Source organism: Streptomyces sp. NPDC048258 (assembly GCF_043201995.1).
Classification (GTDB): domain Bacteria; phylum Actinomycetota; class Actinomycetes; order Streptomycetales; family Streptomycetaceae; genus Streptomyces.
In genome coordinates, this window is record NZ_JBICZH010000003.1 from 219350 (window position 1) to 273449 (window position 54100).

The window sequence follows — 54100 nt, forward strand, 5'->3', positions numbered from 1 at the left end:
TCGTTGCTGGATTCCATGCCATCAGAGTGACACCGCGGCCCGCCCCGGCGGACCTGGGCCTTGCGGTTCCGGCACGGTGTCCGCGTTTCGTAAGGTCTTCCGGCCACTTTCTTCGCCCTCCGGTTCCTACGGTGTGGAGGGTGACTCCTTCTGCATGTCGTCCGCCTGTCGCGGACCTCGTACTGCCCTGCCTCGACGAGGCGGAGGCCCTGCCCTGGGTACTGGCGCGGGTGCCGGCCGGGTGGCGGGCGATCGTCGTCGACAACGGCTCCACCGACGGCTCGGCGGACATCGCCCGCTCCCTCGGCGCCACCGTCGTGCACGAGAGCCGCCGCGGCTTCGGCGCCGCCTGCCATGCCGGGCTGCTCGCCGCGCGGGCCGAGTTCGTCTGCTTCTGCGACTGCGACGCCTCCATGGACCCCGGCCTGCTCGCCCCGATGGCCGCCCGGGTCGCGGCCGGCGAGGCGGACCTGCTGCTCGGCCGGCGCCGCCCGCAGGACCGGGGCGCATGGCCCGCGCACGCACGCGCCGGAAACATCGCCCTGGCCCGGATGCTGCGCCGCCGTACCGGCCTGCGGCTGCACGACCTCGGGCCGATGCGGGTGGCCCGCCGTGAGGCGCTGCTCGGCCTGGACCTGACGGACCGGCGCAGCGGCTACCCGCTCCAGATGGTCGTACGGGCCGCCGATGCGGGCTGGCGGGTGGCCGAGACCGACGTCCCCTACCTGCCCCGCTCCGGGAAGTCCAAGGTCACCGGGACCTGGTCGGGCACCTGGCACGCCGTGCGGGACATGCGCCGCGTTCTCACCGAGCCGCCGGACACCCGGACCGCACCGGCCGAGGGAGCCTCCGCATGAGCACCCTCCTCGTCATCGCCAAGGCCCCGGTCGCCGGCCGCGTCAAGACCCGGTTGACCCCGCGGTTCACGCCCGAGCAGGCTGCCGACCTGGCCCGCGCCGCGCTCCGGGACACGCTCGCGGCGATCCTCGCCACCCCTGCCCGGCGCCGTGTCCTGGTCCTCGACGGGCAGGTGGGGCCCTGGCTCCCGGACGGAATCGAGGTCGTCCCGCAGTGCGCGGGCGGGCTCGACGCACGGCTGGCCGCGGCCTTCGCCTTGGCCGACGGACCGGCCCTGCTCATCGGCATGGACACGCCCCAGGTCACCCCCGGCCTCCTGACGCCGGGGCTCGACTTCACCGGGACCGACGCCTGGTTCGGCCCCGCTGACGACGGCGGGTTCTGGGCCCTGGGCCTGGCGGAACCCGACCCGGCCCTGCTGCTCGGCGTACCCATGTCCGTACCGGAGACGGGGAAGGCGCAGCGGCGCCGGCTGACCGACGCGGGACTGGCCGTGCGCGATCTGCCCGAGCTGTGCGACGTGGACACCCCCGCCGACGCGGAACGCGTGGCGGAAGCGGCTCCGCGCACCCGCTTCGCCACCCTGCACTCCGGACTTTGCGCGGCGACCCGATGACCGCCCAGCTCACGGAGCCGACCACGCGCACCTGGCAGGCCGACCCGTACACCGACGCCCTGCGCACCGGGCAGGGCCCGCTGTACCTGCGCCGTCGCGACGGCTGGCTGCTGCCGCTGGAGGTCGAGCGCTGGTGCGCCGAACCCGACGCGGCCGATCACACCGTTCTGAGCCGCTGCACCGGCCCGGTCCTCGACATCGGGTGCGGGCCTGGCCGCCTGGTCGCCGCCCTCGCCGGCCTCGGGTACGCGGCGCTCGGCGTGGACATCACCCCCGAGGCAGTGACCCGTACGGTGCGAGCGGGCGGCAGCGCCCTGTGCCGGTCGGTGTTCGACCCGCTGCCCGGCGAAGGCGGCTGGCGCACGGTCCTGCTCATCGACGGCAACATCGGCATCGGCGGCAACCCCACCGCCATGTTGCGCCGCACCGCCGAGCTCACCGCTCCCGGCGGCTCCCTGCTGGTAGAGGTGGCCGCCTCAGACGTCGACGAACGGGTCGAGGTACACGTCGAGGACGGGAACGGCGGCCGCGGAGAGTCCTTCCGGTGGGCCCGACTGGGCACCCGCGCCCTGTGCACCACCGCGGGGGACGCGGGCTGGACCCCCTCGGGCACCTGGCAGGCGGCGGGCCGGCACTTCGTACGCCTCACCCGCTGACCGCGTACGCGCGGAGAACCGCCGGGGTGGGATCCGCAGCAGTGCGGATCCCACGTCGAACCTCTCCGCGGCGGCGCCCCGATCAGGCTCGGCGGCTCACCCGGCTCACCCGGCGCATCACGGCACGCGCACCGACGTACGCCAAGGTGAGCGATGCGATGGCCGCCATGGCGAGCAGCCAGTTGCGCAGGTAGTCGAGCGGCAGCACGGTGGGGTTGGCCACGCCCGCAGGACGCAGCAGAGGGGGAAGGGCGATCGCGGTAAGGGAGCCCCCGACGATCAAGGCTCCACGCACCACCCCGCGCAGGCGCAGGCCCGTGACAGCAAGGAGGGTGGCGATCGCCATCACGAGGGGCACGATGAACCCGTCGTGCATCACGACCGCTCCCCCGAGCCACCCGGCGATCCGCCACGGCTCCGGCTGCTGGAGCAGCAGCCATCCGCCCCAGGTCGCGCACATCAGCCCGAATCCACCCACCACGTGGCGAAAGCCCATCACACGACCTCCAGTCGGCCGACCCACTTGGTCTGCAGGACACCGGGCCGGTTCGGGGCGATGATCCGCGCCGGGTAGCCATGGTCCGGTGCCAGCGCCTCGCCGTTCAACCGCAGTGCCAACAGCGTGAGCGGGTCCTGAGCGTAGAGACGTCCCATCTCCATCACCCGGTAGGCTCCCGCCGCTTCCAGGGAAACCACCCGGGCCCGCGCACCCGGGCCGCCCCCCGCCCGCTCCAGGAGGTCCCGTACCCGTACCCCGGTCCAGTGAGCGGATTTGCTCCAGCCCTCGACGCAGGCGATGGGCAGGATGACGTCGTGCTGCGGCATCGCGCGCAACTCCTCCAGCGTGAGGGTGTATGGACGCGGCCCGTCCACGGTCAGCCGCCAGTCGGCCAAGGAGGCCTCGGTGACTCGCGCGGCGGCTGCCGTACGGTTCACGGGCAGCCCTTGGACCCCGTGGGCGGGGCTGCGCGGGCCGAACAGCTCCAGCGCACCGAGCGCGGTGACGGACTGTCCGACCGTGGTGAGCGTGACAGCTCCGACCGCGGCTGTGACGCCGAGGAGCAGCTGTCGGCGGTCGGGCCCGTCGGCCTCGGGCAGCGCCAGGGTTCCGGGGGAGCGGCGCGTGAAGTGGTCCCGGATCTTCGGCCACTGGACGGCGAGGTGCAGGAGCAGCGAGCCGAGGAGGAGCCAGGCGACCGCGTAGTGCACGGGAACGAAGTTGAAGGGCCACGGGTACCACTGGAAGGTGTTCAACAGCCCGGTGAACAGCTCGAACAGTGCGGCTGCGACGAGCACGGCCACGGAGGTCCGCTCCAGTGCGTGGCTTACGGAGCGCACCGGAGGCCAGGCGAACAGCCGCGGGTAGACCGCCCACAGCTTCGCGAGCAGCAACGGGATCGCGGCGATCCCGGACGCCACGTGCAGCCCCTGGGCGAGCCGGTAACCCCAGTACGGGCGGCTCGGCAGCGAGTCGGCCAGCCAACCCGGCGGGTGCTGGAGGTAGTGGCTCAGTACACCGGTCGCGAAGCAGACGGCCATGGCCAGGCCAAGCCGGCGGCCGATCGCGGTCGCGGTACGGGCATCGTGCAGGCGCGCCTTGAAGGTGACGGGCGGCCCCGCAGACAGGGTGAATCGCATGGCCCCATCACACCCCCGACGAGGCCCGCCCAGGCTGCCGGAACACCTTACGAATCACGGACGTCCGCGGGGCAGGACCCACGGGATGGCCGATTCCTGGAACGCTTCCGCAGGTGAAGCCCCTCGCCGCCCTCAGCCCTCGCGCCGCGCTCGCGACCACCGCACTCGCCCTCGCCGCGCTCACGACGGTCCTCGCCCTCACCCTCGTGTTCGGTGGCTACTTCAGCGACCCCGTCGGGCTGTTCTGGTGCTACGCGGCCTGCTGGGTGCTCTTCACCGTCGCTCTGCTCGCCCTGCGGCGGGTCCCGGCCCGCCACGTCGCGTGGCTGATCGCCGCGGGGGCCGTCGCCGTCACGGTGACGGGGCTGCTGGGACCGCCGCGGACCAGCACCGACTCCTACCGCTACGCCTGGGACGGCCGGGTCCAGGCCGCCGGCGTCTCCCCGTACGACCACACCCCACAGGACCAGGCGCTCGGCCGGCTGCGCGACCCCTGGCTCTTCCCCACCGGCGCCGCCTGCGAGGGCCCCGACCTCGCGCGGATCCCCCACACCGGCAGCGCGCCCCACTGCACCCGCATCAACAGGCCCGCCGTCCACACCATCTACCCGCCCGTCGCCGAGGCGTACTTCATGGCCGTCGACGGCCTCTCCCCCGCCGGCGCCCGGCACAAGCCGCTCCAGACCGGCGCCGCCCTGATCTCCCTCGGAGTCACGGGCGCACTCCTCCTGATCCTGCGACGGCGCGGCAACGACCTCCACAAGGCCGCGTACTGGGCCTGGTGCCCTGCCGTCCCCCTCGAGGCCGTCAACAACGCCCACGTCGACATCCTGGGCGTGCTCCTCGCGGTGACCGGACTCGGCCTCGTCGCCTCCCGGGCCCTGACCCGGCGGGCGGCGGGCGGCGTGCTGATCGGCGCCGCCATCGCCACGAAGCTGATGCCGGCCGTCGTTCTCCCCGGCGCGCTGTCCGGGGTCCGCCGCGTCCGCGACGCGGCCGCCGTGCTACTGCCCGCCGCGGCCTTCGTCGTACTCGCCTACCTCCCGTACGTCCTCCTCTCGCACGGCTCGGTCTTCGGCTACCTCGGCGGCTACGTGGAGGAAGAGGGCTACGACGACGCCTCGGCCGGATCCCGCTACTCGCTCCTGCGCCTTGTCCTGCCCGACACCTGGGCGTTCCCCGTACTGCTCGCCGTCGTCGCGGGCGTGTCCCTGTACGTGATGTGGCGCGGGGACCCTCGACGTCCCTGGAGCGGCGCCCTCCTGGTCACCGGCTGGTCCTTCGCCCTCCTCACGCCCGGCTACTCCTGGTACACGCTCATCCTGATCGCCCTCGTGGCCTTGGACGGACGCTGGGAATGGCTCGGCATCTCATTCGCGGGCGCGGCCGTGTACGTCCTCGGACCGACGTACGACTACGGGGCGACCCTGAGCAGCCTCGCCTACGGCGCGGCGACCGCCCTCGTCCTCGTGATGACCGTGATTCGGCGGCGTACCGCCAGGGACCAGGCGGCCGTTCCGGCCGTGGCAGCCACCGCACCGGTCGACGAAAGGCGATAAGGCGTCTCGCCTCGCCGCCCTGCGAGTCCGACGTCCATCGCATTGGAGGGCGGCGGCCGTCTCATAAGCACGGACCAAGATCCGGACCACCCACGGACCGGCGAGCCGTCACTCGGCGTCACAGCCCGAGAGGCCGTCGACACCATCGACCACACCCTCACCGGAGCCGAGAAGTCCAGCCACGACACGGGCCGCACGGAGTGGCTGCGACCACCACGCGACCACATCACCAGATCCGCGAGGTTGTGCGCCGACTCCGCTCCTCCGCAGTCCCCGGCTTCAGCGCCACGGCCGACCAGCCACAGACCGGACGTGCGACCACACTGCGTCGCAGCGCGGGTGCCGGACATGGCAGATCAGACCCCGGTCCGTGTCGGGCGGCGGGAGAACCAAACCGCCCGGACAAGGCAGGCGACGGCCGCCGCACTGAACAGGAGACCGGCCGCGGTGGCAGGCCATCACCACACTCGCCGGCGCGTCCAGCATGCGCGGGACAGCATTGAGCGGGGCAAGGGCGTAGAGGCACAGGAGAGCCCACGCGGCTGGAGCGACCGCCGCCCTTGACGGCAGCTTGGGCGGCGACCAGCCGGCGAGTATGGCCACGGGGAAGGGGAGCAGCAGCAGGGTCGCCGTCGCGAGGGCAATGGCGTGGTACGCCGGGTTTCCGTTCATCGGTACCTCTCTGGTGCGAACGCCCACGGTAGACCCCGTGCGCGGGGCCTGTTCATGCCGGAGCCCGGCAACATTGGACGTGCCGGACTGCCGTCACAGAACCGTCAACAAGCCGTAAGGAATGTATAAAGTAGCCCGTGGTGTGCCGGGAAGCCTGGTCGGCGAACAAGGGATAGCTCTCTTCACAGATCGGGTCCTGCCGCCATGGTTCTTGTCGCCGTCTTCGGGGTCGCACTGCTGATCGCCGTGCTGCTGTCCGGGCTCGCCGCCCGTACCGTCCTGTCGACCTCCCTCCTCTTCCTGCTGGGCGGGGCTCTCGTCAGCGCGGATTCCTGGGTCTGATCCACATCACGGCGGACAGCGAGATCGTCTCCGTCACCGCTGATCTGGCCCTGTTTGCCGTGCTGTTCACCGACGGCATGCACGTCTCCTTCCCGAAGCTGCGGCAGAACTGGAAGAACCCGGCCCGCGCGCTGGGGCTGGGCATGCCGCTCGCCATGGCCGGCATGGCGCTGATCACCCACTACCTCGTGGGGCTGGACTGGACGACGTCGTTCCTGGTCGGGGCGGTGCTCGCGCCCACGGACCCGGTGTTCGCCTCGGCGATCGTGGGCCGCCGTGAGGTTCCGGCAAAGCTGCGGCAGTTGCTGAACGTGGAGAGCGGCATCAACGACGGCCTCGCCCTGCCCGTCGTGTTGATCCTCATCGCCGCCGCCGGGCCCGCCTCCGGCCAGGCAAACGCCTCTGTTGCCACGGTCGCCCTGGAACTCGGGCTGGGACTGCTCTTCGGTGTCGCCCTGCCGCTGACGGTCGCCGCTCTGGTGCGACTGCGCCTGCTCGGGGCCGAGCCGAAGCTCCAGTCGCTGCTGCCGCTGGCCACCGGGATCATCCTCTACGGGCTGTGCCACCTCACCCACGCCAACCCCTACCTGGCCGCGTTCTCCGCCGGCGCCGTCCTGGCCTCCGTGTCGCCCGAGGCGAAGACGGTCTTCGAGCTTCTCGGAGAGGCGCTGGCGGAGCTGGCGAAGTTCGCCGCCCTGCTCGTCTTCGGGGCCCTGCTGACGCCGCAGCTGTTCGGAGACCTGGCGGTGGGCGGGTACGTGGCGGTCGTGCTGGCGATCGTGCTGATCCGCCCGGCCTCCCTGCTGGTCTCACTGCTGGGGGCGAGGATCGAACGGCGGGAGAAGCTGGTCGCCGCCTGGTTCGGCCCCAAGGGATTCGCGTCCGTCGTCTACGGACTCCTCGTACTCCAGGCCGGAATCCCCGAGGGCGAGAAGGCGTACACGCTGATCGCCGTCTGCATCGCCTTCTCGATCATCGCCCACTCCAGCACCGACGTACCGATCGCCCGCCTCTTCCACGTCGACGACCTCGCCGGCATCCCGGCCGATGACGACCAGCAGAATCATCCGTCCCTTCCCGCCCCGAGCAGTGCACCCCAGCAGGAGAAGCGCCATGCCCGCCCGTGAACTCGCCGAGCCCTACCCGCACGTGACCACCGACGACGCCGCGGTCGACGCGGTGCGGTTGCTGGCCGAGCAGAACCTGCCCGCGCTCTTGGTCCTCGATACGGACGGCACCCCGTACGCGGTCGTGCCCGGCTCACAGCTGGTGCGGCAGCTCGTACCCGAGTACGTAATGGAGGACCCACTGCTCGCCCGGGTCATCGACGAGCGGCACGCGGAAGCGATGGCAGAGCCCCTGGCGGGCAAGACGGTGGCCGAGTGGCTGCCCCGGCGCGAGTTCCAGCAGCCCTACGTCGGCCCGGACGCGGGGACGATGGAGATCGCGGCCGCCATGGCCCGCACCCACGTCCCCCTCGTCGCGGTCATCGAACGCGACGGCACCCAGGGCCGCCTTCTCGGAGTGGTCTCGGCCGCCTCCCTGATGCGCCACCTGCTGCAGGCGGGCGGGCAGGCGTGAGCGGCTGGCAGAGCTGGGCAGCCATCGCCGTATTCGCGGGCGTCTACGTCCTGATCATCACCGAGTGGATCCACCGCGTCGCCGCCGCCCTTGGCGGCGCCGCCTTGATGCTGGCCATCGGCGCCACCGACGACGTCTCGGCCTTCCACTCGGATGAGACCGGCATCGACTGGAACGTCATCTTCCTGCTGCTCGGCATGATGATGATCGTCGGCGTGCTGAAGCGGACCGGTCTCTTCGAGTACCTGGCGATCTGGTCGGTGAAGAAGGCCAGGGCCAGACCGTTCCGGGTGATGGCCATGCTGGTGGTCATCACCGCGGTGGCCTCCGCGCTGCTGGACAACGTCACCACCGTACTGCTGGTCGCCCCCGTGACGCTCCTGGTCTGCGACCGCATGAAGTTGTCACCCATTCCGTTCCTGCTCGCCGAAGTGTTCGCCTCCAACATCGGCGGCACCGCCACGCTCGTCGGCGACCCGCCCAACATCATCATCGCCAGCCGGGCCGGCCTCACCTTCAACGACTTCCTGGTGCACCTCGCCCCGCTGGCCGCGGTACTGACAGGCGTCTTGGTGCTGCTGTGCCGGCTCATGTTCGCCAAGCACTTCGTCTACGACGAGAAGCGCGCCGCCGACATCATGGAGCTGCGCGAACGCGAGGCGATCAAAGAGCCCCGCCTGCTGATCCAGGGCCTGGGCGTCCTGGCGCTGGTCGTCGCCGGATTCGTCCTGCATCCCGTTCTGCACTGCGAACCCAGCGTCGTCGCCCTCCTCGGCGCCGGCCTGCTCATCGCGATCTCCAAGGTCGAGACCGGCGAGGTGCTGGGCGAGGTGGAATGGCCCACGCTCGCCTTCTTCGCCGGCCTGTTCGTCATGGTCGGCGCCCTCATCGAGACCGGCGTCATCGGCGAGCTCGCCGGCCACCTCGCCGACATCATCGGCGGAGTCCAAGTGGGCGGCACGATGCTGCTGCTGGGCGGCTCCGCCGTGCTCTCCGGGATCGTCGACAACATCCCCTACGTCGCCACCATGGCCCCCGTGACCAGCGAGCTCGTCACCGACATGGGCGGCGACCCGACCACGTCATGTGGTGGGCCCTCGCCCTCGGCGCGGACCTCGGCGGCAACGCAACCGCCATCGGCGCTTCCGCCAACGTCGTCGTCCTCGGCATCGCCGAACGCAACCGCCATCCCATCACCTTCTGGCAGTTCACCAAGTACGGCCTCATCGTCACCGCCGCCACCGTCGCCATCTCCGCCCTCTACCTGTGGCTGCGCTACTTCGCCCTGGCGTAGGAACCGACCAGCCCCTCCCCATCACCCCGTGAGGTGCGCGCTCAGGCCTCCGTGTCGGGCCAGCCCAGCAGGCGGGCGCCGATGACTGCCGTCTGGAGCGTGTAACGGTTCACCGGGTCGGCCGGGTCGGCGCCGGTCAGGCTGTGGATCCGCTCCAGCCGGTAGGTCAGCGCCCGCACGCTCAGCGACAGCCGACGCGCGGCCTCGGTCGCCACGCAGCCGCTGTCGAAGTACGCGGTGAGGGTGTCGATGAAGGACTGGGCGCCTCCACGCCCCTTGCGGAGCGGGCCCAGCACGCTTTCCACCAGGTCGGCCATCGCCTGGCGGTCCCGTGTCAGGACCGGATAGACCAGCAGATCCGCGGCATGCAGCACCGGCGCGTCCAGGCCCATCCGCTCCGCCAGATCAAGCGCGTTGAGCGCCTCCTCGTACGAGTGCACCACGCCGCCGGCGCCGGGATGCGAGCGGCCTATGGCCACCTTCCCGCCATCGGTGGCCGCGTACGCCTGCTTCGCGAAGAACGCCAGGACGTCCGGCTGGTCGCCGGGAGCCACGCAGATCAGCCGCCCGTCCTTCGTGGTCAGAAGGATCTGCCGACCCGCGAACCGGGTCAGCAGCGCCGACTCGATGCCACGGGCCACCGGATACCCGTCCCCGTACGGCTCCGGGCCACTGGCCACGGCCACCGCGTGAGCCTGGGACAAGCGCAGCCCGAAGCGTTCCGCCCGCTCCGCCAGCCGGCCCAAATCGCTGCGCCCGTACAGCAGGTCGTCGATGAACTCCCGGCGCGCTGCCTCCTCCTGGCGGACCGCATGGTGCTGCGAGCGCTCGTACCCCTCGGCAAAGGCGTCCACCGCTTGCTGGACCGCCGCCAACAGCGAAGCCGCCGCCCCGGCCGGCACCGTCGGCAGCACCTCCTGCGCCACTGCCAAGTGGTGCCGGACGAGCCCGCGCAGCGCGAACCCTGCCTCGGCAGCACGCTGCCCCAGCTCCCGGCGGGAGTCCAGCTCGGCACGGTCGAGCCGGCGCCCCGTCGCGCAGGCGCTCACCAGAACGTCGGCATACCCCGCCACATGCTCGTCCAGCGCTGCCCACTGAGCCACGACATTCCCCCGACCATGACGCCGCCACGACGCCCCCCTTGATGCGTGAACCAGGGTGCCACAGGCAGCGAAGGACGCTTCCACCGGCACAAAGAGAGCGTAAAGTCTGCCGGTCAACGGCAATGTGGTTGCCCTGCGGCGGCGGAGAGGATGACGGCACGGGGAGAGACCGCCCGGACACCGCGCCAAGAAAGACCGTGACGGCGTCCGGGTGGTACCGGCTCACTCACCCGGAAGGAATCCCCCGTAGAGAAAAGAGAAACATGAACGCCGCCGCGATCTCCGTCCCTGCCTGGTGGCTCATCGCCACCGCTGCCACAGCACTCTTCCTGATACCCCTCATCTCTTGGATGCCGACGAAACGCCTGAGAACACGGATGCTCTTCGCACCGGGATTCATGGCGGCATTCGCAGCCGCCCGCTACTACGCCGAGAACATGCAGCCCGAACAGGCCCTGTCCATGTATGCGATGGTCATCTTGGCCTTCCCGTTGGGTTTGCTGGGACGTCGCCAGGAACTGGCCCGCATCGCAGCCAGTGAGGAACGCGGCGGACCGGCCGGGGAGAAGCAGTGGTCCGCCCCCATGACGGCCCAGTTCCTCGTCGTCCTCCTGTCCACCATCGGCCTTTGGCTCTGGCTCGTATGGTGACCCGCCCTGGTCGACGCACTGCACCTTGACCCGCCATCCCCAACGCGGACGCGTCAACGCCGGGCCATGCCTCGGCGCGTGATCAGCGTGGAGGACTGTTTTGGGACTACAGCTGCCCGCCCCCAGGAGAATGGACGGCTGCGCCAGCAACAAGCTGTCGGCTAACGACCGAAGAGCGGCCTCTGTGAGGGGCAGCCCTCGGCCGTGCCCTATGTGGTGAGGCGGGAGAAGCCGTCTGTAGCTGCGACGGCGCCAGAGGACGCCGGCCACGCAAGGTGATCAGCCGGTGCCGGCCGGGACCCTTGGAATCCGGCCGGTACCGGCTGCTGCCGCACGGCGAGCCGTTCCGGGGCGGGGCTGGGCGGGGTGAGGCGGGGCCGGTGCATTCTGTCGGCTTATTCGGCATCCCCGAGGCTCGGGTCAGCTGAGCGCGGAGCCCCGGGACCGTCAGGCTGATTACGGGGCCCGTGCATGGGCTGCGCTGTAGTGGAAAGCCGCCAGGTATGGCACCGATCTCACCAAAGTCAGGCCACGGAGACGACCAGGACCGCTATGACACGGGCCGGGACAATACAGACCGGGACAACAGCGAAGGACCGGATGAGCAGGTGGAGGAACGGGCCCCGGACCAGCTCAGCGAGCTGCCCAAAGGGTCCTGGTGGGCGGTGCTTCGCGGCACTCTCAGGGAGTTCAAGGACGACGAGCTCGCCGACCGGGCTGCGGCGCTGACCTACTACGGGGTACTGGCCCTCTTCCCGGCCCTGCTCGTCCTCGTGTCCCTCCTCGGTATCGCCGGCGACTCGGCGACCAAGCAGGTCCTGGACAACCTCCAGAAGCTGACCCCGGGCTCGGCACGTGATGTGATCAGCAGTGCGGTGCAGCAGTTGCAGGGCAATGCCGGTGTCGGCTCGCTCCTGGCGGTCGTGGGCCTGGCTGTCGCGGTGTGGTCCGCCTCCGGGTACGTGGCCGCCTTCATCCGTGCCTCCAACGCCGTCTATGACATGCCCGAGGGCCGACCGGTGTGGAAGGTGCTGCCGCTGCGCCTGGGCCTGACCGTGGCGCTGACGATCCTGGCGTGTGCCAGCGCGCTGATCGTGATCTTCACCGGCGGGCTGGCCCGGCAGGTCGGCACCGCCCTGGGGATCGGTGACAGCGCGCTGACGGTGTGGTCGATCGCCAAGTGGCCGGTCCTGGTCCTCCTCGTCACGATCATGATCGCGCTGTTGTACTGGGCTGCCCCGAACGCCAAGGGCCGCGGTTTCAAGTGGGTGACCCCGGGCAGTTTCCTGGCGCTGCTGATCTGGATGATCGCCTCGGCCGGCTTCGCGTTCTACGTCGCGAACTTCGCCTCCTACAACAAGACGTACGGCACACTCGCCGGGGTGATCGTCTTCCTGGTGTGGCTGTGGATCACCAACATCGCCATCCTTCTGGGGCTGGAGTTCGACGCGGAGATGGCCCGCCAGCGCGCGATCGCCGGTGGCTATCCCAAGGACGAGGAGCCCTACGTCCAGCCACGCGACACCCGTAAGTGGAGTGACGAGGAGCGCCGCCGCATGGAGTGAGCACCGTCTGAACCGCCTGTGCCGGGGAAGCAGCTCAGCATGAGGATTGTGGAGGGCCTGCGCGCGGGCGAGAACCGGCTGACCAAGCACATGGCGTTCTGGGATTCCGTTTGGGCGCGTGGCCTGCTGCCGCCGGTGGAGGATGCTGCCGAGCACACGAAACTGTGGTGGGCGGCGGCCGTCCTCATGGCGGCCGGGGGCGGATGGAGGGGCCGCAGGGCCGCGGGCGCGGGCATCGCGGGCATGGCGATGGCGCAGGTGCTCTCCAACTGGGTCGCGAAGCAGCTCGTCGAGCGCCGACGGCCCCCGAAGGAATGGTTCCCGCACGAAGACGTCGAGGACCGGCCGGACAGTTCCTCCTTTCCCTCCGGGCACACCGCCGCCGCCGTCGCCTTCACCACAGCCGTCGCTCCGACGTGGCCGTGGGCGGGCGCCGCCTGCGCCGTACCGACCGCTCTGGTGGCGATCGAGCGCGTCCACAGCGGCGCCCATTACCCCTCCGACGTCGCGGCAGGAGCAGTGATCGGGGTGGCGGCGGCCGCTGTAGTGCGGGCCGCGCCGCGCCTGCTGCTGCGCCACCTGGAGTGAAGCGCGGGCGGCATGGATGTTCGGCCGGGTAACCGGGTAGGCGCGCCACGGAGAGCAGCCTGGACCTCACAAAGGGAGGAGCAGGCCATGGGGCTCGCTCGCAACCAGCGGCCAGGTCATCGCCCGCCAGCGAGCACTAGGCGAGCCACCATGCCGGCCTGAACGGAATCGACTGCGTCAGACGCGAAGCCGACGCCCCCATCCAGGACACAACCGGAACCACGAGCGACAGCTGACGGCGCGCCGCAGCCCCCCGCAAGGTGATGGCCGCCATCGTGCAGCCATCGAGGAGTACCGGATCCGAGCAGCACGAGGAAGGCAAGGTGAAGACTCGTGAGCAGCGCTGACCGGCACGCCCACGACTCCGATGACTCGGTGGGTGCGCTGGTGACCCGCGCATCCCAGCAGCTCTCGGAGCTGGTGAGAGAAGAGATGCAGCTTGCCCGGGCGGAGATGACCGAGAAGGGCAAGCGGTTCGGGGTCGGCGGCGGCCTCTTCGGCGGGGCCGGCCTGGTCGGTTTCCTGGCCGCCCAGGCCCTGACAGGGGCCGTGATCGCCGCCGTGGCACTGCTGCTCCCGGTGTGGGCTGCGGCCTTGATCGTCGCCGTCGTGCTGGCAGTGGTCGCCGCCGTCATGGCGATGGCCGGGAAGAAGCAGATCGCGAAGGCCGGCCCGCCTACGCCGGAGCAGACCATCGACAGCGTCAAGGCCGACGTGGCCGAGATCAAGGAGAAGACCCAGCGATGACCCAGTCCCCCGGTGAGGAGTCCGCGCCCACCCCCCAAGAGCTGCGCGAGCAGGTCGAGCACACCCGCGAGGAGCTCGGCCAGACCGTTGAGGCGCTGGCGGCCAAGGCCGACGTGAAGGCCCGCGCGCAGGAGCAGGCCGCCGCCGTGAAGGAGCAAGCCGCCGAGAAGGCCGCACACGTTACCGGCCAGATCCGCGACAAGGCGGAGCAGGCCAAGCAGCTACTGAAGGACAAGACGCCCGGCCCTGTCCTCGACCAAGCCGCCCACGCCGCGGCGCAGGTCCGCGACGCCGCCTCCCACGCCGGACAGCTCGCAGCCGACAAGACCCCCGATTCCGTACGGGAGAAGACCGGCCGGCTGGCGGCCACCGCGCGGGCGAAGCGCACCCCGCTGCTCGCCGCAGCCGCCGCGCTCGTCGTCTTCCTGCTCGTACGGCGCAGCAGGAGGCGTCGATGAAGGCATCCAAGATCGCCTACAAGCCGGTCGGTCTGGCTCTGGGCGCAGTCAGTGGAATGCTCGCCGGCGTGGCCTTCAAGCAGGCGTGGAAGATACTCGGGCACGAGGAGGACGCCCCCGACGCCACCGACGAAGACCGTACGTGGCAGGAGATTCTCCTCGCCGCAGCCCTCGAAGGCGCGATCTTCGCCGTCGTCAAGGCCGCCGTCGACCGGGCAGGCGCCACCGCCACCAGACGCCTGACGGGCACCTGGTCCGGCTGACCCAACCGAAACCGCGCCGGTCCCGCCGAAGCAGACCGGCGCCGCCGGCCGCCCCGCATAGCCGCCCGATATGGGAAAACGGCGGCTGCGCATCCAGTACCGCTTGCCCTCACCACCGCCGACCTCCTCGCCGGTGCAGTCACCCCTCGCCAGCCCGCAGAGCAGCCACTGACGTGGGTACTCAGGCACGGAAGTGTCAAGGTCCTCCGGGGTGGGCGCTCCGGAGGTGATGAGGATCCCGAAATTCAACGAGCGCCATCACGGGGGACTGGAAACGGAGCATCAGTCACCTCGCCTGTTGGATGCAACGCGTCAAGGAATTCATGACGCTCGGGCAGGACATTGCCGAGGTCCATCCCGAGGACAAGGTCGCGGAGGCACAGCGGCTACGGCAGCTGGGCCACGTGGTGGCCATGGTTGGCAACGGCGTCAACGACGCGGCCGCACTGGCCAGGCCGACCTCGGCCTGGCCATGGTGCACCGGAAACCGACGCCGCGAGCGCCGCCTCCGATCTCACTCTGGTCCGGGGCGACCTACGGGCCGCCGGCGAGGGGATCCGGCTGGCCCGCCGCACCCTTCGCACGATCAAGGCCAACCTGTTCTGGGCCTTCGCTTACAACGTCGCCGCCCTGCCGCTGGCCGCGCTCGGCGTGCTCAACCCCATGATCGCGGGGGCCGCGATGGCGCCCTCCTCCGTCTTCGTGGTCTCCAACAGCCTGCGGCGCGGCGCTTCCAGCCCCTGCGCCGCTGACCGGGGCAGTCAACGCGGCTCGGCAGCGCTCTCGACACGCCTCCCAGGTTTTGGGCCTTCCAGTTCTGTGATCTGCTGGAGAGGGCAGCTCGCGTCCTTGGGAGGCGTTCCATGCCGCACCTGCGCCTGGCTCCGCCGGCACCTACTCGGCCCGGAGTCCTCTTGCCCGCGCGTGATCTGGCAGTCGCGTGGTTCCTGATGGTGCTGCTGGCCGCCCTGGCGTGGGTGCTCACCATCGGCCAGTCCCGCCACATGGGGATGCAACCCGGCACCATGGGCTTGGCGCTGCCCCTCTTCCTGCTGCTGTGGGTGGTCATGATGGCGGCGATGATGCTGCCCTCGGTGGCACCGGTAGCCATCACGTGGGTACGCGGGATCAGCCGCCGCTCGACCGGCCCTGCCCGCGCCCTGCGGATCGCCGAATTCGTCAGTGGGTATCTCCTGGCCTGGACCGCCTTCGGGCTGCTCGCGTACGGCGCCCTGGCCGCGACTGGCCACCTCGTGGACCGCAACCCCGGGACAGGCCGCTGGATCGGCGCCGCCGCCTTCCTCCTCGCGGCAGCTCAGCAGTTCGGGCCCCTGAAGCGGGTCTGCCTGCGGCACTGCCGCAACCCGATGTTCCAGCTGCTCCAGTACTCGCGTTACCGGCCCTGGGCGAAGGACCTGCGGGTCGGGGCGCACCACGGGCTCTACTGCGTCGGCTGCTGCTGGGGACTGATGATCGTCCTGATCCCGCTCGGCCTCATGAACGTGGCCGCGATGGCAGGACTGGCGGCCGTGATCTTCCTGGAGAAACTCTGGCGGCAGGGCCCCTGGCTGACCTGGGCCGTCGGCTTCGCGTTCCTCGTCCTGGCCGTACTCGCCCCGTTCCAGGACTGGCTGCTGCCCGGCCTGGAGACATCCGCTCCACCCATGGACCAGATGACCGGCTGGGCAGGATGAACGGTCGCCGTGGGCCGTGCGGGAAGAGCCCTGTGCGGCGGTCATCCTCCCGCGTTCCAACGAAACCGGTTGTTGCTCGCCTGACTCAACCCCGTCCGGTGGGCGCACCCTCGGGCTGTTCGCTGGAGAAGGCGTAGTCGGACACCTCGCCATACGCACCATCGAACGACAGTCCGAAGGCATTCGAACTACCTGTGGTGCGGCCCAGCGTGAACTCCGGAGAGAACCCGAACATCGCGTTCTTCATCGTCGTGGGCCCTCCATCGGGCCCCCTGAGAGGCTCGAATTCGAGCTCGGTCTTCCCGCCGACGCTGAGTCGGGGCTGCTCTCCGTCGGACAGGGAGACGCTCGCCCGCTCCACGCCCAGATTCTCGCCGTAGAACTGCGAGAGCTCGCCGAACGCACCACCTTCGCTCCCGGACACGATGCGTGCCACCGCGTCCGTCTGTTCGTCAGTGGCTCCCTCGTCGATGACCAGGCCGACCTTCCAGTTGCCGGAGGTCAGGTTGGAGGGGAAGTGGTTGTAGAGGACGAAGTCCACCCCGGACAGGTTCACATCGTCCAAGCGCCCTTCTTCCACATGGAAGGCGGCGCACCCGAGGCATTCCTCACGCCCCTGCGGGTCGTGCGGCTTCGCATCGACGGCGCAGCCGCACACCACCGCACATGAGCAACCAGCCAAGTAGTTGCCGGAAATACTCCACGTCATGACTGCTCCCGATCGCTTGATAGTTGCCGTCGTCCGATAGCGCGGACGACGCCGGCATCGAGAGCGGCGGGTGGGGAGCGCGCGGCCGGCGGAGCAAACACACTGGAGATCAGAGACGCGCGTCTGCCCCCGGCAACGGCCGTACGAGACGCCCCGCTGTCCTTCCGTGCGACGCAAGTCTCCATGATCGACCGGCTCCACGGGCAGATGTCCAGCCCCCGGGAGTTCCTCTCCTTCAAGGCTAGGCGTGCACTCCGAGAGAGTACAGACACCGCACGCCTTGACCGGTGTCGCCCCGATGGCCGCGCTCGCGGGCAGCCCGGCTTTTGCCCACGTGGCAGCGGGAGGAGAATTGATGACGACCCGTGCCACCGAGCGCCTGTGTTGACGTCCTGCGGGGCATCGCCGACGGTGATTCCCGCCCGTGCGGGCCACGAGGAGGCGACGAGATGTCTGAGACGACAGCGGCTGTTCCGAGATGGCACGCGGCCGGTGACTGGTTCGATACGTGCAGGTGCAATGTCCCCTGCCCCTGCTCGTTCGCCCAGCTGCCCACCTACGGTGAATGCGACGGGGTCCTGGCCTGGCACATACGCGAGGGTAACTACGGTGATGTACCGCTGGACGGCCTCAATGTACTGATGCTCGGCTCCTTCGTCGGCAATGTGTGGGCCGAGCACACCGACTCCTACGCGGCAGTATTCCTCGACGAGCGAGCCGACGACGCACAGCGTGAAGCCCTGCAGATGATCTTCGGCGGCCAGGCCGGCAGCTGGCCGGCCGAAATGGTGAGCATGATGGACGCCGAGATGCGGGGCATGGACTTCGCCCCTATCGAGATCGAGGTCGACGAGGACCTCGGCGGCTGGCGAGCCACGATCCCCGGCCGCGTCGAGGCGACCGCCGTGGCGCTCACCGGGCCGACAACTCCGGAGGGTGCGCGGGTCCAGTCGACCAACCTGCCGGGTTCGGAGACCGGGCCGGGCCAGGTCGCGACCTGGGGCCGCTCCACGGCGGACCGCGCCGACGCCTTCGGCTTCCACTGGAGCCGGGAGGGCCAGTCCAGCAAGCACATCACCTTCGACTGGACAGGCCCTGACTAAGGTCAGCCGTTCCGCAGAAGCCACAGTGGTGGTCACCGCAGGTGCCCCGAGTCGCTCCTCAGACGGTGATGCCGACCGTGGACGACCCGCGATGCTGAGGCCATGGAGATCGAGATCCTCGTCGTACCCGACTGTCCGCACAGCGAGCCCGCGGCCGAGCTGCTGCGGCAGGCGCTTGACGACGTCGGCCTGCACGGCGCCACGGTCACCACGCGTGTGGTCACTGGCCAGGGCGAGGCCGAAGAGCGCGGCTTCACCGGGTCCCCGACCTTCCTGATCGACGGACGCGACCCGTTCGCCGAGGCCGGTCGCCCGGCGGGGCTGGCGTGCCGGGTGTACCAGACACCGGCTGGCCTTTCGGGTCTCCCCGGCCTCGGCCAGCTACGCCAGGCGCTGACTGGCCGCCTCCACGACCAGGACCTGGCCGACGCGCAGCGGCGCCACTGGCAGAACACCTACTTCGCCCACCCGGGCATGTACGGCGAGCAGCCCTCCACCCCCGCAGTCCACGCCGCAGCCGTCCTCGGCGCGGCCGGAGCCAACGATGTGCTGGAGCTGGGGTCCGGGCATGGCCGCGACGCCCTGTACTTCGCCCGTGAGGGCTTCACCGTCCAGGCCACCGACTTCAGCAGCGCCGGACTCCAGCAGCTACAGGAAGCCGCCCGCATCCAGGGCGTCGCAGATCGAGTCAGCACCGCCGTGCACGGCACCCCGCACGGCGACGACATCTACGAACACGGCGGCTTCGCCGTGCACTTCTTCTCGCGCGACCTGGTCGAAGCGCTGTCCGACGGCTGGACCCTGAACGAAGTCCATGGCTTCGAGGAAGGCGAACTGCCGCGCCGATTGTGGCGCGTCACCCAGACCCGACCCCTTTGACCCAGTTCCCGGGCAGTTCGGACGTGCGTACAACCGCATTCCCAAGCTGAGGGCGCGGGTTCGATTTCCGTCATCCGCCTTCGATAGAGGCCCAGTTCTGCAACCTATCGGTGAGATCAGGTGCAGCAGTCCCATCTGGACGGCAGTCGCACCCACCTGCCTCACTCCTCGGCGCAGCAGCCGGGTCGGGAGCGCAACAGTCCTTGCCCCGCCATGCATCCCGGCCTTCCTTGATCGTGACAGCGGCGATGACCAGCGCGGCGGCCGGGTCGGCCCAGGACCAGCCGAGGGTGGCATTGAGTACCAGACCAACCAGGACGACTCCGGAGAGATAGGTACACAGCAGGGTTTGTTTGGAGTCGGCGACCGCGCTGGCTGAGCCGAGTTCGCGACCGGCCCGGCGTTAGGCGGCGGACAGGAACGGCATGATGCCCCTGCCTGCCCATCGTTCGGGTTCCCGTGCAAACTTCACCCAGGACGAAGTCCGCGAACTCCCCGGCAGTCGTCACGTCCACGTGCGCTGGCCGATTTTCGCGGCCTCCTCGTGCCGCCACTGGCTATCGCTGCCCCGGATCAGTCGATCCGTCCGCCATGGCAGCCACACTCTGGCACCCACCGCGGCGAGGGCGACGGCTCCTGCGACGTACGGGGCGTATCGAACGTGGTGGCGCCACTGTGACGACGGCCTCGCCATCAGGTTCGGCCCGGAGCCGGCGCTTCCGTCCTCCGCCCAAGCGGACCAAGATCCGGAGCAATTGCGGACCAAGCTGCGACACTCCGGCGATCGACATACGTTTTGCCTTTTCAGCGGGGGTGCTGACCGTGTACCACCAGCAGACGAACAACCTGCTGGGTCCCCCGCGGACGGCCACTCTACGGAAGCCACCCTTGGCGCACAGACAAGGGAAGAGAGCTGGTCGCAGGAGGCGCATGGGTCGTGGTGGTCGCAGGTGGTCGCACGAGACTGGAGGTGTCGGCCCTTCCTCCACCTCCTGGAGGCGGTCCCCATGCGTACCACCACCGACCGCGGCCGCATCTCCGCCGGTGCGGCTGCCGCGACACCCTGCGTCACCAGCTCGGAGCGCACTGCCCACAGCTGCTCACCGACAGTGACCACGGGACGTGGACGTTCGCGGTCGACGTCCCGGCACCGCGCCACCGTCGGACGACCGTCCGCCGTGGCGGATTCGGCAGCCACGACGCGGCCGAGGAGGCGCTGCGGAGGTTCCTGGAGGGCGAGGCCGGCGGGTTCAACGCCGACCCAAACCAGAGCGTCGACGCCTACCTGAGTACGTGGCTGGCCGCCAAGGCGCTCGTGCTCAAGCCGACCACCATCGCGCGATACCGGGACTACGTCCACAACGATCTCGCGCCCGCCTTCGGCACCCTCAAGCTGGACGAGCTCGGGCACCGGCGCATCGCCGCGTTCGTCATCAGCGAGCTCGCCGCCGGCCGCGGCCGGACCACCCTCTACCGGTGCCTGGCCACCCTCTCCAGCGCCCTCGGTGACGCGGTCCGCCAGCATCGCCTCGCCCACAACCCCGCCAGTCCCCCGGCTCTTCACCGTCCGCCGTCGCCCGAGCGGCGGATCTGGACCACGGACGAGGCCGTCCGCTTCCTCCAGCACTGCCATCAGGCAGACCCGGAGATGGCCGACCTGTTCGAGTTCCTCATCGGCACCGGCATGCGTAAAGGAGAGGCCCTGGGGCTTCACTGGGACGACGTCCACCTGGCCGAGCGTGTCCTCTATGTACGTTGCACGCTCTCCGCGGTCGACAACAACCACCTCGTCATCACCAGCCCGAAGACCCGTACCAGCAGGAACTGGGTCGCCATCTCACCTCGCGTCGCCACCGCACTCCAACACCGGTCCCAATCAAGGGCCTACTCCCGCGCCGATCCAGGCGATCCGTTCGCCGGACTCGTGTTCTGCAGACCCGACGGTGGGCCACTCAGGCCCCACGCCGTTCTCGACCGGCTCCGGCAGCTGTCCCAAGAAGCCGGTGTGCCGAGGGTGACCGTTCACGACCTGCGGCACCTGGCCGCCACCATCACCATCACCGCTGGCGTCCCGCTCACCGTGGTCTCCAAGACGCTGCGGCACTCCACCCTGTCGACCACCGCGAACATCTACAGCCACCTCACCCAGCAGGCCGCCCGCGAAGCCGTCGACACCATCGACCACACCCTCACCCGGGCCCAGAAACGCGAAACCGACGGACCTGGTCGGAACGGCTGCGACCACCACGCGACCACATCCAGCACCTCCGCGAAGCCCTCCATCGGCTCCGCTCCCCCGCCCCGCCCGCGTTCAGCACCATGGCGGACCAGCCCCGAACCGGGCATGCGACCACACTGCGACCACCAGGACTCCGGGCATGGAAAAGGCCGTCCTCTCAAATACGAGAGAACGGCCTCCGACCTGCATAAAGCAAAGTCGGGACGACAGGATTTGAACCTGCGACCCCTTGACCCCCAGATCGATGGGCCGGAGAAAAAATCCTGACATACAGCACAATCTCAGGGCGCACAGCGTGCACATCCGTACATGCTGTGCGCTCATCGACGTGGGCGTTGGTCCCCAACTGGTCCCCAAGGGGCACCACATGACCCTCTGGCCCGCCAGACCTCGATTGAGGGCGAGACCCGGCTGGACGACGTGGGAATCGATGCTCGCATCATGCCCTCTTGACTCACGGAGCTGATGTCGCGTCACTCCGTCCCCACACTGCGAGGCACGCGGCCACACCGGAGACCACCGCGAGCAGCCCGAAGAGCTGGGGGTAGCCGCCGAGAGGGCCCGCCAGGGCGGCGCCGGCCCAGGGGGCGAGGGCGGCGGCGATGTGGGCTGGGGCGCCGAGGAGTCCGGAGAGGCGGCCGTAGTGGGTGGTGCCCCACCGGTCGGTGACGGCGGTGGCCTGCAGGAGGGTGAGGTTGCCGCGGACGACTCCTGCCAGTACCGCGAGGATGACCAGCATAGGCAGCGGACCTGGGATGAGGGCGAGCGCTGCGGTGGTGGCGCCGCCGAGGGCGATGAGGGTGACCGTGCGGGCGGTGACCGTGGTGCGGGCGGCCAGGCCCGCGTAGAGGGTGCGGCCGAGGGTCTGGCCCGCGCCGCCGAGTCCCAGGGCCCAGGCAGCTGTTGTGGTGCCGGCGCCGCGCTCGGTGAGGAGCGGGATCAGGCCGATGACGACGGCGTACATGGCGAAGCTGGAGAAGGTGAAGGCCGCCGCCAGGACTACGAAGGGGCGGGTCTTGGCGACCGGGGTCCGGTCGGTGGTGGGCGGGGCCGGAGGCGCCGAGGGCCAGGGGGCTCGCAGGGCCAATGCGTGGGCCGGAATGGTGATCGCGGCCAGGATGATGGCCAGGACGGCATAGGTCTGCCGCCAACTGAGGTGCTCCGCAAGCGTGGCGGTGAGCGGTGCGAAGACCGTGGAGGCCAGGCCGCCGGCGAGGGTAACGATGGTCAGCGCCCGGACCCGGTCGGGTCCCCACCAGCGGGTGATGGCAGCGAAGGCGGGCGGGTAGAAGGTGGCCGCCATCGCGATTCCGGCCAGGATCCAGCCTAGGAAGAAGACGGGCAGGTTGGGAGCGGCGGCGATGGCCAGGACGGCGAGTACGCCGATGACGGATCCGGCGGTCATCACCGCTCGGGGACCTCGGCGGTCGAGTATCCGACCGACAGGGATTCCGACCAAGGCGGAGACGAGCAAGGCGAGGGAGAACGCGCCAGTGGTGGCGTTGCCGGACCAGCCGGTGTCGGCCGTCAGGCGCGGGTTGAGGACGGGGAAGGCGTAGTAGACGATGCCCCAGCTGGTGACCTGGGTCAGGCACAGGGCGGGCAGGGCGGCGCGTGGCCGCGGCCGGACCCCCGTTCCGGTCACGGCCACGCCGGCCTGGGTGTTGGGCACGGTGGTCAGCAGCCGCCGGAGGAGGCGGGGGCGCCGATGGTGAGGGTGGCCGGGGCGGCGCAGCAGCCGCCGCCGGTCTCTTCGGCCGCCTCGGGCTGGTCGAAGAGGCCCGCGCCGCCGCACACTCCGGTCTCGGGAAGGGTGAGTTCGACGCGCTCGGCGGCCTCACGGTCACCGGCGAGGGCGGCGGCGATGGAGCGGACCTGCTCGTAGCCGGTCATGGCGAGGAAGGTCGGGGCGCGGCCGTAGGACTTCATGCCCACCAGGTAGACGTCCTTCTCCGGGTGGGAGAGCTCGCTGGCGCCGTGCGGGTAGACGGTGCCGCAGGAGTGCTGGTTCGGGTCGATCAGCGGGGCCAGCTCGACCGGGGCCTGCAGGCGCTCGTCGAGGCCGAGGCGGAGCTCGTCGAGGAAGGTGAGGTCGGGGCGGAAGCCGGTGAGGACGATGACTTCGTCGACCGGGGCGAGGCGGCGGCCGTCCTCGCCGACGAGGACGAGGCGGCCGTCACCGTCGCGTTCGACGGCGTCGGTGCGGAAGCCGGTGACGGCGTCCGCGTATCCGCCGTCGACGGCGGCCTTCGCGGCGAGGCCGAGGGCGCCACGGGCGGGCAGCTGGTCGGCGGTACCGCCCCCGAAGGTGGAGCCGCTGATCCCGCGCCGGAGGATCCAGGTGGCGTGCGTCCCGATGCCGTCCTCCGCCTTGGCCAGGTCGGCGAGGTAGGCGAGTGCGGTGAAGGCGGAGGCGCCGGAGCCGATGACGGCGGTGCGCTTGCCGGCGTACCGGGCCCGGACGGCCGGGTCCTTGAGGTCGGGGACGCGATACGTGATGTGGTCGACGGCACTCTTCTCGCCGAGTGCGTGCAGGCCGCTGCCGCCGGCCGGGCTGGGGGTGGACCAGGTGCCGGAGGCGTCGATGACGGCGCGGGCGAAGATCCTCTCCTCGCGGCCCGCGGGGCTGGTGAGGTGAACGACGAAGGGCTGGGTCTCGCGGTCGGCGTCGACGATGCGGTCGCGACCGGTGCGCGAGACGCCGGTGACGGTCGCGTTGTAGCGGACGCGGTCGCCGAGGACGTCGGCCAGGGGCTGGAGGTAGAGCTCGGCCCAGTCGCCGCCGGACGGGTAGGTGGCACCGTCCGGCTTGACCCAGCCGGTGGGTGCGAGGAGCTTCTCGGCCTCGGGGTCGACGACCTCGGACCAGGTGGAGAAGAGGCGTACGTGCGACCAGTCGCGCACCGCGGACGCGGCGACGGGGCCGGCCTCCAAGACCAGGGGCTCGATGTCCCGCTCGATGAGGCGGGCAGCCGCGGCGAGTCCGATCGGGCCGGCGCCGATCACGACGACGGGCAGGGCTTCGGTGGATGCGTTCATGGCGGGCTCCCAGTTGATTCGACGTCTGTCGATGTCCTGACGCCTCTAGAGTGGACCCTGGATCGACGTTCGTCAACATAGACATGCGTCGAAATTCGTCGGATGATGGGGGCATGACTACGAAGGTGTTGCCGCTGCTGGAGCCGGAGGCCGTGGCGGCGTGCTGCCCGCCTCTGTCCGAGCGTCCGCTGACGGCCGAGGAGGCCGAGCGGACCGCCGTCATGTTCAAGGCCCTGGGCGACCCGGTCCGCCTGAGGTTGTTCTCGCTGGTCGCCTCGCATGAGGGCGGCGAGGCGTGCGTGTGCGACATCTCCGATGTGGGCGTCTCCCAGCCGACGGTCTCCCACCACCTGAAGAAGCTGCGCGAGGCGGGGCTGCTCTCCTCCGAACGGCGCGGCACCTGGGTGTACTACCGAGTCGAGCCCGCGGTGCTCGCTGCCATGGGACAGCTCCTGACCCGCGCGGCCGCCGCATGAGCATCACCATCGCGCCGCTGGCCGATGCGCACGCGGATGAGGTCCTGGCGATCTACCAGGCGGGGATCGGCGAGGGCAACGCCACCTTCGAGACCACCGCCCCCACCTGGCAGGTGTTCGAGGCGGGCAAGCTGCCGGAGCATCGCTTCGCCGCCGTCGGCGACGACGGCAAGGTCCTCGGCTGGGTCGCGGCGAGCGCGGTCTCCGACCGGTGCGCATACGCGGGCGTGGTCGAGCACTCCGTCTACGTCCACCCTGCCGCCCGTGGGCAAGGTGTCGCCATGCGGCTCCTCACCGCACTGATCGGCTCGACGGAGGCCGCGGGGATCTGGACGATCCAGTCCGGCATCTTCCCCGAGAACCGCGCGAGCCTCGCCCTCCACCAGCGGGCCGGCTTCCGGGTCATCGGCACCCGTGAGCGCATCGGTCGGCACCACGGCGTATGGCGCGACGTGGTCCTGCTGGAGCGCCGCAGCTCCGTGGCGGGCTGACTGCCCGGTCTGCGGTTTCGGTGTCGGGGGACGGGTGCACACTGCCCAGCATGAGCATCGACATCGCGTGGGCCCGCGCCGAGTTGGACCGCTTCCTGGAGCTGACAGAGCTGCGACCCCTGAACCGTTCCCCTGGCGACGTCGTGGTCTTCTCGCCGAGGAAGACCACCAGCGGCGCCGAGAAGGACATCGTCGCGAGCGCGCAAGTCGTCGAACAGATCCTGGACCGTGCGCTGCCCAGGTGGCGGGACGAGGTGCCCCGCAATGACCGGGTCAACCGCTGGTACCAGTACCGGGAAGCCGCCCAGCGCGCGAAAGTCGTTCTGGAGCGTGACGCCGAGATACGCCAGCGGCTCGGTGATGACGCCCCACAGTTGAGCGCCGGAACCATGCACCCCTGGGCCTGGGAGGGTGCACGCCCGTTGTGGCAGAGCGGGCATTTCCGGGAAGCGGTCACAGCGGCCGCGCGCAAGATCAACGCCGAGACGCAGAACAAGCTCGGCCGCAAGGACATCAGCGAGACCAACCTGTTCAAGCAGGCGTTCTCCCAAGACCTTCCCAAGCCCGGCCAGCCGCGACTCCGGCTCAGGGAAGACGACGGCAGCGACACCTACCGCAACGTCCACCGTGGGGCCATGACCTTCGCCGAGGGCTGCTACGCCGCCATCCGCAACCCCAACAGCCACGAGGACGGACTGCCGGAGCTGCCCGAGCACGAGGCGCTGGAGCAACTGGCGGCCTTCAGCGTTCTGGCCCGCTGGGTCGACAGCGCCACCGTGATCACCTGACTTTTCGACCTCGGCCTATCGGTTCACGCGAGAAGGTCAGCGATCTCCCGGGCGGCTTCTCGGGCTGGGCGGCCGACGCCGATGAGGGTGGCGGAGGCGGTGCCGGTCCAGTCTCCGTAGCCGAGCAGGTGCAGACGGGGCTCATCCAGCGCGCGGGTGCCGACGGTCGCGATGTGGCCGCGGGTGCCACGCAGGCGCAATGAGGCGAAGTGGGCGAGGGCTGGGCGGAAGCCGGTGCACCAGACGACCGCGTCCGCTTCGGCGAGGGTGCCGTCGGCCCACTCGGCGCCCGTGGCGGTGAGCCGGGTGAACATCGGCTTCGCGTGCAGAAGTCCGGCGTCGCGGGCGGCGCGTACGGGCGGCACGGCGACGATGTCGCCGAGGGAGGCAACCCCGCCAGTGTCGGAGCGTCCGGCATCCAGCGCTTGGCGGCGGGCGGTGGCGGCGTCGAAGAGGGCCCGGCCGTCGATGTCGTCGGCCAGGTAGCGGGGCGGACGCTGGGTGACCCACGTCAGTTCGGCCACAGAGGCGAGGTCGGCGGCGATCTGCGCACCGGAGTTGCCACCGCCGACCACGATCACCCGCTGGCCGGCGAACTCGGCCGGGCTCTTGTACTGCACCGTGTGGAGCTGGCGTCCGGAGAACTCCCGGCGACCGGGGACGGCGGGGATGAACGGGCGGGTCCAGGTGCCGGTCGCACTGACGACCGCGCGGGCCCGCCAGTCGCCCGAGTCGCTCGCCACCCGCAGACAAGCACCGTCGCGATGGACCGCATCGACCCACACTCCGCGCTGGACCGGCAGCTCGTACCGCTTCTCGTAGTCGGCGAGGTACTCCACAACATGCTGCGCATCCGGGTACGTCTCGCCGGGCTGGGCGGGCATCAGCCGCCCGGGCAGCGAGGAGTAATGCGCCGGGGAGAACAGATGGAGGGAGTCCCAGGTGTGCTGCCAGGCTCCACCGGGTGCCGTCTGGGCGTCGAGGATGACGTGCTCGATGCCCAGACGGCGCAGGTGGTAACCGGCGGCGAGCCCGGACTGGCCGCCGCCGATCACCACCACGTCCGTGCGCTGCGTCATGCTGCGGGCTGCTCCGTGTCGCTCTTGCCGCGCATGAAGATGACCGCCACGAGCGCCAGGCCCACCACGGCGCCGACCAGCTGCATGCCGATGAAGCCGGCCACGGAGCCCGGTGCGATGCCCGCGAAGGTGTCCGTGAAGGCGCGGCCGATCGTGACCGCCGGGTTGGCGAAGGAGGTGGAGGAGGTGAACCAGTACGCGGCACCGATGTACGAGGCCACGGCGACGGGGGCGAAGCGGAGCCGGTCGGTGCGGGCCAGGCCGAAGATCAGCAGGATCAGGCCGGCGGTCGCGACGACCTCACCAAGAAGGAGGTTTCCGGCGGAGCGGTCGTGCGTGGACCACTTCACCAGCGGCTCGCCGAACATGGCGTCCGCGAGGATCGCACCCGCGATCGCACCGGCGATCTGCGAAGGCACGTAGACAGCGAGCTCGCGGGCGGTGACGCCGGCGCCGCCGCGGCGGGCGGTCCACCACTCGGCCAGGGTGACGGCCGGGTTGAAGTGCGCGCCGGAGACCGGACCGAGCAGGGCGATCAGGACGCCGAGCCCGAACACGGTGGCGGTGGAGTTGGCCAGCAGCTGGAGCGCCACGTCCTGGGTGAGCTCGGTGACCTGGATGCCGGAGCCGACGACGATCGCGACCAGGGCCGCGGTGCCGACCAGCTCGGCGGCGGCGCGGGCGATCAGCGGGGTGCGGGGCGGGGTCGCGCCGGGGGCGGGCTGGGGTGCGTCGGGGGCTATGTCGCTCTCCGCTGCGGGGGCGGCGACGGGCTCGGTGGCGGTCAAGACGGGTTCTCCTCGGGCAGGTGAGGCAAAGCGCGGAAGGCTATGGGCAGGACCGCTTGAGGTTCGCTTCGGCGGTGGCACGCGCGGTCGTGGCGAGGTCGGCAAACTGACCGGCGAGGACTTCGATGACTTCCGGACGCAGGCGGTAGTAGATGTACCTCCCGCATGGCTCCGTATCCACGACCCCGGCCTCGCGCAGCACCTTCAGGTGGTTGGAGAGGTTCGTCTGCTTGGCACCCGTCTCCTCCACGAGGTGGGTGGTGCACAGCGTCTCGCGCGCGAGCAGGGTCACGATCTGGAGCCTGAGCGGGTCGGCCAGAACCCGGATCAGATCAGTGTCGACTGACGTCATCATGTGCTGATACTGTCACATCAGCTGGGGCTGACACCAGTCCGAGCTGACCTTATTGGCTCCTTTGAACGGGAACGCCATGTCTACGCCCTCATCGCCCCTCCTGCCGGACGAACGCCTGGCTGCGGGGGCTGCCCGTCTCGCCTCCCGGTACGCCGGCCACTTCGCACCGGAAACCGTACTGAGCCTGCTTGCCGACTCCTACGCACGTCTTGCCGAACAGGCGCGGATCCGCACGCACCTGGTCGTGCTGGCGGAACGCCTTACCGCCGAACGCCTGGACGCCCTCGCCCACACCCAAGGGCTGACGAGCGGGCCGACCCGAGTGCTGTTCGTGTGCAGCCAGAACGCCGGCCGCTCCCAGATGGCCGCAGCTCCCCTGGCCCACCGGGCAGGCGAGCGGGTAAGGGTCTCCTCCGCGGGCACCCACCCCGCCGACGCAGTGGAGCCGCACATCGCTCAGGCCCTCACCGAGGCCGGCGTGGACCTGGCCGATGCCTACCCCAAGCCGCTGACCCAAGAGGTCGTCCAGGCCGCCGACATCGTCATCACGATGGGCTGCGGCGACGCCTGCCCCGTCATGCCCGGCCGCCGCTACCTCGACTGGCCCGTGGCCGACCCCGACGGAGCGCCGATCGCCGTCGTCCGCGATATCCGCGACGCCATCGACGCCCACATCACCGAGCTGCTCACCCAGCTCGCCCCCTGAAGCGCCACAGATCCCCACCGCAGTCGCCTCACCCCAAGGAAGAACAGATGTCCTCCGCTCCTGCCGCCTCCGTCCTGTTCGTCTGCATCCACAACGCGGGCCGCTCCCAGATGGCAGCCGGGTTCCTGCGCCACCTCGCGGGCGACCGCGTCGAGGTCCGCTCCGCCGGCTCCATGCCCGGCGACCAGATCAACCCCTCCGCCGTCGCCGCCATGGCCGAGCTGGGCATCGACATCTCCGACCAGAAGCCGAAGATCCTCACCCCCGAGGCCGCCCAGGCGTCCGACTACATCATCACGATGGGCTGCGGCGACGCCTGCCCGTATTTCCCCGGCAAGACCTACCTCGACTGGCAGCTCGAGGACCCGGCCGGCCAGGGCGTCGAGGCCGTCCGCCCCATCCGCGACGAGATCAAGGGCCTCATCGAGGGCCTCATCGCCGAGATCGACGCCAAGAAGCAGGGCTGATCCCGTGACCGACGCGACCACCGCCGACGACGGCATACACAACGTCATCATCATCGGCTCCGGCCCCGCCGGATACACCGCCGCCCTCTACACCGCCCGCGCCCAGCTGAAGCCCCTGCTGTTCGGCAGCTCGATCTTCGTCGGCGGGTCGCTGACCACCACGACAGAGGTCGAGAACTTCCCCGGCTTCCCCGACGGGGTCGACGGCCCGGACCTCATGACGAACATGCGGGCCCAGGCCGAGAAGTTCGGCGCCGAGATGATCGACGACGACATCATCTCCGTCGACCTCACCGGCACCATCAAGGAAGTCACCGACTCCGAAGGCACCGTCCACCGCGCCAAGACGGTGATCGTGGCGACCGGATCCGGCTACCGCAAGCTGGGTCTGCCCAAGGAGGAAGAGCTGTCCGGCCGCGGGGTGTCCTGGTGCGCCACCTGCGACGGATTCTTCTTCCGCGACCGTGACATCGTCGTGGTCGGCGGCGGCGACACCGCCATGGAGGAAGCCACCTTCCTCACCCGCTTCGCCCGCTCGGTCACCGTCGTCCACCGACGCTCCACCCTGCGCGCCTCCAAGGTCATGCAGAACCGGGCCTTCACCGACGACAAGATCTCCTTCGCCTTCGACAGCGAAATCGCCGAGATCAAGGAGAAGGGCGGCATGCTGTCCGGTGTCGTCCTGCGTGACGCCTTCACCGGCAAGCTCCGCGACCTCGACGTCACCGGCCTGTTCATCGCGATCGGGCACGACCCGCGCACCGAGCTGTTCACCGGACAGCTCGACCTCGACGACGAGGGCTACATCCGGACCGCCTCGCCGTCGACCCGTACGAACATCCCTGGCGTCTTCGCCGCCGGCGACGTGGTCGACCACACGTACCGCCAGGCCATCACGGCCGCCGGCACTGGCTGCGCCGCGGCCCTCGACGCCGAGCGCTACCTCGCCGCGCTTGGCGACGGGAACAGCACCTGATGAGGCTGGCCCCCGCCTCGCGCGGGGGCCAGCCTCATCATGTGCGCGCGTACGCTCTTCATGCGCCCCTACTCGCCCACGTAGCTTGCGACGTTGGCCTGTAACACCCGTACGGGGCGTAGGGGGTAGCAGCTTGAAGCGAGCAGACGTACTGAGGGATCTCGCGCAGCCGTGGCACGTATCCGTCCAGTCGACAACGGAACTGGCGGGCAGCGTCGCGAAAGCGGCCGCCGCGGACGACAAGGCCAAGCAGGAGAAGAACCAGGCGCCCCTGCGCCGCAAACCGGAACTCCGCCCCTTGCCCCTGAAGCCGCTCGGCCTGTCGCTCCGGCTCACCCCTTGGGACGTCCTCCACACCCTGGGCCGGGCCAACGTCCTCGCCCGGCAAGGCGCCGGACGAGGCCTCGCCGAGCACTGGGCAAGCCTGAAGTACTGCCAGGCCCTGACCGGTAACGACGGCCGCTACATGGCCCTTTCGACGGAGGGCCGCAACCCGCGGCGCCACTACGCTGCCACCCAGTCGGGCGAGCTGAGCATCGGCTTCGCCCTCGCGCTCGCCCAGCGCGTGCTCGCCGCGCATTATCCGGATCACTCGGTCTCGGTCATCGACGCCGAGATAGCCATGCGGGCCGGCTGGGAGCTGACCGGCAAGGAGGCCGGGCGCAGCAGCGCCCCAAGGCGACCGAACTTCTTCCTGGAGGTCTGGAAACCGGGTGAGCCGTCCCGGGTCATCCCGGTGACCTGCAAGGGCACCCACGGCAACGTGTCCCAGGTACACAAGCAGCTCGCCACCGTCTCCGCCGATGTGGAGGGCATCCACATCGGCCCGTACAACGAGACTCCGTCCCTGGTCTTCGGTACGACGCTCCCCAAGAAGAGCGAGAACATCACCGTCTACCTGCTCCAGGCCCCCGGCGACGGCACCCTGCGGCTGCCGACGACCGTGACCCTCGACCCTTCGGTCGAGGACCGCGCCATCGTCCCCGGCATCCACGTGCCCACCGAGCCGGACGAGAAGCCGGTCGTCCTGCCCGGATACCACCTCCAGCCGGAGGAGCACGGCTGGTTCGGCCGCGTTCTCGCCCAGGCTGATGCCGCCGGTCTGATGGCGTTCACCGGCGGCGGTGAACCGACAGCGCGCTACCTCACCAAGCGCCAGGGCAAGCGGCACTTCGAGACCTTCACCCACGCCGGCACCGGCATCGTCCAAGACGTCACCCACACCATCCACGGCAAGAACTTCGTGGGCACCGATCACGTCTTCCGCCTCAACGGGATTCGGGTCGAGGCCTTCTCCGGCCTCGCCGAGGACCTCTTCGAGCACCTACGAGAAGGCAGGGTCGAGCAGTACCGCCACGAGGCGCACGCACTCCGCTCCTCCTGGCCCGCCGACCCCTGGGACTCAAAGTGGCGCGGCCCCGTCTCCTTACACCCCGACGGCACCGTGATGGCGCTGCGCCGCCTCCGTCTGCGCTGATGCCACGCAGGCCTTCTGGGAGCCGGTCGACTCCCAGAAGGCCGCGGTCGCTCACGCCACTGCCAACAGCAGACGCTCGAGAGCGGCGGCAAGGGAACGCGAGCTCATCTCGTGACGAGCCGCAAGAGCCAGGCCGAGTCCTCTCCCGTCGAGCCAGGCCGCGGCCCCGGCTGCTATCCGCGGCGGGCCGAGATCAGCAGCCCGGCCAGGGCCAGCACCATCCAGACGGTGAGGTAGGTGAAGGCCGCGGTCGGGGAGATGGTGGTCCAGAGGATGCCGGCGATCGTGCTGGCTGCGAGGTTGCCGAGGGACTGGACGGTGGCGAGCATGCCGAAGGCGGAGCCGCGCAGGTCCTTGGGTGCGAGGGCCGCGACGGCGGAGTGCTGGGCGGTCTCGACTGCGCCGATCCCGACGCCGGCCAGGACGAACGGCACCGCAAGGAAGGCAATGGCCGTGGCGTCGGCAGCGAACAGGCCGTAGGAGAAGGCGAAGGCGGCGACCCCTGCGGCGAGGACGAGAACAGGGCCGCGGACGCCGAGCCTGTCGGAGAGCCGCCCGGCGGGCACGGAGGCGATGGTGGCGGCGACGTTGTAGGCGGTATAGAGGCCGAGCGCGATGGTGGTCGCGGTCTTGGTGCCATGTTCGGGGGTCAGCAGGTCCGAGGCGCGCAGGATCAGCAGGGTGGCGGCGACGTTGCCGACCTCGAACGCGGCGACCGCGCCCAGCAGTCTGCCGAGATCACCGTGAAGGACGGGCTTGACGCGGATCCTGAGGGGCACCTTGTCCCGGCTGGTCGGGCGAGGGGTCTTGCGGATGGCGTAGACGATTGCGCCGGCGGCCAGCAGACCGGGAATGACGGAGAGGCCGATCGCCCACTGGACGCCTACCCAGGCGACCAGACCCAGCGCGAGGAGGGGGCCGAAGATCGCGCCGAGGTTGTCCATCATCCGCTCGAACCCGTACGCCCGTCCGTACGCCCTGGCCGGGACGATGTCCGCCAGCAGGGCGTTGCGGGCAGGCACCCGAAGCCCGCGTGCGGTCCAGGCGGCGGCACGGAGAAGTCCCACCTGCCACACCGCAGTGGCGCCTGCGGTTGCCGCGCCCAGTACTGCGGTCGTCGCGTACCCGCCGACGGCGACCTTCCGACGTCGCGCCGGGTCGTCGGCGAGGACGCCGCCACCGAACCTGGCCGCCCCCGCCAGCGCGTCGGAAATACCCTCGATCGCCCCCAGTGCAGCGGCGGGAGCGCCGAGCGTGGAGGTCAGCAGGGAGGGCAGCAGCGCGGTCGGGATCTCGTGGCCGACGTCTGCGAGGAAACTGGCCGAGCCGATGCCTTTGACGCCCGGGCTCAGCCACTTGTCCTGGTCGGGTGTGGTGTCAGCGGGCGGCGCGGTGTCAGTCATGTTGGACAGTCTGACGGGCGGAAGGAGTCGTTCACAGTGGACGATCCCACCAGCTGCGCAAGCCGGGATCTGCGATCTCTCCGAGGCCGCCGACCTCGCAGATCGCAGGAGAACCCGAGTCTTCGAGCGCATCTACGCAACGGAACTGTGATCCGGGCTGCCCCTGCCTGCCCATCGTTCGGGCTCCCGTTCGAGCTTCGCCCGGGACGGAGTCAGCCCGGCAGTCGTCGCGTCAACCTCCGCGAGCGTGCGCCGGCCGACTTTCGCGGCCTCCTCGTGCCACGACTGGCTATCGCTGCCCCGGATCAGTCGATCTGTCCGCCATGGCAGCGCTTCTGCGACGTACGGGAGTATCGAACGCGGTGGCGCCCCAGCGACGACGGCCTCGCCATCAAGTGCAGCCCGGACCCGGCGCTCCAGTCCTCCGCCCAAGCCAACCAAGATCCGGGCCAGTTGCGGACCAAGCTGTGAACACTCGTGCGATCGACGTACGTTTTGCCTGGTCATCGGAGGCGCTGATCGTGTACCACCAGCAGACGAAAAATCTGCTGACGCTCTCCTGAGTGGGGCCCTTGGCGCGGCAACAAGGGAAACCGGCTGGTCACAGCGCTCGTGAGAGGCGTGGTGGTCGCCTGTGGTCGCAGGCTGGAGGTACCCACTTCCCTCCGCCTCCCGGAGGCGATACCCGTGCGTACCAGCGTCGGCCGCGGCCGTATCTACCGCCGCTGTGGCTGCAGGGACAACCACCGCCGCCAGCTCGGCACACACTGCCCCCACCTGGTCACCGACGGCGAGCACGGCACCTGGAGCTTCGCCGTCGATGTCCCCACCCCGGACCGGCGCCGCACCACGGTGCGGCGGGGCGGATTCCCCACGCAGGACACGGCCGAGCAGTCCCTGCGCCGCTTCCTCGAGGGCGAGGCGGGCGGGTACAACGCGGACCCGAACCAGACGGTCACCGCCTATCTGAACGCGTGGCTGGCGGCGAAGGCCCTCGTGCTGAAGCCGACCACCATGGCCCGCTATCGCGACTACGTCCGCAACGACCTCATCCCGGCCTTCGGCACCCTCAAGCTCGACCAGCTTGCCCACCGCCACATCTCGGCCTACGTCACCTGCCAGCTCGCCGCCGGCCTCGGCCCCACCACCCTCTACCGGTGCCTGGCCACCCTCTCCAGCGCGCTGGGCGACGCCGTCAGGCAGCACCGTCTCCCCCACAACCCGGCCCGTCCCCCGCTCCTACACCGACCACCATCGCCGGAGCGTCGCATCTGGACGGCGGAGGAAGCCGCCCGCTTCCTCGCCCACTGCCACCATGCCGATCCCGAGATGGCCGACCTGTTCGAGTTCCTCATCGGCACCGGCCTGCGCAAGGGCGAAGCCCTCGGCCTCCACTGGGACGACGTCCACCTCGACCAGGCCGTCTTCTGCGTGCGCTGCACGTTCTCCGCCATCGACAACAATCACCTCGTCATCACCACGCCGAAGACCCGGTCGAGCCGCGGCTGGGTCGCCATCTCACCCCGTGTCGCCACAGCCCTCCGGCACCACGCCCAAACGATGCCTCGCACGCGCAGCGATCCTGACGATCCGTTCACCGGACTGGTGTTCTGCCGACCCGACGGGCGTCCGCTCGGACCTCATGAGGTGCTGGACCGACTTCGCCGCCTCTCCGCCGAAGCCGGTGTCCCCAGGATCACGGTCCACGACGACCTGCGACACCTGGCCGCCACCATCACCGCCGGTGTGCCGCTCACCGTGGTCTCCAAGACCCTGCGGCACTCCACCCTCTCGACGACCGCCAACCTCTACAGCCACCTCACCCAGCAGGCAGCCCGCGAAGCCGTCGACCACGCCCTCACCGGAGCCGAGAACGCCGGCCACGAAACGGGCCGGACACCGTGGCTGCGACCACCACGCGACCACATCCACCGGATCCGCGAAGCCCTCCGCCGACACCGCTCCCCCGCAGTACCCGGCTTCAGTGCCACGGCCGACCGGCCACAGACCGGACGTGCGACCACCATGGCTCCGGACGCACGAAAGGCCGCCCTCTCATGAATGAGAGAACGGCCTCCGACCTGCGTAAACGCTGGTCGGGACGACAGGATTTGAACCTGCGCCCCCTTGACCCCCAGCGTGCCAGCCGGGCTCCCAGTCCGCAAGCGCATCCATCACCGCCGCCTTCGATGTGGCCGGTCTCGGCAACCGCCTTCACTGGCTCGCACCCGGAGCTCGCGAAACCTCGGGTAAGCAGGCGCGTGCACCCGTCGGCTGCGCTACTTCCGGGGAAGCGTGGGCAGGCGAAGGCCACCGCCGTCGTCACCCAGTGCCGCAGGACGGAGTCCTCCGCGAGGGCAGGGCCTCCGACCGTCACCCAGCCGCGCATCGGGCGCCCGGTGAAGTCCATGGGCCGGGCCTCCGGCCGGGCGAGCGCCTCCTCGGCCCGGTCCGGACCCACCCGGGCGATGAGCTCGTCGCCGACCACGCCCACGCTCATGTGCCCGCACAGAAGGAAGGACAGGCCGCCGAACATCCGCTTCTCGGTGATGTCCGGCCGCTCGCGGAGCTGCTCCCTGATCCGCTGGGCCAGACCTTCGTCGTACGTCATACGCCCACTCTCCCGCGGGGCCCCGTGACGTGCCGGGCGGAGTGCCTCGCGCGACCATGGGGGCATGGAACCGCCGTCCCTGAGCGATGTCAGCAGCCCCGGTCGCGTGGCGGATGCCGGTGAAGGCATCGGCGTGGAGGAGCTGGCGCTCGCTGCGCGCAACCACGGGATGCCGCTGGAGGCGCTGCGCTACGAGGTCACACCGGCGGGGCTGCACTACGTGCTGGTCCACTACGACATCCCCGTGGCGAACGACGACGAGTGGCGGCTGACCGTCGGCGGGACGGTCCGCACGCCGCTCAGGCTGGGCCTGGCCGCCCTCCGCGCGCTCCCGGCCGTCACGACCCGGGTCACCATGGAGTGCGCGGGCAACGGCCGGGCCCGGCTCTCGCCCAGGCCCGTCAGCCAGCCCTGGCTGGTCGAGGCCGTGGGCAGCGCCGACTGGACGGGCGTGCCTCTGCAGGCGGTGCTCGACGCGGCCGGGGTAGGGCCTGATGCCGTCGAAGCCGTGTTCACCGGCGCCGACCACGGCGTGGAGCGGGGCGTCGAGCAGGACTACCAGCGCAGTCTTCCACTGCCCGTCGGCGAGGACGTACTGATCGCCTACGCCATGAACGGCACGCCACTGCCCCCGCAGCACGGGTACCCGGTCCGTCTGGTCGTCCCCGGCTGGTACGGCATGGCCCACGTGAAATGGCTGCGCGACATCACTCTCGTCGATCGCCCGTTCACCGGCTTCCAGCAGACGGTCGCCTACCGTTACCGGCAGACCCCGGAGGAGCCCGGCGAACCAGTCACCCGGATCGCGCCGCGCGCCCTGCTCGTACCGCCCGGATTCCCGGACTTCATGTCCCGCACCCGCGTCGTGCACCCAGGGCCCGTACGGCTGGAAGGCCGTGCCTGGTCGGGGCACGGGCCGGTCGTACGGGTCGGGTTCAGTCCTGACGGAGGGCTGACGTGGGCCGACACCGAGGTCAAGCCGCCCGGGCCGCATCCGGCGGCCTGGCAGGCCTGGCACACGGAGTGGACGGCCACCCCGGGCAGTCACACCCTGACGGTCCGGGCCACGGACGCCTCGGGCCGCACCCAGCCCCTCGAACAGCCATGGAACCGTGGCGGCTTCGGCAACAACGCCGTCCAGCGAGTCCCCGTCCTGTGCCGCTGACTCCCGGCACCGGGATGGACGGGGATGGACGGGGCAGCGGGACATGGTGGCATCTCTGCCGTTCACGTTGCCGCGGGGCCGCCTCGTGTCGGCTGGGCGGCCGCGGCCGGCAGGTCTTGCACCTGCCGGTCGTAATCGTCGAGCAGCTGACGGAGATGGTCCAGCGACTCGGCCGGTACGTCGGCCGGAGCGGACTCCACGACGTAGCGGGCCGCCGTGACCAGTGCGGACAGTTCGTACACGTGGAACGTGCCGCGGAGTACCGCCGGGCGCAGCCTCTCCAGCAGCATCGGTCAGCCCTTGGAGCGTACGTACTCGACGACCTGGCCCAGCTCGGAGGCGAACTGGTCGTAGTCCTCCTGCATGCCGTTGATGTAGGCACTCCAGCCCAGACTCGCCTTCGCGTAGTGCACGGCTTCCTGGATCTCCTCGTCCGTGGCACCGAAGAGCTTGGCCGCCTCGGCGTGGAACAGGCTGCAGTACCGGCACTTGGTCTCGGCGTGCAGCCCGACGCCGATCAACTCCTTGTACTTGTTCGGGATCAGCGTCTCGCCGAGTTCGATCCGCTTGAAGATCTCCCACTCCGGGCCCAGCAGCTCGGTCGGAATGCTCTGGAAGAAGTGCGGCACCAGGCCCAGGGTTTCCTTGATGTCCGCTTCGACATCGGCGCGACTGACCGTGGTCGTCATGAAAACAGCCTCCTCCGAAGGCTCCGCGTGCCCGACCAGGCTCGCCCGCGCTGGTCGCGAGCGTGTCGGCACCGGCCATCGACGGGCTCGGACCGCCGTTGCGTAACCCCACTGCCCCGGCGGAGAGAGCCCTCTGGCACCGGCGGGCCCTCACATCAAGCTTACGCACCTCCACCATCTCCGGCGACGGACGGAGAGGCCGCCCCACGGGACGCTCGGCACGGATGGTGATCGTCCGGTGACACATGATTCACAGCCGGGAGCCCCCCGGACGCGCGGCCGCCAGACGAATCCGGCCCCGTCCGCACAGTCGGCCGAGACCGCGGGCCCCTTCTCCCGGGGGCGCCGCCCTGGGTCCGCGGATAGCGTGGAAGGACAGCGACCGGCAGGTGAGGCCATGACGAACAAGACCTACGACGCCATCGTCGTCGGGGCCCGCTGCGCGGGTGCACCGACCGCGATGCTGCTGGCCCGCCGGGGCCACCGGGTCCTTCTGGTGGACCGCGCCCGTTTCCCGAGCGACACCGTCTCCACGCACCTGATCCACCCGCCGGGCCTGGCGGCCCTGGACCGCTGGGGCCTGCTGAGCCGAGTGACCGCCGGCGGTCTGCCGGAGATCACCACCTACTCGTTCGACCTCGGACCGCTCACCCTGGCGGGCTCACCGGCCGGGTGCGGGTTCTCCGGCTCGTACGCACCGCGCCGCACCGTCCTGGACAAGATCCTCGTGGATGCGGCCTCGGAAGCGGGCGTCGAGGTACGTGAGGCCTTCTCCGTTGAGGAGTTGGTGACCGACGGCGGGGGTACGGACGGCACCGTGACCGGGATCAGGGGCCGCGAACACGACGGCCCCCAGGTGACGGAGCACGCCCAGGTGGTGGTCGGCGCGGACGGAGCCCACTCGTTCGTCGCGCGGACCGTCGGAGCCGCCTCGTACGCCGAGAAGCCGAAACTGCAGGCCAGCTATTACACCTACTGGTCAGGGCTCGGGTTCGAGCACTTCGAGGCCTTCCTTCGGCCCGACCGGGCGCTCGCGGGCTGGCCCACCAACGACGGCCTGACCCTGCTCATCTGCGGCTGGCCGATGCGCGAAGCCGAGGCGCACCGGGCCGACGCCGAGGCGGAATACCTGGCCACCATCGCTCTGGCTCCCTCCCTCGCCGAACGGACCGCCTCGGCCACCCGTGTCGAGCGGCTCGTCGGGACCGCCGTCCCGAACTACTTCCGCAGACCGTACGGACCGGGCTGGGCCCTGGTCGGGGACGCCGGCTACCTCAAGGACTTCATCACCGCGCAGGGCATCCAGGACGCCTTCCAGGACGCGGAGCTGTGCGCCCGGGCCGTCGACGAGACCCTCACCGGACAACGCCCCTTCGCGGAGGCCATGCGGGACTACCAAGAGGCCCGCGACGCGCGGGTACAGGAGATGTACGAGTTCACCGCCGAGTTCGCCCAGCTGGACCCGCCGACCCCGCAGATGCAGCAGATGTTCGGCGCCATCGCGCAGCGGCAAGAGACGATGGACGGGTTCGCCCGGGTGATCGCCGGGGTGACCGCTCCTTCGGCGTTCTTCTCCGACCCGGCCCTGGCCCCCGCGGCGGGCTGAGCCGCCCGTCTCCCCTCGTCGTCCTCGTAGACGAGGGCCGGCGCGCTCGCCGGGATCCTCGTCACGTTCGCCCTGGGCCGGGACCGTCGGCCCCGGTGACCCACCGCGGCGGCTCCAGGGATCCAGCGCCAGGAATCCGGAGAGGGCCGTTCGATGGAATCGGCCGCCACTGCCCCGCCCATCCCGGCGTTTGTGGCGATGCATGGAGGATGGCCGCCGCCCGCCCCGGACTGCGGCGGCCCCTGTCGCTCATAGGGAGCCTGTGTGAGCACCTCTGGTTCTGGGCCGCTCCGTACCGCTGAGGGCCTGGAACAACGGCCCCTACGCAGAGGCAATGCACACCCGGCGGGGTGATCTGTCACTGCGCGATGCGGACGGTTGGTGCTGTCCCCTGGATGTCTCGAGAGGCGGTGCGCGCGAGCGGACGCCGGTGATCACGCCGTGCTGCGCCGTTGCAAGGGCCGCGTACTGGACATCGGGGGCGGGGCCGGCCGGCTGGTCGAGGCGCTGCTCCACCGCGGGCACTGCACACTCGGGATCGACGTGTCGCCGTCCGCCGTGATCACCACGGTGCGCCGGGGTGGCGCCGCACAGCACTGTTCGGTGTTCGATCCGATTCCCGGTGAGGGCACGTGGGGAACGGCCCTGCTCATCGACGGGAACATCGGCATCGGCGGCGACCCCTGCAGGCTCTTGCGGCGGATCAGGGACCTCGTCCACGGCCAGGGGCTGCTGATCGTGGAGACCGCTTCCGGCGGTGTGGACGAGCGACGCGCTCCTGGCCCGAATAGCGGACCGCGAGCCGCACCTCCCACTCGCGGCCTAACGCCCAGAATTTCCGGCCGCGTGTACTAGGCTCCGCCGCTAGCATCACTGGATCGACAGGAGGCCCGATGATCGGCGTGCTCGTGACTTTTACGCAGACCGACAAGTTCGATCGTGCAACTCTCGCAAGGATTGCCGGCGAACTCCGGGCACCGTTCGAAGGCATGGCCGGCCTTCGCTTCAAGAGTTTCATGCTCGACGAAGACGGTGTTCGGGCAAGGAACTTCTACGTGTGGGATGACGAGGAAAAAGGCCGCACCTTCTTCACGGAGGAGCTCGTCGGCAAGGTGACGGGGATTTATGGCGTCCCGCCCAAAATCGAATACCTCGATGTCGTGGGGTTCGTCGACAACTCCGGCACCTGATTTTCAAGTCGGGTGTCGCCTAAGCCTTAGCGGTCCAACAGCCGGGCTGCCCACGAGCCGATGACGATGCTCACCCGGCGAGGGCGAAGTAGCGCAACCACAGGTAGAGGGCGCAGAGGGCGACGGTCGCCATCGTGACCACGAGGCCGTACTTGGTGAATGCCCAGAAGCTGATGGGGTGGCGGTTGCGTTCGGCGATGCCGAGCACCACGACGTTGGCGGAAGCTCCGATGGCGGTGGCGTTGCCTCCGAGGTCGGCGCCCAGCGCGAGCGCCCACCACATCACGTGGTCGGGGTCGCCACCCATGTCGCCGACCAGCTCGCTGGTGATCGGAGCCATCGTGGCCACGTAAGGGATGTTGTCAATGATCCCCGAGAGGACCGCGGATCCACCCAGGAGCATCATGGATCCGCCGAGTGCGTCACCGCCGATCGCATCCGCGAGGGAGCCTGCCAGGCTTCCGATGACACCGGTCTCGATCAGCGCCCCGACCATGACGAACAACCCTGCGAAGAAGGCGAGGGTGGGCCACTCCACCTCGCCGAGGATCTCCCCCGTCTCGACCTTGGAGATCGCGATGAGCAGGCCCGCGCCGAGCAGGGCCACGACGCTCGGCTCGTAGTGCAGCACCGGGTGCAGGACGAAGCCCGCCACGACGAGCGCGAGGACGCCGAGGCCTTGAGCCAGGAGCCGAGGTTCGGTGATCGCCTCGCGTTCGCGAAGGTCCATGAGCTCAGCCGCGCGCTTCTCGTCGTAGACGAAGTGCTTCGCGAACATCACCCGGCACAGAAGCACCAGTACGCCCACGAGCACGACGCACAGCGGGGCGAGGTGCACCAGGAAGTCGTTGAAGGTGAGCCCGGCCCGGCTGGCGATGATGATGTTCGGCGGGTCACCGACGAGGGTGGCCGTGCCCCCGATGTTCGAGGCCAGGACTTCGGCGAACGATGCGCGCGACGGCGGACATCGGGGAAGCGAGCAAGGGTCAGGGCCTGTCGGGCTGGGGCACTTCATTGACAGAACGGGGTGCGCGGCAGGGGGCGGAGGCGCCGCCGAGGCACCTCCGGATGCCTCCGGGCGGCTGGCATCACCGGCGGCCGCGACGTGGAACGGCAGGGAGGTCGATGACCACCCTGCCTCCGGAAACCCTACCCCGTGGATCATCCTGCTCGGCGGGGCCGAGCACCGCCCGCACCGGCACATCGCGGCGGTGCCCGGCGCGCGGGCACCCGTACCGCGCAGGACAGTGGGTGCATGACGTACGACGAAGGACTGGCCCAGCGGATCCGGGAGCGGCTCGGTGAGCAGCCCGCCGTCACCGAGAAACGGATGTTCGGCGGTCTCGCGTTCCTGCTGCACGGCAACATGACCGTGGGCGTGTCCGGCGACGAGGTCATCGCCCGTGTGGGTCCGGACGGGACCGAACAGGCTCTCGCCCGCCCGGAGGCCCGGCCCATGGACTTCACCGGTCGCCCGATGCGCGGCTGGGTGACGGTCAGCGGCCGGGCCCTGGCGGAGGATGCGGTGCTGGACCACTGGCTCACGACGGCAGTGGCGTTCGCGGACACGCTGCCGCCCAAGTGAGATCCGTACTCACTGCTCCAGCAGCGCCTTGAGTGCCGCCAGGTCCTTGTGCTGGGCGCGGCGCATGGCCGCCGCCATCACGGTGGCGCCGAGGGAGGCGAACCCACTGGGCTCGCCCCAGTTGCGCAGCGTCATGCGCGTGCGGTTCGAGCCTTCCCCGTACGGCTCCCAGGTGTAGGTGGTCTCCATGGGGAAGGGTCCTTCGTCCGTCCGCATCACCAGTCGGCGCCCGGGCTCGTACGCGGTGATCTCGTATGTGTAGGCCAGCCGCCTGCCGATGAAGCGGGCGACGAACGCGACCCTGGAGCCGACAGCCAACGGCGGCGGCGTCCGCCAGTCGACGGAGGTGATGTTCGCGTACCACTCGGGTGCGTGCGTGGGGTCGGCCGCGTAGGCGGCGACCTTGTCGGACGGGGCGGCGATCACGGCCTCGGTCAGCACGTCGACCTTCATCGGAGAGCCTCCGCTCAGGACTCGGGGGCGGTCTTGGTGCCCCGGTGGCGCTGGTAGTGGCGGGCGACACGGGCACGGTTGCCGCAGCCGGCCGAGCACCATTCGCGGCGGGGGTGCTGCTTCACGAAGTAGAGCACGCAGCCCGGCGCCAGGCAGGCACGCAGCTGCGGTCGCATGTCGCCGGTGAACAGGTCGACGGCTTGTCCGGCGAGCACGGCGACCACCGCCTGCCCCGCGAGGTCGCTGGCGCGCACGATGCGGGCCGGGTCCCCACCCGAAGGCCAGTGGAGCGTCGCCCACACCGGTGTCACGCTGCACGCCTCGTTCAGTGCCGCGAGGGCTGCGTCCCGGGTGCCGGTGGCCGACACCCTTGGGCCGCTCGGGCGGTCGAGCGACACGGACCACCTGGGCTGGTCGTTACACCTGCATGACCGACTTCATGGTGCAGATCCCCGCGGACTGGCTGGCCCGGGTCTTCCTTTCGCTGCGCCGGAGCGCATCGGACGATGCGAAGGCCCTGGCAGCAGAGCTGCAGCCGTTCACGGAGAAGCCAGGTCAGCGGGTACCTGTCCCGGGAACGACCGTACTGCGCACGGAGTTGGCCCTGCGGGGGGAGATCGAGATCGCCGACGAAGAAGGCCGGCGTGCGCGACTGTCCGAGGAAGCCGAGTACTTGATCAAGGCCCGGCTCCCCCGCCAGTAGGACCGTTAGATCTCCGTGCCGACGTGTGTCGTCGGGGTGCTGGCCGCCGAGTGTCTGCGTGGTGCGCAAGTGGAGCGATGTCCGGGCGAGCTGGGCATCACCAGCCGCAAGGTGGTGGCTCCGGGATCAGCTCTGTGGGGGATCAGCACCACGTGTGAAGGGTTGCGTACGGCAGATGAGCAGGGCGACGTCATCTGGGTCGTCGGGACGCCGGAGTTCGCGTAGGAGCCGGTCGCAGGTCTCTTCCAGGGAATCGTCGGGCACGTCGAGCAGGGCGAGGAGGGTTTCGAGTCGTTCATCGATGGGATGGTGGCGGGTTTCGACCAGTCCGTCGGTGTACAGGACCAGCTGGTCGCCGATGCCGAGGCCGAAGGTGGTGGTCTCGAAGAGGGCTCCGCCGACTCCGAGCGGGGTGCCGGTGGGCAGGTCGAGGAGTTCGGGGTGCTTGCCGCTGCGTACGAGGGCGGGCGGTAGGTGGCCGGCGTTGGCGATGTGGCATTCGGCACGGTGGGGGTCGTAGACGGCGTAGACGCAGGTGGCGATGTAGTGCTCCAGCCCCGAGGTGATCTTGTCGAGGTGCTGGAGGAGCTGGTCGGGGTCGAGGTTGAGGTCGGCGAAGGCGCTGGTGGCGGTGCGTAGGCGGCCCATGGCGGCGGCGGCGTCGATGCCGCTGCCCATGACGTCGCCCACGACGAGTGCGGTCCTGTCGCGGTCGAGGGGGAAGACGTCGTACCAGTCGCCGCCGATCTCGTACGTGGCCTGCGCGGGCCGGTACCGGGAGGCGATCTGCAGTCCGGGAAGGTGCGGCGGGTGGCTGGGGAGCAGGCTGCGCTGCAGGGTTTCGGCGGCGTTGCGCACGCTCTGGTGCGTACGGGCGTTGTCGATGCACACGGCGGCGCGGGCAGCGAGTTCGGCGGCGAGGGAGAGGTCGTCCTCGCCGAAGGGCGCCGGGTTGCGGGCCCGAGTGAGGCCCAGGAAGCCGAGGACGTGGCCGCGTGCGGTGAGCGGGACCGACATGTAGGAGTGCACGCCGGCGCGGGCCAGAAGGCCGGCGGCGTGGCTGTCCCGGGCGATGCGTGCCAGGTCGGTGTCGTCGGCGTGGGCGATGAGCTGTGGCTGCCCGGTGCGTACGGTCTCGGTGGCCACGCGGTCGGCGGCGTAGGCGGCGATCTCGCCGGGCGGGTCGGCGGCCTGGAACGCTTCCGTGGGGTAGGCGGCCTTCAGCGCGAGCGCGCGAAAGAGCTCCGGGCCGTCTCGGGGAGCAGGGCCTGGGCGGTGTTCGTCCAGGACGGAGTTGAGCACGTCGACCGCGACGACGTCGGCGAGCTCGGGAACGACGACTTCGGCCAGCTCGCGGGCGGTCTGTTCCACGTCCAGGGTGGTGCCGATCCGGGCGGAGCCGTCGGCGATCAGGGCCAGGCGCCGCCGGGCCTCTGCGGCCTCCATGGCCGCCTGATACCGGTCGGTGACGTCGACCACCAGGTCGGCCACGCCGAGGACCCGGCCCTGGGGGTCCTCCAGCCGGTACAGGGAGATCGACCAGGCGTGCTGATCCGGGTCGCCGGGTGTGCGGCCGACGATGGTGGATTGGTCAACCATCGGAATCCCGGTCTTCAGAACTTCCCTCATCGCGGCCTCGGCCACCCCGAACTTCGCGGCGGTCATGATCTCGCGGTAGTGCCGGCCGAGGTGGTCCTTCACGGATATGCCGTGCATCCGCTCCAGGGCCGGGTTGACCGCCACGTACCGCAGATCGGTGTCAAGGATCGCCAGCCCGATGGGGGATTGTGAGATCAGCCGCGTGGACAGGGCGACATCCCGCTCCAGCTCGCGCAACGTCGTCTCGTCGGCGGCGAGCCCGAGGGCGTAGAAGTTGCCGCGGTCGTCCAGCAGGCGCATGTTGCGGAACTCGACCAGTCGAGTGCTGCCGTCCTTGTGCCGAACGGGGAACGCTCCGGCCCAGCTCTCGCCTGTCCCCATGACATGGGCGAACAGCTTGCTCATCAGTTCCCAGTGCTGTTCATGGACGAGCAGTGGCGCCGCGTACTGCCCGAGCGCCTCCTCGGCGGAGTAGCCGTAGAGGTCCTCGGCCTGCGGGCTCCACAGGACGATCCGCCCATCAGCGTTCAGCAGCACGGCGGCGACACCGAGGAGGTCCATCAGCCCGCTCGGCTCCGGCGCACCCTCCTCCGGCCGACCGGCATCGGCCCGACGTGCCTCGGCTGCGCTCATCGCAGGCTCTCCTTCCGCCTGCCGGCATCGCGCGGGCCGTCCGCTGACGCCGGCCCTGCCTGGCTCCTGCGTCTGTGGGCGCTTCGGGTTCCATGGTCCCCCCGGATTGGCCGACCGCACCATAGGACGAGATCCTTCCGTGGCTGGATGTCCTTGCGCCGCTTCCTCGAGGGCGAAGCCGGCCGATTCAGCGCGACCCGAACCAGACCGGAATGCCCGAGGCAGCCTGGAGCAGCACCAGGCCTCCCATTCCGGCGGGGTAGCCCGCCCAGGGGTCCTGACGGGTGAACCCGCGTGTCCTGAGGGGCTCAGGACGGTCGTGGCGCACAACGTGGGTGGAAGGCCCCGTACCGGCGTGAGGACGCGACGAGATGACGACCGTAGTGGTGACCGGCGCGACCGGGAACGTCGGGCGACACGTGGTGAGCGAACTGGGCCGGCGCGGCATCCCCCACCGCGCGCTCACCCGCAACCTGGAACGAGCCACTGCCGTACTCGGCCCCGGCGCCGACCTTGGGCAGGGGGACTTCACCGATCGCGATTCGCTCCGTGCCGCCTTCGCGGGCGCCGAACAGGCCTTCCTGAGCTGCGCCAACGACCCGCGGCAGGTCGAGAACGCGGCAAACGCGATCGAGGCCGCAGCGACGGCCGGTGTCCGGCAGATCGTCCTGCTGTCCACGGTCGGCGCCGAAGTCGGGGCCGCGCAGACGTTCGCCGATCAGCACGGCCGCATCGAGCACCGCCTGCGCTCGGCGGGGATCCCCTTCGTGATTCTCCGGTCCGGCTTCCTGATGTCGAACCTCCTCGGTTCACTGCCGACGATCGGGCAGGCCGGGCGGATCTTCCTGCCCGCAGACGACGCCCGCGTCGCCATGATCGACCCCCGTGACGTGGCCGCCTGCGCGGTCGCGGCGCTCTGCGGGCAGAGGGGGGACGGAGAGACCCACCTGATCACCGGGCCAGAGGCCATCACCTTCACCGAGGTCGCCCGCCAGCTCTCCACCGCCCTCGGACGGACGGTCGAGTATGTCGCCGTACCCGACGAGGCAGCCCTGGCCGGCATGCTCGGGGCGGGCCTGCCGCCGTGGCTCGCCGAGGGGGTGATGGGCACCTTCCAGATGCTCAGGAAAGGCATCACTGCCGACACCACCGACTCCGTACGCCAACTGACCGGGCACGACCCACGGCCCGTGGCCGACTTCGCCCACGACCTCATGGCACCGCTCCTGACCCGCTGATGCCGCAGCGGGACGCAGCCCGCGCGGCAGAGTGGGTCCCGGCACAGGGCCTCGCCGCATTCGGGATCAGCACCGGGGACCGACGTGGCCGACCTGATGGTGTTGCCGCTGCGGCCCTTGCCGGGGCTGGGCCCGGGGTCACCCCCTCTCCCACGGCGCCTTCGCAAGGACACCGTGGGCCTTGACCGACCGGACCCACTCGGAGCAGTGAACGGACGAAACCCCTCGGCCACCGAGAGGTCGCCGGGGCCTCACGCGTGACGGCATGTCAGGCTGCACCGGGGGTGACGTTGGCGTTCCGGTAGAAGACGATCACGGTGTCAGGGGCGATGGGGGCACGACGGGTCGGCGAGCGGTCACGTCGTTTCGCCGGGCGTATCGAGCGGCTTCCGACCGGTTCGCCACTCCGAGCTTGCGCAACACGGCGGCGACGTGGTGCTCCACGGTGCGCCGCGACAAGATCAGCTCGTCGGCGATCTCTGCGTTGCGGAGTCCGTCGGCCAAGAGGGTGAGCACCTCCCGCTCGCGGGTACTCAGCCCGTCTGGGCCGGCACCGCGGGACGGGCGCCTGGGGATGTCGCGCACGCCGAGCCGGCGCAGGCGGCGGGCTGTGATGTCGCGCATCGGGCGGGCTCCCAGGCGGTCGAAGGCCGCAAGTGCCTCGCGCAGCATCCCTTCGTCGGTGGTGTCGGCGAGCGCGAGCGCGGCCTCGTAGGGGCAGCCGATCTCCTGCCAACGCTCTGCCGACTCGCGCGGGCGGCCCGACAGCTGGAGCCGGTACGGTTCTGCTGCCCGCGCCTGGACCTCGCCCGGTCGGTCGGCGCGCGAGAGCAAGTAGGCCAGCTCGCCAAGCAGCCATGGCTCGCCCTGCTCCTCGGCGGTGGCCAGGGCCGGGGTGGCCACCGCGCGTACCTGATCGAGGTCGCCGGTGTACGCCGCGGCTTCCGCCAGCGCCGGAGTGGATCCGATGATCCAGCCGACGACCGGCTCGGCGGTGACCATGACCGAACGGACCCGGGTCAGTAGGGGGCGGGGATCGGAGTCACCTCGGCGGGAGCGCAGCCGGCCCAGCACCACCATGGCTATCATCCTGCGCCCGTCGTCCACGCCAGCCGTGCGCAGCACCTCCGAGGCGAGCGCCTCGGCCTCGTCCCACCGGCCCTGGTCGAGGAGCGCCCTCGACCGGAAGGCACGCAGCCACTGGCGCCACACCTCCTGGCCGTGTTCTTCGGTGAAGGAGAGGGCCTCCGCGTACCACCGCTCGGCCTCCCGGTACCAGCGGCGGGTCACGCAGATCAGCTGGAGCCAGAAGTAGCCGAGGCCGGCCTGATCGTTTGCGGATGCTTCGCGCGCCAGGCGGACGCTCTCCGCGATCAGGTCGAGGCCGGACACGTCGCCGTCCTGGGCGCGGCCGATGCCGATGGGCAGCAGCGCGAGCGCCCGTTCCAGCGGTCCGGTGCCCTCGCCGGCCATCGCGAGGAGCCGCTCGCCCCACGCAACCGCGTCGGCGTTGCGGAACGCCATTGCGGAGAGCTTGCCGCGGATGGCGCAGGCGAGCGCGTACTCGGGTCCCGGTGGCTGCCCCGCCAGCAGTGCGAGTGCCTCGTCGCAGGCCTTCTCGCCGAGCGGGATCTCCCGGGCCAGGTGCGCCGCGGTGATCGCCAGCCCGACCAGCGCCCCGCCCCGCCGAAGGTCGTCGCCGACCTCCCGCCACGCCTCGACGGCCTCCTGCCGGGCGCGCAGGGCGCCGTCGAGGTCGTCGGCGAGATGACACTGCCGGCCGAGTTCCTCCAGGAGCCCGGCCCGGTCCGCGTCCGGGCTGCCCGGGAACACTTCGAGTGCGCGGCGGAGGTGTGCCGCGGCCTCCGTGTGAGCCCCCAGCGTGGATGCCCGTTGTGCCGCGAGGGGTGCGTAGGCGAGCACGGCGGCCCGGTCGTCGGCACGCTCTGCGTGATCGGCGAGCCGCGCCGGTTCCACTTCGCCGGGCCTCGGACCCGGTTCCGGCCGTGGGCTGCGGCTGGGCGTTCCGCAGTGCCGCGTGGCTGGCCGACGCGACCGCCGAGCCTTTGGCCCAGGGCCGGGACCTGCACCGCGCGCTGCGCGACTACCGCCGGGCACACAGGTTCATCGACACGTACGACGCCCTGGGCCGGCGGGAAACACTCGCCCGGCCACCCAGCTGGCTCCAGCGGGCGATCCGCGCGGCAGCCGTGTCCGAACCGGACATCTCCCGTCGGCTCGCGGCGTTCGCGATGCGGGCAGCGCCCCCCTCGGTACTGCTGAACCCCAAGGTCATGATCCGGGCCGCGGTCGGATCCCGGGCGCCCGGCCCGTGGGGACGGCGCCCGGCGGCTGCTCCCGATCCTTCCGGCCGAGCATGACGGGTTCCTTCACGAGGCCCGGGAGCGCGGCGTACGCGATGATGGGACGGAGAAGCCCGTGCCACGGCCGCTCGCAGCATGATCCTCGCGAGCTCCCTGGAGGTCCTGATGCTGACCACCCCGGTATGCCGCCTTCTCGGTATCGATGCCCCGATCGTCTGCGCGCCCTTCGGCCCCTGGGACGAGGTCGATCTCGCGGCCGCAGTGTGCGGAGCCGGCGGCCTCGGCGGCCTCGGCACGGCGGTGCGGCCCCTCCCGGAACTGCGGGAGCAGTGGGCTCGGCTGCGGCGGCTGACGGACCGTCCTTTCGCGATCAATCACACGAGCCGCCCCTTCGACGAGGAGGCGTTCCAGGCCACGATCGAGGAGCGCCCGGCAGCGATCTCCTTCCACGTGGCGGTGCCGCCCGGCCTGATCGCCCGGGCGCACGATGCCGGCATCCTCTGGATCCAGCAGGTCTCCAGCCGCGGTCAGGCCGACGAGGCTCTCCGGGCCGGAGCGGATGTGATCGTCGCGCAGGGCGGCGAGGCCGGCGGGCAGGGCGGGGATGTCGGCACGATGGTGATGGTCCCCGATGTCGTCGACATGGCGGGTGAGGTACCCGTCCTCGCGGCCGGCGGGATCGCCGACGGCCGTGGCCTGGCCGCGGCGCTGACCCTGGGGGCGCAGGGGGTGTTGATGGGGACACGCTTCCTCGCGTCGCAGGAGATGAGCGTGTCGCAGGCCTGGAAGAGCCGGATCGTCGAGTCCGCCGCCTCGGACGCGGTGAAGGCCGTGGGCAGTGAGCGGATCCTGCCGCCGTTCAACCTCCCCGGCAGCGCCGGGGTGCCGCGCTGCCTTCGCACCCCCTTGGTGGACGCCTTGCGCGAGCACCCTGAACAGGTGGACCCCGCGGAGACCGTGCCTCGCGTGATGGCCGCGATCCTTGCCGGCGGTGGCGAGGAGTACCTCCCCTTGACCGGCCAGTCGACTGCCCTCGTTCAGGAGATCCTGCCCGCCGGCGAGATCGTCCGACGGACCGTAAGGGAAGCCGAGGCGGCGCTGGCGGCAGCGGCCCGCGCCATCGTCCCAAGGCCATGACGGCCCTCAGCCCCGGAGACGTGGAAGCCCTGACCGCGCTCGACGCCACCGCCCAGGCGCAGCTCGTTCGTACCGGAGAAGCCACCGCCGAGGACCTCGTCACGGCGGCCATCACCCGCATCGAAGCCCTCGACCCGCAGCTCAACGCCGTCGTCACACCGGTGTTCGAGCAGGCCCTGGAACAGGTCGGGGCCGGCCTCCCGGACGGCCCGTTCACCGGGGTCCCCTACCTGCTCAAGGACCTCATCACCGAGCAGGAGGGCGTGCCCTTCCACGAGGGATCGGTCTTCCTGCGCGACCACGTCTCCCCGCACGACCAGGAGCTCGTACGAAGGCTGCGCGCCGCCGGGCTCGTCATCCTCGGCAAGACCGCCACGCCGGAGTTCGGCATGAGCCCGACCTGCGAGTCCGTCCTGTACGGGCCGACCCGCAATCCGTGGGACCGCACGCGGACCACCGGCGGCTCCAGCGGGGGATCCGCGGCCGCCGTCGCGGCCCGGATGGTCCCCGCGGCACACGGCAACGACGTCGGCGGCTCCATCCGGTTCCCCGCCTCCTGCTGCGGGCTGTTCGGCCTCAAACCCAACCGGGCCCGGGTGCCGCTCGGCGCCGCCTACGGGGACGTCTTCGGCGGCTGGGCCTGCGAACACGCCCTGACCCGCTCGGTACGGGATTCCGCCGCACTCCTGGACGCCGTCGCCGGGCCCGAGCCGGGCGACCCCTACCCGGCCCCGGCGACGCCGGGGCCGTTCGCCGACCAGGTCCACCACGAACCGGGGCGACTACGCATCGCCTTCAGCAGGCGCCCGGCGGACGGCCACCGCGTGCACGCCGACTGTCTCGCGGCCCTGGACGACGCCCTCGGGCTCCTCGCCGGACTGGGCCACGAACTCGTCGAAGCCGACCTGCCAGGCCTCACCCCGGACGTCGGCGACGCCATCGGCGCCGTCTACGGCGCCGGCCTGTCCTGGATCCTCGCCTACTGGATCCGCGAACTCGGCCGCGAACCCGGCCCCGACGAGCTCGAACCCCTCACCCGGGCGTACTGGGAGCGCGGCCTGCGCCTCACCGGCGGCGACTACCTCCTCGCCGTCACCACACTCCAGCACTTCGCCCGAACCACCGCCCGCTTCCTCAGCCGCTACGACACCTGGCTCACCCCGACCGTGGCCCAACCACCAATCCTCCTGGGCGAGATGACCTCCACAGAGGACGAACCACTGCGCGCCGCCGAGCGGAGCGCCCCCTTCGTCGCCTTCCCCGCCATCGTCGCCAACATCACCGGCGCCCCCGCCATGTCCGTACCCCTGTACTGGTCCGGCAGCGGCCTGCCCATCGGCGTCCACTTCCTCGGCCGCGTCGGCGACGAGGCAACCCTCCTGCACCTCGCAGCCCAGCTCGAACACGCCCGCCCCTGGGCCGACCGCCGCCCGGACCGACCCACCACGCCCACGTGGCACGATCCGGCCGCCGGGGCCAGCCTGGAGGAAGGACACTCCCCGTAGCCCAGCGAATGGAGACGGCCATGACGGCGACGACACGGGATGACACACCGGTCGTGATCGAAGGCGGAGGCGTCGAACTCCGGACCCAAGCGATCGGAGAAGACCTGTCCGTGGCCTTCGTCCGGTTCCCGCAAGGCGCCGATATGAGGCCGGCCCTGACCGGCCTGCCCGACGGCCTCTGCGCCTGCCCTCACTGGGGCTACATGCTCAAAGGGAGGCTGAAGATGGTGACGAAGGACGGGGAGGAGATCTACGAAGCGGGCCAGGCCTTCTACTGGCCGCCCGGGCACGCCCCCGTGGCACTCGAGGACTGCGAATACGTGGACTTCTCACCCACCGAAGCCTTCACCACCGTCATCGACCACATCAAGGCGCAGGGCTGACCCGACCCCGCTCATGCTCCACACCAGCCCCGTAGGACTGTCTCCACGGGCCGCCCCCGTGCGACCGCGACCTCGCCACACGCACTGACGCAGCCACACGGGCGCCCGGCCTACGGCCCCGCCGAGAGGCAGACCAGCCGGTGCCCCACCAGAATCCGGCCCGTCCACCGCCGACGGAGCCGGGGAGGGGGCTATGGCCTGACTTCAGAAACGGCAGCCTCATCGCATCGCCGCGTACGAACTGGACCCGGGAATCCGTGACGTGCTGCCGGGCGTACCGGACGTAGCCGTCCGACGGCTCGACTCCCACCACCCGCCGGGGACGGGCCACGTCCAGGACCGCCCGCGTGACGGCACCCGTCCCGCAACCGATGTCCCGCCAGTCACTGCCCTCCGCAACGCCCAGCCGGCGGACGCACTCCACCGCCACCTGCCGGCTCCACCGCCCGATGTACGGCTCGTACGCTTCCCCTTCGCCCCACACCGGCGTTCACCCTCATCCCGGACGGCCAGGGCCCGGCGGGCCCGACACCTACCGCCTCGAACCAGCATGCCCGGGACCCCACCCGCTCGCAGCTCGGCCGCGAGCACCAGTCAAGACGAGAGCAAATGCGGGCCGCACGTCCGCCGCGGCCGGATCCGCCCCCCGCCTCAGCAGGGACGGATGTCACCCCAGCCGAAGAGGTTCCTCGCATGCGGAGGGCCAGGGCGGCGCCGGGGCGGTTGCCGGAATCCTCCACGGCCCCGACGAACAGCTCCCACATCTCCCCTTCGAGCGGGAACCCGGACGCGGGTACCGGTGAGATGCCGACGATCGAGCGGACCCGCGAGGCCGCCCTCCTCGGAGTGCGAGCGGTGGCCTCGTAGTAGTCGCGGACCAGGCGGTGTTGGCCTCGTTGTCGCGGGGTTCCGGCCACATGCCAGCGACGACGGTGGCGAAGGAGGCATCCCAGTAGGCGAAGGCCGTCGCCTCCGGGGCGAACCGGTGGCAGGCGCCGTTGATCGGGTAGATGTGGACCGTCGAGTTCACGGCGGGCAGGCGCGGGCCGTGCACCAGGTGCGCCTCGATCGCGGCGTCGCTCAGCTCCGTCACGAAGTTGGCCTTCCAGTAGTGCTGGAGACCGCGGCACGAGCGCGTCGAAGGTGCTGTTGAGCGCGGGATACGGCATGACGCCGACGTGTTCCGCGACCACCGGGGCGAGGTCGTGGAAGGGTTGCAGCGCCCGCTCGCTCTCCTCCGGCGGCCCCGCCCAGCACGACACGATCAGTGTGAAGGGCTCGCCGCGCCGGCCTCGGGGATGAACGGCAGCATCGGGGCGATCTGGAAGGCCGGGAAGCCGCCGAGCTGCTCCGGCGCGTCGGCGATGAAGGCCCGGAAGGAGCACAGGACCATGTCGGCGCTGTCCAGCTCGAAGAGGATCGGCCCGCCGTAGATGTCCTTGACGGGCTGAGCCGGAATTCGAGGGGGATCACCTCGCCGAAATTGCCACCGCCGCCGCGCAGTGCCCAGAAGAGGTCCTCGTGCTCCTGCTCGCTCGCCACGACGAGCCCACCATCTGCCGTCACCACTTCGGCCGAGACCAGGTTGCGGCGACGGTACCTGGTGCGACCAGAGCGGTCGGCCTGCCTGCAAGCAGGGCAGCCATTCAGCACTCTCATCGTCGCGCCCCAGGAATGGCGAGCGGGGCAAGTAGCCGCACCGCATGAGCAAGCCACCGAAGCAAGACGTTGATCGGCCCTCTATGAAACGGACGGCAGCGGCTCTATGTTCGTCATCTCAACGCTGAGGGGGGAGTGGATGGACCCTGACGACGTGATGATCGACGCCCTGGCGGACAAGATCCTTGGGGGCAAGGTCGGAGGTGCCCTCCACCTTCCATTCCGGTGGAAGCAGAAGAATGCACCGCGCCGGCTGTCCGCCCCTATTCACGTCGAGGCAAACACTCCGGTCTGGACCGACCTCTCCTGCCGCCTCGAGCTCCGCTTCCGCATAGGCCTCGACAAGCCGTGGGAGTACAGC

General features: G+C 70.4%; 56 protein-coding genes and 4 pseudogenes (2 of these 60 cut by a window edge). 38 read left to right on the forward strand and 22 right to left on the reverse strand.

What is annotated here, in order from left to right; all coding sequences use genetic code 11:
• A protein-coding gene (locus ACGFYQ_RS08340) for a response regulator transcription factor (protein WP_393741290.1) crosses the window boundary here: on the reverse strand, window positions 1-17 show its 5' portion. It extends 811 nt beyond the left edge of the window; only the first 17 of its 828 coding nucleotides appear in the window; it begins with the start codon at window positions 15-17; its stop codon lies beyond the left edge, outside the window.
• Window positions 18-140: 123 nt separating this feature from the next.
• On the opposite strand from ACGFYQ_RS08340, the gene ACGFYQ_RS08345 reads away from it, so the two are divergent.
• The 3 genes from ACGFYQ_RS08345 to ACGFYQ_RS08355 are packed head-to-tail and all read left to right on the forward strand — an operon-like array spanning window position 141 to window position 2130.
• Complete coding sequence (locus ACGFYQ_RS08345) at window positions 141-857, forward strand: glycosyltransferase family 2 protein (RefSeq protein WP_362044505.1); 717 nt, start codon at window positions 141-143, stop codon at window positions 855-857.
• Window positions 854-1474, forward strand: a complete 621-nt coding sequence (locus tag ACGFYQ_RS08350) for a DUF2064 domain-containing protein (RefSeq protein WP_393741293.1) — start codon at window positions 854-856, stop codon at window positions 1472-1474. Before ACGFYQ_RS08345 ends, ACGFYQ_RS08350 begins: the two co-directional genes overlap by 4 nt.
• Complete coding sequence (locus ACGFYQ_RS08355; protein WP_393741295.1) at window positions 1471-2130, forward strand: methyltransferase domain-containing protein; 660 nt, start codon at window positions 1471-1473, stop codon at window positions 2128-2130. The genes ACGFYQ_RS08350 and ACGFYQ_RS08355 overlap by 4 nt, the downstream gene beginning before the upstream one ends.
• Window positions 2131-2212: 82 nt before the next feature.
• Here ACGFYQ_RS08355 and ACGFYQ_RS08360 read toward each other — a convergent pair whose 3' ends face one another.
• Window positions 2213-2626 carry a hypothetical protein gene (locus tag ACGFYQ_RS08360; RefSeq protein ID WP_393741297.1) on the reverse strand — a complete coding sequence of 138 codons (414 nt, stop codon included), beginning with the start codon at window positions 2624-2626 and terminating at the stop codon, window positions 2213-2215.
• Window positions 2626-3768, reverse strand: coding sequence for a molybdopterin-dependent oxidoreductase (locus ACGFYQ_RS08365; protein ID WP_393741299.1), 1143 nt, complete (start codon window positions 3766-3768; stop codon window positions 2626-2628). The genes ACGFYQ_RS08360 and ACGFYQ_RS08365 overlap by 1 nt, the downstream gene beginning before the upstream one ends.
• 113 nt (window positions 3769-3881) lie before the next feature.
• Here ACGFYQ_RS08365 and ACGFYQ_RS08370 point away from each other — a divergent pair, with 113 nt between their 5' ends.
• The 4 genes and pseudogenes from ACGFYQ_RS08370 (at window position 3882) to ACGFYQ_RS08385 (ending at window position 9216) form a co-directional block, all read left to right on the forward strand.
• Window positions 3882-5327, forward strand: coding sequence for a glycosyltransferase 87 family protein (locus ACGFYQ_RS08370; protein ID WP_393741301.1), 1446 nt, complete (start codon window positions 3882-3884; stop codon window positions 5325-5327).
• Between the two features lie 876 nt (window positions 5328-6203).
• Window positions 6204-7468, forward strand: a pseudogene (locus ACGFYQ_RS08375) (cation:proton antiporter).
• Window positions 7455-7922 (forward strand): CBS domain-containing protein, encoded by a 468-nt coding sequence (locus tag ACGFYQ_RS08380; RefSeq protein WP_393741303.1) that lies wholly within the window; start codon window positions 7455-7457, stop codon window positions 7920-7922. The pseudogene ACGFYQ_RS08375 and the gene ACGFYQ_RS08380 overlap by 14 nt, the downstream one beginning before the upstream one ends.
• Window positions 7919-9216, forward strand: a pseudogene (locus tag ACGFYQ_RS08385) (SLC13 family permease). The gene ACGFYQ_RS08380 and the pseudogene ACGFYQ_RS08385 overlap by 4 nt, the downstream one beginning before the upstream one ends.
• A gap of 41 nt (window positions 9217-9257) precedes the next feature.
• On the opposite strand, the gene ACGFYQ_RS08390 reads toward ACGFYQ_RS08385, so the two are convergent.
• Window positions 9258-10319, reverse strand: a complete 1062-nt coding sequence (locus ACGFYQ_RS08390; protein WP_393741305.1) for a PucR family transcriptional regulator — start codon at window positions 10317-10319, stop codon at window positions 9258-9260.
• Between the two features lie 263 nt (window positions 10320-10582).
• On the opposite strand from ACGFYQ_RS08390, the gene ACGFYQ_RS08395 reads away from it, so the two are divergent.
• The 8 genes and pseudogenes from ACGFYQ_RS08395 (at window position 10583) to ACGFYQ_RS08430 (ending at window position 16284) form a co-directional block, all read left to right on the forward strand.
• A complete protein-coding gene (locus ACGFYQ_RS08395) occupies window positions 10583-10969 on the forward strand; it encodes a hypothetical protein (RefSeq protein ID WP_393741307.1) in 387 nt (128 codons plus the stop codon).
• A gap of 503 nt (window positions 10970-11472) precedes the next feature.
• Window positions 11473-12534: a YihY/virulence factor BrkB family protein gene (locus ACGFYQ_RS08400; RefSeq protein WP_393741309.1), complete on the forward strand. Its 1062-nt coding sequence runs from the start codon at window positions 11473-11475 to the stop codon at window positions 12532-12534.
• A gap of 39 nt (window positions 12535-12573) precedes the next feature.
• The gene (locus ACGFYQ_RS08405; RefSeq protein WP_393741311.1) at window positions 12574-13122 is read left to right on the forward strand and encodes a phosphatase PAP2 family protein; all 549 of its coding nucleotides are present in this window, start codon (window positions 12574-12576) and stop codon (window positions 13120-13122) included.
• Window positions 13123-13455: 333 nt separating this feature from the next.
• Complete coding sequence (locus tag ACGFYQ_RS08410; RefSeq protein ID WP_393741313.1) at window positions 13456-13869, forward strand: phage holin family protein; 414 nt, start codon at window positions 13456-13458, stop codon at window positions 13867-13869.
• The gene (locus ACGFYQ_RS08415; RefSeq protein WP_393741315.1) at window positions 13866-14327 is read left to right on the forward strand and encodes a DUF3618 domain-containing protein; all 462 of its coding nucleotides are present in this window, start codon (window positions 13866-13868) and stop codon (window positions 14325-14327) included. The genes ACGFYQ_RS08410 and ACGFYQ_RS08415 overlap by 4 nt, the downstream gene beginning before the upstream one ends.
• The gene (locus ACGFYQ_RS08420) at window positions 14324-14590 is read left to right on the forward strand and encodes a DUF4235 domain-containing protein (protein ID WP_393741317.1); all 267 of its coding nucleotides are present in this window, start codon (window positions 14324-14326) and stop codon (window positions 14588-14590) included. Before ACGFYQ_RS08415 ends, ACGFYQ_RS08420 begins: the two co-directional genes overlap by 4 nt.
• Window positions 14591-14931: 341 nt before the next feature.
• Window positions 14932-15313 (forward strand): annotated as a pseudogene (locus ACGFYQ_RS08425) (HAD-IC family P-type ATPase); the annotation flags it as partial.
• Window positions 15314-15453: 140 nt separating this feature from the next.
• Window positions 15454-16284: a DUF2182 domain-containing protein gene (locus ACGFYQ_RS08430; RefSeq protein ID WP_393741319.1), complete on the forward strand. Its 831-nt coding sequence runs from the start codon at window positions 15454-15456 to the stop codon at window positions 16282-16284.
• A gap of 85 nt (window positions 16285-16369) precedes the next feature.
• On the opposite strand, the gene ACGFYQ_RS08435 is transcribed toward ACGFYQ_RS08430, so the two are convergent.
• Window positions 16370-16993 (reverse strand): DUF1326 domain-containing protein, encoded by a 624-nt coding sequence (locus tag ACGFYQ_RS08435; protein ID WP_215019009.1) that lies wholly within the window; start codon window positions 16991-16993, stop codon window positions 16370-16372.
• Window positions 16994-17442: 449 nt separating this feature from the next.
• Here ACGFYQ_RS08435 and ACGFYQ_RS08440 point away from each other — a divergent pair, with 449 nt between their 5' ends.
• Window positions 17443-18096 (forward strand): DUF1326 domain-containing protein, encoded by a 654-nt coding sequence (locus tag ACGFYQ_RS08440; RefSeq protein WP_393741321.1) that lies wholly within the window; start codon window positions 17443-17445, stop codon window positions 18094-18096.
• Between the two features lie 102 nt (window positions 18097-18198).
• Entirely contained in the window at window positions 18199-18975 is a 777-nt protein-coding gene (locus ACGFYQ_RS08445) for an SAM-dependent methyltransferase (protein ID WP_393741323.1), read from the forward strand.
• A gap of 116 nt (window positions 18976-19091) precedes the next feature.
• Here the strand turns inward: ACGFYQ_RS08445 and ACGFYQ_RS08450 are convergent.
• Window positions 19092-19405 (reverse strand): annotated as a pseudogene (locus ACGFYQ_RS08450) (cation transporter); the annotation flags it as partial.
• Window positions 19406-19945: 540 nt separating this feature from the next.
• Between ACGFYQ_RS08450 and xerC (ACGFYQ_RS08455) the strand changes: the two are divergent.
• Complete coding sequence (gene xerC, locus ACGFYQ_RS08455; RefSeq protein ID WP_393741325.1) at window positions 19946-21481, forward strand: tyrosine recombinase XerC; 1536 nt, start codon at window positions 19946-19948, stop codon at window positions 21479-21481.
• A 187-nt stretch (window positions 21482-21668) separates the two neighbouring features.
• On the opposite strand, the gene ACGFYQ_RS08460 is transcribed toward xerC (ACGFYQ_RS08455), so the two are convergent.
• The gene (locus tag ACGFYQ_RS08460; RefSeq protein ID WP_393741327.1) at window positions 21669-22886 is read right to left on the reverse strand and encodes an MFS transporter; all 1218 of its coding nucleotides are present in this window, start codon (window positions 22884-22886) and stop codon (window positions 21669-21671) included.
• A 5-nt stretch (window positions 22887-22891) separates the two neighbouring features.
• Complete coding sequence (locus ACGFYQ_RS08465; RefSeq protein ID WP_393741329.1) at window positions 22892-24253, reverse strand: NAD(P)-binding domain-containing protein; 1362 nt, start codon at window positions 24251-24253, stop codon at window positions 22892-22894.
• A gap of 113 nt (window positions 24254-24366) precedes the next feature.
• Here ACGFYQ_RS08465 and ACGFYQ_RS08470 point away from each other — a divergent pair, with 113 nt between their 5' ends.
• The 3 genes from ACGFYQ_RS08470 to ACGFYQ_RS08480 are packed head-to-tail and all read left to right on the forward strand — an operon-like array spanning window position 24367 to window position 26008.
• On the forward strand, window positions 24367-24729 hold the full coding sequence (locus tag ACGFYQ_RS08470) for a helix-turn-helix transcriptional regulator (protein ID WP_053790345.1): 363 nt from the start codon (window positions 24367-24369) through the stop codon (window positions 24727-24729).
• Window positions 24726-25220, forward strand: a complete 495-nt coding sequence (locus ACGFYQ_RS08475) for a GNAT family N-acetyltransferase (RefSeq protein ID WP_393741332.1) — start codon at window positions 24726-24728, stop codon at window positions 25218-25220. Before ACGFYQ_RS08470 ends, ACGFYQ_RS08475 begins: the two co-directional genes overlap by 4 nt.
• Before the next feature lie 50 nt (window positions 25221-25270).
• Entirely contained in the window at window positions 25271-26008 is a 738-nt protein-coding gene (locus ACGFYQ_RS08480; RefSeq protein ID WP_393741334.1) for a TIGR02391 family protein, read from the forward strand.
• A gap of 23 nt (window positions 26009-26031) precedes the next feature.
• Here ACGFYQ_RS08480 and ACGFYQ_RS08485 read toward each other — a convergent pair whose 3' ends face one another.
• The 3 genes from ACGFYQ_RS08485 to ACGFYQ_RS08495 are packed head-to-tail and all read right to left on the reverse strand — an operon-like array spanning window position 26032 to window position 28230.
• On the reverse strand, window positions 26032-27087 hold the full coding sequence (locus ACGFYQ_RS08485) for an ArsO family NAD(P)H-dependent flavin-containing monooxygenase (RefSeq protein WP_393741336.1): 1056 nt from the start codon (window positions 27085-27087) through the stop codon (window positions 26032-26034).
• Entirely contained in the window at window positions 27084-27875 is a 792-nt protein-coding gene (locus tag ACGFYQ_RS08490) for an aquaporin (protein WP_393741338.1), read from the reverse strand. The genes ACGFYQ_RS08485 and ACGFYQ_RS08490 overlap by 4 nt, the downstream gene beginning before the upstream one ends.
• A gap of 40 nt (window positions 27876-27915) precedes the next feature.
• Complete coding sequence (locus tag ACGFYQ_RS08495; RefSeq protein ID WP_079407384.1) at window positions 27916-28230, reverse strand: helix-turn-helix transcriptional regulator; 315 nt, start codon at window positions 28228-28230, stop codon at window positions 27916-27918.
• A gap of 76 nt (window positions 28231-28306) precedes the next feature.
• On the opposite strand from ACGFYQ_RS08495, the gene ACGFYQ_RS08500 reads away from it, so the two are divergent.
• From ACGFYQ_RS08500 to ACGFYQ_RS08515, 4 genes are all read left to right on the forward strand, one after another.
• Window positions 28307-28936, forward strand: a complete 630-nt coding sequence (locus ACGFYQ_RS08500; protein WP_393741341.1) for a three-helix bundle dimerization domain-containing protein — start codon at window positions 28307-28309, stop codon at window positions 28934-28936.
• 47 nt (window positions 28937-28983) lie between these two features.
• Window positions 28984-29403 (forward strand): arsenate reductase ArsC, encoded by a 420-nt coding sequence (locus ACGFYQ_RS08505; RefSeq protein WP_393741343.1) that lies wholly within the window; start codon window positions 28984-28986, stop codon window positions 29401-29403.
• Window positions 29404-29407: 4 nt separating this feature from the next.
• Window positions 29408-30379 (forward strand): thioredoxin-disulfide reductase, encoded by a 972-nt coding sequence (trxB, locus tag ACGFYQ_RS08510; RefSeq protein ID WP_393741345.1) that lies wholly within the window; start codon window positions 29408-29410, stop codon window positions 30377-30379.
• A 133-nt stretch (window positions 30380-30512) separates the two neighbouring features.
• On the forward strand, window positions 30513-31856 hold the full coding sequence (locus ACGFYQ_RS08515; protein ID WP_393741347.1) for a hypothetical protein: 1344 nt from the start codon (window positions 30513-30515) through the stop codon (window positions 31854-31856).
• A gap of 173 nt (window positions 31857-32029) precedes the next feature.
• Here the strand turns inward: ACGFYQ_RS08515 and ACGFYQ_RS08520 are convergent, their stop codons facing one another.
• Window positions 32030-33259 carry an MFS transporter gene (locus tag ACGFYQ_RS08520; protein WP_393741349.1) on the reverse strand — a complete coding sequence of 410 codons (1230 nt, stop codon included), beginning with the start codon at window positions 33257-33259 and terminating at the stop codon, window positions 32030-32032.
• A 687-nt stretch (window positions 33260-33946) separates the two neighbouring features.
• Here ACGFYQ_RS08520 and xerC (ACGFYQ_RS08525) point away from each other — a divergent pair.
• Window positions 33947-35320: a tyrosine recombinase XerC gene (gene xerC / locus ACGFYQ_RS08525; RefSeq protein WP_393741351.1), complete on the forward strand. Its 1374-nt coding sequence runs from the start codon at window positions 33947-33949 to the stop codon at window positions 35318-35320.
• Here the strand turns inward: xerC (ACGFYQ_RS08525) and ACGFYQ_RS08530 are convergent.
• Entirely contained in the window at window positions 35241-35999 is a 759-nt protein-coding gene (locus ACGFYQ_RS08530) for a TfoX/Sxy family protein (RefSeq protein ID WP_393741353.1), read from the reverse strand. The genes xerC (ACGFYQ_RS08525) and ACGFYQ_RS08530 overlap by 80 nt on opposite strands.
• Here ACGFYQ_RS08530 and ACGFYQ_RS08535 point away from each other — a divergent pair.
• Complete coding sequence (locus tag ACGFYQ_RS08535) at window positions 35935-37035, forward strand: sulfite oxidase (RefSeq protein ID WP_393741355.1); 1101 nt, start codon at window positions 35935-35937, stop codon at window positions 37033-37035. The two genes, ACGFYQ_RS08530 and ACGFYQ_RS08535, sit on opposite strands and share 65 nt — an antisense overlap.
• A 62-nt stretch (window positions 37036-37097) precedes the next feature.
• Here ACGFYQ_RS08535 and ACGFYQ_RS08540 read toward each other — a convergent pair whose 3' ends face one another.
• The gene (locus ACGFYQ_RS08540; RefSeq protein ID WP_362406740.1) at window positions 37098-37325 is read right to left on the reverse strand and encodes a hypothetical protein; all 228 of its coding nucleotides are present in this window, start codon (window positions 37323-37325) and stop codon (window positions 37098-37100) included.
• 3 nt (window positions 37326-37328) lie between these two features.
• On the reverse strand, window positions 37329-37724 hold the full coding sequence (locus tag ACGFYQ_RS08545) for a carboxymuconolactone decarboxylase family protein (RefSeq protein WP_215150402.1): 396 nt from the start codon (window positions 37722-37724) through the stop codon (window positions 37329-37331).
• Between the two features lie 397 nt (window positions 37725-38121).
• Here ACGFYQ_RS08545 and ACGFYQ_RS08550 point away from each other — a divergent pair, with 397 nt between their 5' ends.
• The 3 genes from ACGFYQ_RS08550 to ACGFYQ_RS08560 all read left to right on the forward strand — a co-directional run bounded on the left by ACGFYQ_RS08550 (window position 38122) and on the right by ACGFYQ_RS08560 (window position 40520).
• Entirely contained in the window at window positions 38122-39330 is a 1209-nt protein-coding gene (locus tag ACGFYQ_RS08550) for an NAD(P)/FAD-dependent oxidoreductase (RefSeq protein ID WP_393741358.1), read from the forward strand.
• A 441-nt stretch (window positions 39331-39771) separates the two neighbouring features.
• Window positions 39772-40185 (forward strand): class I SAM-dependent methyltransferase, encoded by a 414-nt coding sequence (locus ACGFYQ_RS08555; protein WP_393741360.1) that lies wholly within the window; start codon window positions 39772-39774, stop codon window positions 40183-40185.
• Between the two features lie 38 nt (window positions 40186-40223).
• Complete coding sequence (locus tag ACGFYQ_RS08560; RefSeq protein ID WP_362403124.1) at window positions 40224-40520, forward strand: hypothetical protein; 297 nt, start codon at window positions 40224-40226, stop codon at window positions 40518-40520.
• A 70-nt stretch (window positions 40521-40590) separates the two neighbouring features.
• On the opposite strand, the gene ACGFYQ_RS08565 is transcribed toward ACGFYQ_RS08560, so the two are convergent.
• On the reverse strand, window positions 40591-41535 hold the full coding sequence (locus ACGFYQ_RS08565; RefSeq protein WP_393741363.1) for an SLC13 family permease: 945 nt from the start codon (window positions 41533-41535) through the stop codon (window positions 40591-40593).
• Between the two features lie 240 nt (window positions 41536-41775).
• Between ACGFYQ_RS08565 and ACGFYQ_RS08570 the strand changes: the two genes are divergently transcribed.
• Window positions 41776-42105, forward strand: coding sequence for a TfoX/Sxy family protein (locus ACGFYQ_RS08570; protein ID WP_393741365.1), 330 nt, complete (start codon window positions 41776-41778; stop codon window positions 42103-42105).
• Between the two features lie 9 nt (window positions 42106-42114).
• On the opposite strand, the gene ACGFYQ_RS08575 is transcribed toward ACGFYQ_RS08570, so the two are convergent.
• Window positions 42115-42558 (reverse strand): SRPBCC family protein, encoded by a 444-nt coding sequence (locus ACGFYQ_RS08575; protein WP_393741369.1) that lies wholly within the window; start codon window positions 42556-42558, stop codon window positions 42115-42117.
• Window positions 42559-42572: 14 nt separating this feature from the next.
• Window positions 42573-42956 (reverse strand): CGNR zinc finger domain-containing protein, encoded by a 384-nt coding sequence (locus tag ACGFYQ_RS08580; protein ID WP_393741371.1) that lies wholly within the window; start codon window positions 42954-42956, stop codon window positions 42573-42575.
• 29 nt (window positions 42957-42985) lie between these two features.
• Between ACGFYQ_RS08580 and ACGFYQ_RS08585 the strand changes: the two genes are divergently transcribed.
• Window positions 42986-43261: a hypothetical protein gene (locus tag ACGFYQ_RS08585; RefSeq protein ID WP_362403103.1), complete on the forward strand. Its 276-nt coding sequence runs from the start codon at window positions 42986-42988 to the stop codon at window positions 43259-43261.
• A 126-nt stretch (window positions 43262-43387) separates the two neighbouring features.
• On the opposite strand, the gene ACGFYQ_RS08590 is transcribed toward ACGFYQ_RS08585, so the two are convergent.
• The gene (locus ACGFYQ_RS08590; protein WP_393741373.1) at window positions 43388-45493 is read right to left on the reverse strand and encodes a SpoIIE family protein phosphatase; all 2106 of its coding nucleotides are present in this window, start codon (window positions 45491-45493) and stop codon (window positions 43388-43390) included.
• Between the two features lie 371 nt (window positions 45494-45864).
• Here ACGFYQ_RS08590 and ACGFYQ_RS08595 point away from each other — a divergent pair, with 371 nt between their 5' ends.
• Window positions 45865-46731 (forward strand): NmrA family NAD(P)-binding protein, encoded by an 867-nt coding sequence (locus ACGFYQ_RS08595; RefSeq protein WP_393741375.1) that lies wholly within the window; start codon window positions 45865-45867, stop codon window positions 46729-46731.
• A gap of 312 nt (window positions 46732-47043) precedes the next feature.
• Here the strand turns inward: ACGFYQ_RS08595 and ACGFYQ_RS08600 are convergent, their stop codons facing one another.
• Entirely contained in the window at window positions 47044-48708 is a 1665-nt protein-coding gene (locus tag ACGFYQ_RS08600; protein WP_393741377.1) for a LuxR C-terminal-related transcriptional regulator, read from the reverse strand.
• A gap of 29 nt (window positions 48709-48737) precedes the next feature.
• On the opposite strand from ACGFYQ_RS08600, the gene ACGFYQ_RS08605 reads away from it, so the two are divergent.
• From ACGFYQ_RS08605 to ACGFYQ_RS08620, 4 genes are all read left to right on the forward strand, one after another.
• On the forward strand, window positions 48738-49112 hold the full coding sequence (locus ACGFYQ_RS08605; protein ID WP_393741379.1) for a hypothetical protein: 375 nt from the start codon (window positions 48738-48740) through the stop codon (window positions 49110-49112).
• Between the two features lie 78 nt (window positions 49113-49190).
• A complete protein-coding gene (locus tag ACGFYQ_RS08610; RefSeq protein WP_393741381.1) occupies window positions 49191-50192 on the forward strand; it encodes an NAD(P)H-dependent flavin oxidoreductase in 1002 nt (333 codons plus the stop codon).
• Window positions 50189-51697, forward strand: coding sequence for an amidase (locus ACGFYQ_RS08615; protein WP_393741383.1), 1509 nt, complete (start codon window positions 50189-50191; stop codon window positions 51695-51697). Before ACGFYQ_RS08610 ends, ACGFYQ_RS08615 begins: the two co-directional genes overlap by 4 nt.
• Before the next feature lie 20 nt (window positions 51698-51717).
• Window positions 51718-52080 (forward strand): hypothetical protein, encoded by a 363-nt coding sequence (locus ACGFYQ_RS08620; protein ID WP_362403083.1) that lies wholly within the window; start codon window positions 51718-51720, stop codon window positions 52078-52080.
• Here ACGFYQ_RS08620 and ACGFYQ_RS08625 read toward each other — a convergent pair.
• Together ACGFYQ_RS08625 and ACGFYQ_RS08630 are read right to left on the reverse strand one after the other, a co-directional pair.
• Complete coding sequence (locus tag ACGFYQ_RS08625) at window positions 52064-52564, reverse strand: class I SAM-dependent methyltransferase (protein ID WP_393741386.1); 501 nt, start codon at window positions 52562-52564, stop codon at window positions 52064-52066. The two genes, ACGFYQ_RS08620 and ACGFYQ_RS08625, sit on opposite strands and share 17 nt — an antisense overlap.
• A gap of 780 nt (window positions 52565-53344) precedes the next feature.
• Complete coding sequence (locus ACGFYQ_RS08630) at window positions 53345-53473, reverse strand: hypothetical protein (protein ID WP_393741388.1); 129 nt, start codon at window positions 53471-53473, stop codon at window positions 53345-53347.
• 372 nt (window positions 53474-53845) lie between these two features.
• On the opposite strand from ACGFYQ_RS08630, the gene ACGFYQ_RS08635 reads away from it, so the two are divergent.
• On the forward strand, window positions 53846-54100 hold the beginning of the coding sequence (locus ACGFYQ_RS08635) for a hypothetical protein (protein ID WP_393741390.1). The gene runs 342 nt beyond the window's last position; only the first 255 of its 597 coding nucleotides appear in the window; its start codon is at window positions 53846-53848; the stop codon falls past the right edge of the window.

Excerpts from the sequence above, each read along its gene's own strand:
- ACGFYQ_RS08350 (WP_393741293.1), top strand. The coding sequence starts at position 854 with ATGAGCACCCTCCTCGTCATCGCCAAGGCCCCGGTCGCCGGCCGCGTC.
- ACGFYQ_RS08355 (WP_393741295.1), top strand. The coding sequence starts at position 1,471 with ATGACCGCCCAGCTCACGGAGCCGACCACGCGCACCTGGCAGGCCGAC.
- ACGFYQ_RS08360 (WP_393741297.1), bottom strand. The coding sequence starts at position 2,626 with ATGGGCTTTCGCCACGTGGTGGGTGGATTCGGGCTGATGTGCGCGACC.
- ACGFYQ_RS08365 (WP_393741299.1), bottom strand. The coding sequence starts at position 3,768 with ATGCGATTCACCCTGTCTGCGGGGCCGCCCGTCACCTTCAAGGCGCGC.
- ACGFYQ_RS08380 (WP_393741303.1), top strand. The coding sequence starts at position 7,455 with ATGCCCGCCCGTGAACTCGCCGAGCCCTACCCGCACGTGACCACCGAC.
- ACGFYQ_RS08395 (WP_393741307.1), top strand. The coding sequence starts at position 10,583 with ATGAACGCCGCCGCGATCTCCGTCCCTGCCTGGTGGCTCATCGCCACC.
- ACGFYQ_RS08400 (WP_393741309.1), top strand. The coding sequence starts at position 11,473 with ATGGCACCGATCTCACCAAAGTCAGGCCACGGAGACGACCAGGACCGC.
- ACGFYQ_RS08405 (WP_393741311.1), top strand. The coding sequence starts at position 12,574 with ATGAGGATTGTGGAGGGCCTGCGCGCGGGCGAGAACCGGCTGACCAAG.
- ACGFYQ_RS08415 (WP_393741315.1), top strand. The coding sequence starts at position 13,866 with ATGACCCAGTCCCCCGGTGAGGAGTCCGCGCCCACCCCCCAAGAGCTG.
- ACGFYQ_RS08420 (WP_393741317.1), top strand. The coding sequence starts at position 14,324 with ATGAAGGCATCCAAGATCGCCTACAAGCCGGTCGGTCTGGCTCTGGGC.
- ACGFYQ_RS08430 (WP_393741319.1), top strand. The coding sequence starts at position 15,454 with ATGCCGCACCTGCGCCTGGCTCCGCCGGCACCTACTCGGCCCGGAGTC.
- ACGFYQ_RS08435 (WP_215019009.1), bottom strand. The coding sequence starts at position 16,993 with ATGACGTGGAGTATTTCCGGCAACTACTTGGCTGGTTGCTCATGTGCG.
- ACGFYQ_RS08440 (WP_393741321.1), top strand. The coding sequence starts at position 17,443 with ATGTCTGAGACGACAGCGGCTGTTCCGAGATGGCACGCGGCCGGTGAC.
- ACGFYQ_RS08445 (WP_393741323.1), top strand. The coding sequence starts at position 18,199 with ATGGAGATCGAGATCCTCGTCGTACCCGACTGTCCGCACAGCGAGCCC.
- ACGFYQ_RS08465 (WP_393741329.1), bottom strand. The coding sequence starts at position 24,253 with ATGAACGCATCCACCGAAGCCCTGCCCGTCGTCGTGATCGGCGCCGGC.
- ACGFYQ_RS08470 (WP_053790345.1), top strand. The coding sequence starts at position 24,367 with ATGACTACGAAGGTGTTGCCGCTGCTGGAGCCGGAGGCCGTGGCGGCG.
- ACGFYQ_RS08475 (WP_393741332.1), top strand. The coding sequence starts at position 24,726 with ATGAGCATCACCATCGCGCCGCTGGCCGATGCGCACGCGGATGAGGTC.
- ACGFYQ_RS08480 (WP_393741334.1), top strand. The coding sequence starts at position 25,271 with ATGAGCATCGACATCGCGTGGGCCCGCGCCGAGTTGGACCGCTTCCTG.
- ACGFYQ_RS08485 (WP_393741336.1), bottom strand. The coding sequence starts at position 27,087 with ATGACGCAGCGCACGGACGTGGTGGTGATCGGCGGCGGCCAGTCCGGG.
- ACGFYQ_RS08495 (WP_079407384.1), bottom strand. The coding sequence starts at position 28,230 with ATGATGACGTCAGTCGACACTGATCTGATCCGGGTTCTGGCCGACCCG.
- ACGFYQ_RS08500 (WP_393741341.1), top strand. The coding sequence starts at position 28,307 with ATGTCTACGCCCTCATCGCCCCTCCTGCCGGACGAACGCCTGGCTGCG.
- ACGFYQ_RS08505 (WP_393741343.1), top strand. The coding sequence starts at position 28,984 with ATGTCCTCCGCTCCTGCCGCCTCCGTCCTGTTCGTCTGCATCCACAAC.
- ACGFYQ_RS08520 (WP_393741349.1), bottom strand. The coding sequence starts at position 33,259 with ATGACTGACACCGCGCCGCCCGCTGACACCACACCCGACCAGGACAAG.
- ACGFYQ_RS08535 (WP_393741355.1), top strand. The coding sequence starts at position 35,935 with ATGGAACCGCCGTCCCTGAGCGATGTCAGCAGCCCCGGTCGCGTGGCG.
- ACGFYQ_RS08530 (WP_393741353.1), bottom strand. The coding sequence starts at position 35,999 with ATGCCTTCACCGGCATCCGCCACGCGACCGGGGCTGCTGACATCGCTC.
- ACGFYQ_RS08540 (WP_362406740.1), bottom strand. The coding sequence starts at position 37,325 with ATGCTGCTGGAGAGGCTGCGCCCGGCGGTACTCCGCGGCACGTTCCAC.
- ACGFYQ_RS08545 (WP_215150402.1), bottom strand. The coding sequence starts at position 37,724 with ATGACGACCACGGTCAGTCGCGCCGATGTCGAAGCGGACATCAAGGAA.
- ACGFYQ_RS08550 (WP_393741358.1), top strand. The coding sequence starts at position 38,122 with ATGACGAACAAGACCTACGACGCCATCGTCGTCGGGGCCCGCTGCGCG.
- ACGFYQ_RS08560 (WP_362403124.1), top strand. The coding sequence starts at position 40,224 with ATGATCGGCGTGCTCGTGACTTTTACGCAGACCGACAAGTTCGATCGT.
- ACGFYQ_RS08565 (WP_393741363.1), bottom strand. The coding sequence starts at position 41,535 with ATGAAGTGCCCCAGCCCGACAGGCCCTGACCCTTGCTCGCTTCCCCGA.
- ACGFYQ_RS08570 (WP_393741365.1), top strand. The coding sequence starts at position 41,776 with ATGACGTACGACGAAGGACTGGCCCAGCGGATCCGGGAGCGGCTCGGT.
- ACGFYQ_RS08575 (WP_393741369.1), bottom strand. The coding sequence starts at position 42,558 with ATGAAGGTCGACGTGCTGACCGAGGCCGTGATCGCCGCCCCGTCCGAC.
- ACGFYQ_RS08585 (WP_362403103.1), top strand. The coding sequence starts at position 42,986 with ATGACCGACTTCATGGTGCAGATCCCCGCGGACTGGCTGGCCCGGGTC.
- ACGFYQ_RS08590 (WP_393741373.1), bottom strand. The coding sequence starts at position 45,493 with ATGAGCGCAGCCGAGGCACGTCGGGCCGATGCCGGTCGGCCGGAGGAG.
- ACGFYQ_RS08595 (WP_393741375.1), top strand. The coding sequence starts at position 45,865 with ATGACGACCGTAGTGGTGACCGGCGCGACCGGGAACGTCGGGCGACAC.
- ACGFYQ_RS08610 (WP_393741381.1), top strand. The coding sequence starts at position 49,191 with ATGATCCTCGCGAGCTCCCTGGAGGTCCTGATGCTGACCACCCCGGTA.
- ACGFYQ_RS08615 (WP_393741383.1), top strand. The coding sequence starts at position 50,189 with ATGACGGCCCTCAGCCCCGGAGACGTGGAAGCCCTGACCGCGCTCGAC.
- ACGFYQ_RS08620 (WP_362403083.1), top strand. The coding sequence starts at position 51,718 with ATGACGGCGACGACACGGGATGACACACCGGTCGTGATCGAAGGCGGA.
- ACGFYQ_RS08630 (WP_393741388.1), bottom strand. The coding sequence starts at position 53,473 with ATGGTCCTGTGCTCCTTCCGGGCCTTCATCGCCGACGCGCCGGAGCAG.